Source organism: Aeromonas fluvialis (genome assembly GCF_000819885.1).
GTDB classification, from domain to species: domain Bacteria; phylum Pseudomonadota; class Gammaproteobacteria; order Enterobacterales; family Aeromonadaceae; genus Aeromonas; species Aeromonas fluvialis.
Map to the genome: position 1 here is coordinate 1 of NZ_CDBO01000068.1, position 57671 is coordinate 57671.

At 60.0% G+C, this 57671-nt stretch carries 46 protein-coding genes, 2 tRNA genes and 1 pseudogene; 25 read left to right on the forward strand and 24 right to left on the reverse strand.

Annotated elements, in window-relative coordinates; translation table 11 throughout:
• Positions 1–67: 67 nt before the first annotated feature.
• Positions 68–144, reverse strand: a tRNA-Met gene (locus BN1125_RS14370).
• A gap of 93 nt (positions 145–237) precedes the next feature.
• Positions 238–314: transfer RNA gene (locus BN1125_RS14375), tRNA-Met, on the reverse strand.
• 196 nt (positions 315–510) lie between these two features.
• Here BN1125_RS14375 and glgX point away from each other — a divergent pair.
• Positions 511–2574, forward strand: a complete 2064-nt coding sequence (gene glgX, locus BN1125_RS14380; protein ID WP_042013101.1) for a glycogen debranching protein GlgX — start codon at positions 511–513, stop codon at positions 2572–2574.
• Positions 2575–2682: 108 nt separating this feature from the next.
• Here glgX and BN1125_RS14385 read toward each other — a convergent pair whose 3' ends face one another.
• The 3 genes from BN1125_RS14385 to BN1125_RS18680 all read right to left on the reverse strand — a co-directional run bounded on the left by BN1125_RS14385 (position 2683) and on the right by BN1125_RS18680 (position 5692).
• Positions 2683–3402, reverse strand: coding sequence for a hypothetical protein (locus BN1125_RS14385; RefSeq protein ID WP_042013102.1), 720 nt, complete (start codon positions 3400–3402; stop codon positions 2683–2685).
• Positions 3403–3600: 198 nt separating this feature from the next.
• Positions 3601–5238 (reverse strand): ATP-dependent endonuclease, encoded by a 1638-nt coding sequence (locus BN1125_RS14390; protein WP_042013103.1) that lies wholly within the window; start codon positions 5236–5238, stop codon positions 3601–3603.
• Between the two features lie 262 nt (positions 5239–5500).
• Positions 5501–5692, reverse strand: coding sequence for a helix-turn-helix domain-containing protein (locus BN1125_RS18680; protein WP_280136084.1), 192 nt, complete (start codon positions 5690–5692; stop codon positions 5501–5503).
• Between BN1125_RS18680 and BN1125_RS19730 the strand changes: the two genes are divergently transcribed.
• Both BN1125_RS19730 and BN1125_RS14395 read left to right on the forward strand, forming a co-directional pair.
• Entirely contained in the window at positions 5645–5767 is a 123-nt protein-coding gene (locus BN1125_RS19730; protein ID WP_280136083.1) for a hypothetical protein, read from the forward strand. The two genes, BN1125_RS18680 and BN1125_RS19730, sit on opposite strands and share 48 nt — an antisense overlap.
• Positions 5768–5827: 60 nt before the next feature.
• Complete coding sequence (locus tag BN1125_RS14395) at positions 5828–6694, forward strand: LysR family transcriptional regulator (protein ID WP_042013104.1); 867 nt, start codon at positions 5828–5830, stop codon at positions 6692–6694.
• Between the two features lie 76 nt (positions 6695–6770).
• On the opposite strand, the gene BN1125_RS14400 is transcribed toward BN1125_RS14395, so the two are convergent.
• The 4 genes from BN1125_RS14400 to BN1125_RS14415 all read right to left on the reverse strand — a co-directional run bounded on the left by BN1125_RS14400 (position 6771) and on the right by BN1125_RS14415 (position 11663).
• On the reverse strand, positions 6771–7547 hold the full coding sequence (locus BN1125_RS14400) for a TSUP family transporter (RefSeq protein ID WP_042013106.1): 777 nt from the start codon (positions 7545–7547) through the stop codon (positions 6771–6773).
• Positions 7548–7739: 192 nt separating this feature from the next.
• The gene (locus BN1125_RS14405; RefSeq protein WP_042013107.1) at positions 7740–8495 is read right to left on the reverse strand and encodes a tRNA-uridine aminocarboxypropyltransferase; all 756 of its coding nucleotides are present in this window, start codon (positions 8493–8495) and stop codon (positions 7740–7742) included.
• 158 nt (positions 8496–8653) lie between these two features.
• The gene (locus BN1125_RS14410) at positions 8654–9865 is read right to left on the reverse strand and encodes an ROK family protein (protein WP_042013108.1); all 1212 of its coding nucleotides are present in this window, start codon (positions 9863–9865) and stop codon (positions 8654–8656) included.
• A 130-nt stretch (positions 9866–9995) separates the two neighbouring features.
• Entirely contained in the window at positions 9996–11663 is a 1668-nt protein-coding gene (locus BN1125_RS14415) for a methyl-accepting chemotaxis protein (RefSeq protein WP_042013110.1), read from the reverse strand.
• Positions 11664–11786: 123 nt separating this feature from the next.
• Between BN1125_RS14415 and BN1125_RS14420 the strand changes: the two genes are divergently transcribed.
• The 11 genes from BN1125_RS14420 (at position 11787) to nrfF (ending at position 24907) form a co-directional block, all read left to right on the forward strand.
• Positions 11787–12242, forward strand: a complete 456-nt coding sequence (locus tag BN1125_RS14420) for a YchJ family protein (protein ID WP_084202323.1) — start codon at positions 11787–11789, stop codon at positions 12240–12242.
• Positions 12243–12484: 242 nt separating this feature from the next.
• Positions 12485–14158 (forward strand): anaerobic glycerol-3-phosphate dehydrogenase subunit A, encoded by a 1674-nt coding sequence (gene glpA / locus BN1125_RS14425; protein ID WP_042013112.1) that lies wholly within the window; start codon positions 12485–12487, stop codon positions 14156–14158.
• The gene (gene glpB, locus BN1125_RS14430; RefSeq protein WP_042013113.1) at positions 14148–15413 is read left to right on the forward strand and encodes a glycerol-3-phosphate dehydrogenase subunit GlpB; all 1266 of its coding nucleotides are present in this window, start codon (positions 14148–14150) and stop codon (positions 15411–15413) included. Before glpA ends, glpB begins: the two co-directional genes overlap by 11 nt.
• Positions 15414–15464: 51 nt before the next feature.
• Positions 15465–16667, forward strand: a complete 1203-nt coding sequence (gene glpC, locus BN1125_RS14435) for an anaerobic glycerol-3-phosphate dehydrogenase subunit GlpC (RefSeq protein WP_042013115.1) — start codon at positions 15465–15467, stop codon at positions 16665–16667.
• A gap of 629 nt (positions 16668–17296) precedes the next feature.
• Positions 17297–18733 (forward strand): ammonia-forming nitrite reductase cytochrome c552 subunit, encoded by a 1437-nt coding sequence (gene nrfA, locus BN1125_RS14440; RefSeq protein WP_042013271.1) that lies wholly within the window; start codon positions 17297–17299, stop codon positions 18731–18733.
• A gap of 51 nt (positions 18734–18784) precedes the next feature.
• Positions 18785–19396 (forward strand): cytochrome c nitrite reductase pentaheme subunit, encoded by a 612-nt coding sequence (nrfB, locus tag BN1125_RS14445; RefSeq protein ID WP_042013116.1) that lies wholly within the window; start codon positions 18785–18787, stop codon positions 19394–19396.
• Positions 19393–20073: a 4Fe-4S dicluster domain-containing protein gene (locus BN1125_RS14450; protein WP_042013117.1), complete on the forward strand. Its 681-nt coding sequence runs from the start codon at positions 19393–19395 to the stop codon at positions 20071–20073. The genes nrfB and BN1125_RS14450 overlap by 4 nt, the downstream gene beginning before the upstream one ends.
• Complete coding sequence (gene nrfD / locus BN1125_RS14455) at positions 20070–21026, forward strand: cytochrome c nitrite reductase subunit NrfD (RefSeq protein ID WP_042013118.1); 957 nt, start codon at positions 20070–20072, stop codon at positions 21024–21026. Before BN1125_RS14450 ends, nrfD begins: the two co-directional genes overlap by 4 nt.
• 175 nt (positions 21027–21201) lie before the next feature.
• Positions 21202–23157 (forward strand): heme lyase NrfEFG subunit NrfE, encoded by a 1956-nt coding sequence (gene nrfE, locus BN1125_RS14460; protein ID WP_042013119.1) that lies wholly within the window; start codon positions 21202–21204, stop codon positions 23155–23157.
• Positions 23154–23732: a DsbE family thiol:disulfide interchange protein gene (locus BN1125_RS14465; RefSeq protein WP_042013120.1), complete on the forward strand. Its 579-nt coding sequence runs from the start codon at positions 23154–23156 to the stop codon at positions 23730–23732. Before nrfE ends, BN1125_RS14465 begins: the two co-directional genes overlap by 4 nt.
• Positions 23729–24907, forward strand: a complete 1179-nt coding sequence (nrfF, locus tag BN1125_RS14470; RefSeq protein WP_042013122.1) for a heme lyase NrfEFG subunit NrfF — start codon at positions 23729–23731, stop codon at positions 24905–24907. Before BN1125_RS14465 ends, nrfF begins: the two co-directional genes overlap by 4 nt.
• Positions 24908–25048: 141 nt before the next feature.
• Here the strand turns inward: nrfF and phnX are convergent.
• The 3 genes and pseudogenes from phnX to BN1125_RS14485 all read right to left on the reverse strand — a co-directional run.
• A pseudogene (gene phnX / locus BN1125_RS14475) lies at positions 25049–25654 on the reverse strand (phosphonoacetaldehyde hydrolase); the annotation flags it as partial.
• Between the two features lie 23 nt (positions 25655–25677).
• Entirely contained in the window at positions 25678–26463 is a 786-nt protein-coding gene (locus BN1125_RS14480; protein ID WP_042013273.1) for a M90 family metallopeptidase, read from the reverse strand.
• Between the two features lie 76 nt (positions 26464–26539).
• On the reverse strand, positions 26540–26977 hold the full coding sequence (locus tag BN1125_RS14485) for a GNAT family N-acetyltransferase (RefSeq protein ID WP_042013123.1): 438 nt from the start codon (positions 26975–26977) through the stop codon (positions 26540–26542).
• 348 nt (positions 26978–27325) lie between these two features.
• Between BN1125_RS14485 and BN1125_RS14490 the strand changes: the two genes are divergently transcribed.
• The gene (locus BN1125_RS14490; RefSeq protein WP_042013124.1) at positions 27326–28825 is read left to right on the forward strand and encodes an alanine/glycine:cation symporter family protein; all 1500 of its coding nucleotides are present in this window, start codon (positions 27326–27328) and stop codon (positions 28823–28825) included.
• Positions 28826–28895: 70 nt separating this feature from the next.
• On the opposite strand, the gene BN1125_RS14495 is transcribed toward BN1125_RS14490, so the two are convergent.
• Positions 28896–29702 (reverse strand): crotonase/enoyl-CoA hydratase family protein, encoded by an 807-nt coding sequence (locus BN1125_RS14495; RefSeq protein WP_042013125.1) that lies wholly within the window; start codon positions 29700–29702, stop codon positions 28896–28898.
• Between the two features lie 168 nt (positions 29703–29870).
• Between BN1125_RS14495 and BN1125_RS14500 the strand changes: the two genes are divergently transcribed.
• The 5 genes from BN1125_RS14500 to BN1125_RS14520 all read left to right on the forward strand — a co-directional run bounded on the left by BN1125_RS14500 (position 29871) and on the right by BN1125_RS14520 (position 36126).
• Positions 29871–31658 carry a putative nucleotidyltransferase substrate binding domain-containing protein gene (locus BN1125_RS14500; RefSeq protein WP_042013127.1) on the forward strand — a complete coding sequence of 596 codons (1788 nt, stop codon included), beginning with the start codon at positions 29871–29873 and terminating at the stop codon, positions 31656–31658.
• A gap of 2 nt (positions 31659–31660) precedes the next feature.
• A complete protein-coding gene (locus tag BN1125_RS14505) occupies positions 31661–32287 on the forward strand; it encodes a 3'-5' exonuclease (RefSeq protein ID WP_042013128.1) in 627 nt (208 codons plus the stop codon).
• Positions 32288–32392: 105 nt separating this feature from the next.
• Positions 32393–32704, forward strand: a complete 312-nt coding sequence (locus tag BN1125_RS14510; protein ID WP_005336970.1) for a DUF485 domain-containing protein — start codon at positions 32393–32395, stop codon at positions 32702–32704.
• A gap of 11 nt (positions 32705–32715) precedes the next feature.
• Positions 32716–34368, forward strand: coding sequence for a cation/acetate symporter ActP (locus BN1125_RS14515; protein ID WP_042013129.1), 1653 nt, complete (start codon positions 32716–32718; stop codon positions 34366–34368).
• A 165-nt stretch (positions 34369–34533) separates the two neighbouring features.
• Complete coding sequence (locus BN1125_RS14520; protein ID WP_042013130.1) at positions 34534–36126, forward strand: ABC-F family ATPase; 1593 nt, start codon at positions 34534–34536, stop codon at positions 36124–36126.
• Positions 36127–36191: 65 nt separating this feature from the next.
• Here BN1125_RS14520 and BN1125_RS19890 read toward each other — a convergent pair whose 3' ends face one another.
• The 7 genes from BN1125_RS19890 to tig all read right to left on the reverse strand — a co-directional run bounded on the left by BN1125_RS19890 (position 36192) and on the right by tig (position 45433).
• Entirely contained in the window at positions 36192–36485 is a 294-nt protein-coding gene (locus BN1125_RS19890; RefSeq protein ID WP_042013132.1) for a reverse transcriptase domain-containing protein, read from the reverse strand.
• 509 nt (positions 36486–36994) lie between these two features.
• A complete protein-coding gene (gene ppiD / locus BN1125_RS14530; protein ID WP_042013133.1) occupies positions 36995–38908 on the reverse strand; it encodes a peptidylprolyl isomerase in 1914 nt (637 codons plus the stop codon).
• 150 nt (positions 38909–39058) lie between these two features.
• Complete coding sequence (hupB, locus tag BN1125_RS14535; protein WP_005315375.1) at positions 39059–39331, reverse strand: nucleoid-associated protein HU-beta; 273 nt, start codon at positions 39329–39331, stop codon at positions 39059–39061.
• Between the two features lie 240 nt (positions 39332–39571).
• Entirely contained in the window at positions 39572–41926 is a 2355-nt protein-coding gene (lon, locus tag BN1125_RS14540) for an endopeptidase La (RefSeq protein ID WP_042013134.1), read from the reverse strand.
• A 141-nt stretch (positions 41927–42067) separates the two neighbouring features.
• On the reverse strand, positions 42068–43342 hold the full coding sequence (gene clpX, locus BN1125_RS14545; protein WP_042013136.1) for an ATP-dependent protease ATP-binding subunit ClpX: 1275 nt from the start codon (positions 43340–43342) through the stop codon (positions 42068–42070).
• A 70-nt stretch (positions 43343–43412) separates the two neighbouring features.
• On the reverse strand, positions 43413–44036 hold the full coding sequence (gene clpP / locus BN1125_RS14550; protein ID WP_042013137.1) for an ATP-dependent Clp endopeptidase proteolytic subunit ClpP: 624 nt from the start codon (positions 44034–44036) through the stop codon (positions 43413–43415).
• An 86-nt stretch (positions 44037–44122) separates the two neighbouring features.
• Positions 44123–45433: a trigger factor gene (gene tig, locus BN1125_RS14555; RefSeq protein ID WP_042013138.1), complete on the reverse strand. Its 1311-nt coding sequence runs from the start codon at positions 45431–45433 to the stop codon at positions 44123–44125.
• Positions 45434–45886: 453 nt separating this feature from the next.
• Between tig and BN1125_RS14560 the strand changes: the two genes are divergently transcribed.
• Positions 45887–46321 carry a YccF domain-containing protein gene (locus BN1125_RS14560; protein WP_042013139.1) on the forward strand — a complete coding sequence of 145 codons (435 nt, stop codon included), beginning with the start codon at positions 45887–45889 and terminating at the stop codon, positions 46319–46321.
• Positions 46322–46413: 92 nt separating this feature from the next.
• Positions 46414–47004 carry a 5'-deoxynucleotidase gene (yfbR, locus tag BN1125_RS14565; protein WP_042013140.1) on the forward strand — a complete coding sequence of 197 codons (591 nt, stop codon included), beginning with the start codon at positions 46414–46416 and terminating at the stop codon, positions 47002–47004.
• Between the two features lie 87 nt (positions 47005–47091).
• Here the strand turns inward: yfbR and lolE are convergent, their stop codons facing one another.
• From lolE to BN1125_RS14580, 3 genes are all read right to left on the reverse strand, one after another.
• The gene (lolE, locus tag BN1125_RS14570; protein ID WP_042013141.1) at positions 47092–48333 is read right to left on the reverse strand and encodes a lipoprotein-releasing ABC transporter permease subunit LolE; all 1242 of its coding nucleotides are present in this window, start codon (positions 48331–48333) and stop codon (positions 47092–47094) included.
• Positions 48333–49031, reverse strand: coding sequence for a lipoprotein-releasing ABC transporter ATP-binding protein LolD (gene lolD / locus BN1125_RS14575; RefSeq protein WP_005336988.1), 699 nt, complete (start codon positions 49029–49031; stop codon positions 48333–48335). The genes lolE and lolD overlap by 1 nt, the downstream gene beginning before the upstream one ends.
• 88 nt (positions 49032–49119) lie before the next feature.
• Entirely contained in the window at positions 49120–50355 is a 1236-nt protein-coding gene (locus tag BN1125_RS14580) for a lipoprotein-releasing ABC transporter permease subunit (RefSeq protein WP_042013143.1), read from the reverse strand.
• 76 nt (positions 50356–50431) lie between these two features.
• Here BN1125_RS14580 and BN1125_RS14585 point away from each other — a divergent pair, with 76 nt between their 5' ends.
• Complete coding sequence (locus BN1125_RS14585) at positions 50432–51007, forward strand: PilZ domain-containing protein (protein ID WP_042013145.1); 576 nt, start codon at positions 50432–50434, stop codon at positions 51005–51007.
• Between the two features lie 40 nt (positions 51008–51047).
• Positions 51048–54530, forward strand: a complete 3483-nt coding sequence (mfd, locus tag BN1125_RS14590) for a transcription-repair coupling factor (protein WP_042013146.1) — start codon at positions 51048–51050, stop codon at positions 54528–54530.
• 100 nt (positions 54531–54630) lie between these two features.
• Here the strand turns inward: mfd and fbp are convergent, their stop codons facing one another.
• Positions 54631–55665 carry a class 1 fructose-bisphosphatase gene (gene fbp, locus BN1125_RS14595; RefSeq protein WP_042013147.1) on the reverse strand — a complete coding sequence of 345 codons (1035 nt, stop codon included), beginning with the start codon at positions 55663–55665 and terminating at the stop codon, positions 54631–54633.
• A 382-nt stretch (positions 55666–56047) separates the two neighbouring features.
• Between fbp and BN1125_RS14600 the strand changes: the two genes are divergently transcribed.
• The gene (locus BN1125_RS14600; RefSeq protein ID WP_042013148.1) at positions 56048–57664 is read left to right on the forward strand and encodes a peptide ABC transporter substrate-binding protein; all 1617 of its coding nucleotides are present in this window, start codon (positions 56048–56050) and stop codon (positions 57662–57664) included.
• Positions 57665–57671 lie beyond the last annotated feature (7 nt).

Sequence of the window (57671 nt, forward strand, 5' to 3'; positions counted from 1 at the left end):
CGAGCAGTAGCTTGGTGGCGTTTGTCTGCTGTCGATTGTTTACACAATCGCAGGCTGACGAAAAAGTTGGTTGCGGGGGCCGGATTTGAACCGACGACCTTCGGGTTATGAGCCCGACGAGCTACCGAGCTGCTCCACCCCGCGTCCGAATTTTCTCGAAGTGGCCGAGCAGTAGCCAGTTCGATTATTCCTTTTCCACCAACCGGTTACACCGGTTTGACTGGTCAGGATCTCAGATGGTTGCGGGGGCCAGATTTGAACTGACGACCTTCGGGTTATGAGCCCGACGAGCTACCGGGCTGCTCCACCCCGCGTCTGAGGTCGCCAATAATAGGCGCCAGCGCACAGATTGCAAGTAAATATCTCAAAAAAAGTTTATTCGTAGATTAATCGGACAAATAGTGAGGTCATTAGCAGCATCATGCTGTTTTTTCAGGCAATCGAGTCCTTACCAAGCATCCGGCACTACACTCAACAAGCTGAACACTCCTCATTTTGGGTAGGTACAATATGCGCATCTCCGCCGGTCACTGCCGTCAGTTGGGGGCCACACCCGACAGTAACGGCGTCAACTTCGCGATCTGGGCTCGTCTGGCCAGCCGGGTCGAACTGCTGCTCTTCGCAAGCGCGGAAGATGCGACCCCCGAGGTGATCCCGCTCTCCCCGCGCCTCAACCGCACCGCCTATTACTGGCATATCCATGTGGAGGGGATCTCGGTCGGGCAGCGTTACGCCTATCGCATTCAAGGCCCGTGGCGCCCATATGGCGGCACCCGCTTCGATGCCGAGAAGGTGTTGCTCGACCCTTACGGCCGCAGCATCGAGCTTGGCGCTAATTACGATCGATGGGCGGCGGCCCGTCCGGGCAGCAATCTGGCTTGCTGCGCCAAGAACAAGGTGGTCGATACTCGCCACTACGACTGGGAAGGAGACAAACTGCCCGCACACTCCCTCTCCCGCTCGGTGATCTACGAGCTGCATCTGGGGGGCTTTACCAAGTCCCCGAGCTCCGGGGTCGATCCGGCGCTGCGTGGCACCTATCTCGGGCTGATTGAGAAGATCCCCTATCTGCAATGTCTCGGCGTCACCGCCGTCGAGCTGTTGCCGGTGTTCCAGTTCGATCCCCAGGATGCGCCAAAGGGACTCTCCAACTACTGGGGATACAGCCCCATGTCTTTTTTCGCCCCCCACGCCCAGTACGCCTGCGGCGATGATCCGCTGACCGAATTTCGCGACATGGTCAAGGCGTTGCACAAGGCCAATATCGAGGTGATCCTGGACGTGGTTTACAACCACACTGCCGAGGGGGGCGATGATGGCCCCACCTTCTCGTTTCGCGGCATCGACAACGAGGCCTACTACATCCTCGACAACAACCAGAAGGACACCAACTATTCGGGCTGCGGCAACACCTTCAACGGCGCCCATCCGGTGGTGCTGCGGATGATCATGGACAGCCTCCACTTCTGGCGTCAGGAGATGCACGTCGATGGCTTTCGGTTTGATCTGGCCGCCATTCTGTCGCGGGACGAATCGGGTCAGCCGCAGGCCAATGCACCTACTTTACGCACCATAGATACCGACCCCAACATCGCCGACATCAAGCTGATTGCCGAAGCCTGGGATGCGGGGGGCCTCTATCAGGTGGGGTCACTGGCCGGCGCCCGCTGGCGTGAGTGGAACGGGCAGTTCCGGGATGATGTGCGCCGCTTCCTGCGCGGGGATGACAACAGCGTCACCGCTTTTGTCGAGCGACTCTGCGGCAGCCCCGACATCTACCACTATCACCACGCCGATCCCGAGAAGAGCATCAACTTCGTCACCTGCCACGACGGTTTTACCCTGTGGGACTGGGCCAGTTACAACAGCAAGCACAACGAGGCCAACGGGGAGGAGAACCGTGACGGCTGCGATCACAACTTCAGCTGGAACCACGGCCACGAAGGGGTAACGGAAGATCCCCAGATCAACGCTCTGCGGATGCGCCAGGCCAAAAACATGATGGTAGCGACCCTGCTCTCGGTGGGATCCCCCATGCTGCTGATGGGGGATGAGCTGCTGCGCACCCAGCGGGGCAACAACAACGGTTACTGTCAGGACAACGCCACCTGCTGGATGGATTGGCAGCCTACTCCCCGCAGCCAGGAGATGTTCCGCTTTATGAAGGAGCTGATCCAGTATCGCAAACACCTGTTCCAGCGCCCGGAAAAGGAGAGCATGCCGCTGTCGCTCACCGAGATCCTGCGCCACAGTGAGATCTGCTGGCACGGCGTCAATGCCATGCAGCCCGACTTCACTCCCCACTCCCATGCCATCGCCATGTCAGCGCTATCGAGCGAAACCAAGCTGGCACTCTATGTGCTGTTCAACGCCTACTGGGAGCCCCTCACCTTCAACCTGCCGAGCCCGCCCAAGGGGGTCGGCGGCTACTGGCGGCGGATCCTCGATACCGCCCTCCCATCGCCGCAGGATATCTGCACCTTCGGCATGCCACTGGAGGGATTGACCCGGGAGTATCTCGCCCAGCCGCGCAGTAGTTGCCTGTTTATCTGCGGGGCCGACGACTTCTATTGATCGATAACTGCTGATTGATAGCAGTGAATTGATAGATGCGATACCTGCAAGCCAGATATGCAAAAGCCCCGAGTGTTGGCTCGGGGCTTGCTCTTTTCAGCAAGAGGCTCAGACCAGCTGATAGAGCGCGCTGGTCGCTGCGATCTGGGCGATCAGCAGGCCACACAGAGAAGTGGAAACCACCACTGGCGCGGTATCACGCTGCAGATAGAGCGGGCTGAACCAGAGCAGCAGAGAGGCCACCAGCAGCGCTGCCTGGGTCACCACCGCCGGGATCAGGGCATCGAGATTGGCCTCACCCCCTTGCCAGCCCACCAGCACTGCCAACCAGACAAGGCTGGCCATCGCCCCCACCAGACCGGCCAGCGGCAACAGGGTGTTGAATGCCTTGAGACGATGACGGGCCCGCAGCAGCATCAGGTGGGCAAAGGCCGCCCCCAACATCGCCATCTGCAGCAAACCGCTCACCCAGCCCTGCAGTTGCAGCAGCCCGAAGCCATAAACAGCGAGTGGCAACGCCGGTAGCCAGAGCAGTGTCGAGGGGACTGAACGCTTGCCCTCCAGCCGTGACTGGGCCAGCGACAAGCCGACCCCGAGCAGCAGGGCGGCACCACCACTCCAGATGAGCCAGCTGGCCGCCTTGGCCTCGACCGCCAGCATCAGAGAGAGGGCGGTAATGACCCAGATGGAAAAGAGCTGCTGAGTGATGCGCGAGCGCTGGCCGGGGCAGATATCACCGCGCCACAGCACGATACCGAGGGCAATGAGGGCGCCAAGCGCCATCAAGCCGGTAAGGGGAAAGAGCCAAAAAGGGAGTTGGACGAACACGACGCCTCCAGCAGTAAAGATTCGAGGTGCGCCACCGAGGCGCCAGAGAGGGGCGAGTATACCCAAACCGAGGGCTATCCCCAATCGCGACAAACAATCGTGGGCAAACAATCCGGGGCAATTTGTCGCCAGCAGGGCCCACCTTGAAGAGCGCCCTGCTGGCAGCCATGCCCATAGTGACGGGATGCGGCGCTGGCTTTAGCCCTGACCACGGGCCAGCGCCACCACCCGGGCAAACATCTGGCGGATCACCGGCGGAATATGCTCGGCGCCGAGCCGCTCCGCCTCTTCCACCACCGCCAGCGCCATTCCCGGCTTGCTGCGGTGATGAATCGCCTTGTTGATGATGTGACTGGCACTCCACATGGTGCGCCCACCCACCCCGGCCTCGCGGCGAAACACGGCTTCAAAACCGTTGTGATAGAGGTAGTGCTCGATGTCGGCGGCCGGGAGCTGGGTCAATCGGTCCCGCTCCCGCTCTCCCTTGAGCTGGCCCCGGGCCGAGGTGGCATACTTGAGCCCCGCCTCGTCGCCATCAGTCAGCAGGTGCCATTCGATACCAAAATCACGTGCCACCTTGATCAGCGGCGACTGGCCACACTGGGCAAACTCGATGATCCGCACCCCTTCGGCCCGTAAACTGTAACCGCAGATCTGCGCCAGCTCGGAGAGCAGCCAGATCTCGGTCTCCCCCTCCACCAGCAGCCAGCAACGGGCAAACAGCGACATGGGGCGGTTGATCCGCACATGGAAGGCGATCTTGCGCAGATCGTCGCTACTGTAGCGCTCGCCGCCCAGCTGGTGACAGAGGATATCCTGCTGACGGCGCACCAGCCGCCGCACCTGATTGAGCGGCAGGGAAGAGAGCAGATCCCCCGAGTTGGTGGTGAGCAGCTTCTGGCCCGGCAGTTGTTCCAGCAGCCCCCACGCCAGCGCCAGCATGGTCGGGTGCAGTCGGCTCTCCGGGTCCTCCAGGATCATGATGGGGCGGGCCCCCTCCTCCAGCTCGCGGTTGCCCCGCGCCTGCAGCAGGGTAGCCGCCATCCCCGCCATCGCCAGTTGCAGCGCACGATTATCGGCGCGGCGCAGCAGGGTATGCAGGTTGCCAGGATTGCGCAATGTCATGGGGCGATTGATGATGTCGCGCTGACTGCGCGGTTTGTTCTTGATGGGGGCCAGGGCGTTGAAATAGTGATCCATCAGCTGGCGCACCGCCTGCAACGCCTCCTTGAGCTCCGGCTCGCCGATGCGCTGGGGTTCATCGATCAACTTGTTGGCCAGCTCGCTAAGGCGGTGTTCGGAGAGATCTCCCCACTGCAGGGTCTCCACCCCGTTGCGGGCACTGCGGGCATCCCGCAGCCGGAACACCGGGTTCATGGTGATAAGCAAGCAGACCAGCTCGTGGGCATTGGCGATGGGCAGGCTCTTGCCTACCCCGTCGAGAAAGTCGTGAATGGTCAGCACAGAGCCATCCGCCTGCAGCTCGGCGCTCGCGCGATAGTGAATGCGGTGGAATTTGTCTTTGTGCAGCACCCAGGAGGGGCAAAGACGGGCCAGCCGACGGGAGTGCTGACACATCTGGGGTCTGTGCTCACTGAAGGTGAGCACCAGTTGCAAGTGGCGCGCCGGGGCCAATTCGGGATCTTCCGGTTGGTGAAAATCCTCGGCGGTGAACTGATAGGGCTCGGCATCCTGCCCCAGCAGACACCAGAGGGCGCGCAGCAGGCTCGATTTACCCCAGGTGTTCTCGCCGATCAGCACCGTGGTCTGATCCAGCCCGAGCGACAGGCGATTTATACCGCGAAAACCTTTGACTTCAATACGTTCCAGAAACATCCTGCCATGTCCACATCATTGTGATGGGGCAATAGTGGCAAAGTTACCGGAAAAATCCTATCGCAGGCGGGGCTTTTTCAACGTGAACTGTGAGGCACTGCAGGTTCGGGAGGGGTAACGACAGCGGTGCGATCTTGCGGGGCATTCCAGTGGCTGAACCAGAGGTGACGGGTACGAATTTGACGTTTGCGATAATTCAATGGGCATTCCTTTCAATGGATAAGTGGTAGAGGATACTCCTCTTTTGCCCAAAGTCTCAGGGCTATCTGTTACGGGAAGATGACAATTGCGCCCGCCATTGCCCCGGCGTCAAACCAAACGCTTCGCAAAAACGATTGCCGAAATGGGCCTGGGAAGAGAAGCCACACTGACTGGCGATGCTGGCTACCCGATAACGGTCTTGGTCGTGAGGCCGGGACGTGAACGTGAGCGGGTGATCAGCCTGATCGGTAATCTGGTGATCTTCGCACCGCCCTTAAGCGAGTGGCGCATTCGCCCGACCAAGGCAGCAAACGACCCTTGCTCCTGAGCCAGTCAGCCCCTAAGGTAGCGCCATTCGATAGGCATGATGGCGACACGAGAGGGCGAGATGTTACTGGAAGGGCTGGAGACGCTGAGCCTGCTGGCGAGCGAAGGGACCATGGCCAAAGTGGCCAGTCGCCTCTATATCAGCCAGTCGGCGGTGAGCAAGCGGATTGCCCAGCTGGAGCAGCGCCTCGGCAAGAAGCTGATCGAGCCGGATGGGCGCCAGATCCGCCTCACCCCGCAGGCAAAGGAGCTGCTTGAGCGAGTGGCCCCGAGTCTGGCCGAGATGAAGGGGGTGCTGGCCGATAGCCAGGATCTGGCGGATCAGAGTCCCCTCCCCATCGCCTGCTCCGAAACCCTGCTGGCGGGCTACCTCGCCCACTTTATGCGCGGCTATCTGGAGCGCGATCCCCACCTTGCCCTCTCTACCCACCACACCCCGGTCATTCTGGCGCGGGTGCGCAGCGGTGATGCCCTGCTCGGCATCTGCGCCGGTCGGCTCCCACCCGGCCATGGCCTCGGCGCCGATCTGCTGCTTGAGGAGCCCTTTTATCTGGTGGGCGAAACGCAGCAGAGCCTGCCACCAGCCAGCGCAGAAAGCAGGCGCAAGATCCTCACCATGGATCTGGAGAACCCCTCCAACCGCTACCTACGCGAACCGCTGGCAGATATGGGATTGGAGCCCACCATGGAGCTCGACTCCTATCTGGCGCTCATCGAGCTGGCCAAGGCAGGCATTGGCCCGGTGCTGCTCCCCGCTGGCCTGTTGGGGCAGGTGGGAGAACAGGGGAAGATGGCCCGCCCACTGCCCGGACTGGGCCGCCCCCTGCATCTGGTCTATCGGCCAAACAGCCTAAAGCGCGAGCGCATTGCCCGGCTGGTCAGCGCCCTGCACCAACACTTTCGCCACTGCAGCGACACGCCGAGCTAACTGCTCAACCCAGTAGATGTGACAACGGGGCCCGAGGGCCCCGTTAACAATTGCGATGCGGCAAGCAAGGCGCACATCAGATCCAGGCAAACAGCTCCGGATACTGGCTCCACACCAGCTTGGCAGACATCAGCAAGGAGACGGTCACCAGCAGCGGCTTGATCAGCTTCACCCCTTTTTTCAGCACCATTTTGGAGCCAAAACGAGCGCCGATAAACTGCCCCAACGCCATGCAAAAACCGACGCTCCACACCACCTTGCCACCGAGCGCAAAGAACAGCAGGGAGGCGATATTCGAGGTGAAGTTGAGCAGCTTGGTGTGAGCGGTAGCACGCGCCATACCAAAGCCCGCCAGCGCCACGAAACCGATGGCGAAAAACGAACCTGTGCCCGGCCCGAAGAAGCCATCATAGAAGCCGACACCGCCCCCCACCAGCAACGCAAACAGCATGGGGGTCAGGCGGCGGGAGCTCTCGGCATCGCTCACCCGCGGCGAGAAGTAGAAGTAACAGGCAAACGCCATTAGCAGAAAGGGAAGCAGACGCGCGAGAATGGCGGCGTCTATGGTCTGCACCGCCAGCGTGCCGATGGCAGCACCGATAAAGGTGCAGATGACCGCAGGCCAGATCATGGCCCACTCCAGCAGCCCCTTGCGGGCATAGAACCAGGTGGCGGAGAAGGAGCCAAAACTGCTCTGCAGCTTGTTGGTACCGAGTACCAGCGCGGGCGGCATGCCGGTGGCAAGCAGGGCGGGCACCGTCAGCAGGCCACCACCGCCAGCGATGGCATCGATAAAGCCGGCGACAAGCGCCACACCGAACAGGGCAAACAGGGTAACCAGTTCCAATTCCATCCATAGACCTCACGAGAGTGGGTTGCCCGGAGGGGCCGGGCAACCGGAGATAATACAAGGGGGGTTGTGCAAGGGCTGCACAGGCTGTCCGCTATCCTAGCGGGCCACTGTCGATGAATCTAACGAAACACTGGCAGTCAATTAATTCCTGATTTTCATTAATTTGAGCTGCCGCGCCCCTCAGAGGGCCCGTTAGCAAGCCGGTGAAGCGACGTTCGCTTCCTTGATGGCCGCCAGCACCTCACAGAGATGATCCTCGTCGGCTCCGGGGAAACGGCTGACCCGACCGGCCATGTAGCGGCTGCTGAACAGATTGAACCAGTGCTGCAGTGCCTGCCCCGCCTTGAGCTCCCCCGCCACTTCCAGCACACAGGCCGCCACCTCCGCGGTGCAGAGGTGCTCATCGCAGTTGGCGACCCGCATGCCGTAGGTGGAGAGCGCATCGGGTTTGATGGCGAGCACCGGAAAGCCGTCCAGATAGGGGCTCTTGTTGAACATCTTGCGCGCCTCCGGCCAGGTGCCGTCGAGCAAGATAAAGAGCGGCTTTTTGCCGGGTGCCAGCGTCACCTCGCCGGTCAGGCGGGCAGGCTCCTTCTCGCAGGCGGGAAATACCACATAGGGCTGCCAGGCAGGATCGGCCAGCAGGGCCAGCAACTCGGGATGGGGCTCGGTGCGCGACCAGAGAAATGCCCAGGTGGTGTCCGGCAGCACGTCGGCGATGAGGCGGCCGGTGTTGGAGGGTTTCATCGGCTCGCTGTCGTACATCAGCAGGCAGAAACCGGCCTCTGCTTTGAGCTCGGGGCGCCACTCGCAGGCACACCAATCCTCGCGCAGCTGACAGGCCGGACAACGGGCCAGGGTGCCGCCACGGGCAAGAAACGGTCGGGTAGAGATACTCTTGCGCCAGGCCCGCAGGCGGTTGACGGCGTGATCAGGAACAGGCTTCATCTAGGTTCACTACTGGAGTCAAAACAGCAAGGGCACAAACATGTCAGGGCACCCAAAGGAGCCTGCTAACAAGGGTAGCGCCAGAAAAGGGCAGGATTGTAACCAGTTACGGGCAGGTGGAACAGCAATCTGTGCCCTGTCACCCCGAACAACCGACCTTATGACTCCTGACAGCTGCGCAGCAGCGCCAGCAACAGGCTGCCATCACGCAGCGCCTTGTGCACCTGCACCGAGGTGGGCTTGGTGGGATCTTCGTAGAAGTGGGTGGATTCAATCTGCAGCCGCACCAGATAGTCGGCGGGCAACTGGCTGGCCAGCGACTGGTGCAGCATGGGGAACAGCAGCCGATCGGCGCGGGTGATCTCGCCCCCCAGCAGCAACTTGCCCGGATTGAGCAGGCAGATGAGGTTGGAGAGCACCTTGGAGAGGCGGCCCGCCGCCTGATGGAGAATATCCTGACAGAGGCTGTTACCCGCCAGCGCCAACTCGCACAGCTCGCGGATAGTGACGCTCTCGGGCAAGTCGTGCTCCTGCATCCGCTCGCGCAGATCCCGGTATTGCGCCTCCAGCGCCTGATTGGTCACCAGGGTGCAGGCACAGCCAAAACCGCCGCAGTAACAGCGCTGGCCATAGGGTTCGAGTTGCAGGTGGCTGAGATCCCCGAGCAGCGCATTCTCGCTCTCGATAAGCTGGCCATTGACCACCATGCCGACCCCAATGTCGTTGTGGACAAACACCAGCACCGCATCGGCGCAATTCTTGGCGGCCCCCCACTCCCGCTCGGCCTGGATCCAGGTACGCACATCACCGCTCACCAGCACCGGCACCTCGAATGCCTGTTGTAGAGTGGGGCCAAGCGGCCAGTTGCGCAGATCGTAGAAGGGGAAGTGCTTGACCATACCGGAGTGGCGCTCAACTTGCCCGGGCAAGCAAAGCGCAATACAGGCCAGACTGAGGGACTTTCTCGGCAAAAACACCTTGATGGCGTGAACCAGACTGCCCAGCAGATCGGCGCGTTCCTCCTTGGTGAAGAGGTGGCGCTGGCGGGCCAGCGAGCGACCGGAGAAATCAAACAGCGCCATATCCACATAACCACGGCCAAGACGCATGGAGAGAAACTGGAAGCGGCGCTCGTTGATACGCAGCAGGGTCTGGCGACGACCCCGCCCCACCGAACTCTCGCCACAGGTGACCACCAGCCCGCTATCGAGCAACTCGCGGGTGATCTTGGTGATGCTAGCGGGAGAGAGGCCGGTCAGACGAGAGAGATCGGTGCGCGACAGCTCCTTGTGCTCCTCCAGGCTGGCATAGACCAAGCCATAGTTGAGCTGGCGGATCAAGTCGATACTGCCTTTCACGATCTCATTCATAGGGTATGGATTAAGGGCTGAAACTGGGGGCTCCGATTTTCACACATTATTGCTCAATCCCCAAATAAAGCGCGGTCTGAACCGGAGTTCAGACCGCATCTTTGGGTGCATATCGCCAAGATGATCGGGGTCAATAACGGAACTGGGAGACCAGTTTGCGCAGTTTATCGCCAGTGTTGGCCAAATCGCGGGTAGTGCTGTTGGACTCCATGGCGGCATCGGTCAGCTCGCTGACAATCTGCTGGATCGCCACCAGATTTTTGTTGATCTCCTCCGAGACCGCATGCTGCTCCTCCGCCGCGGTGGCAATCTGTATATTCATGTCGTTGATGGTACTGACCGCCATTACCATGCTGTCTAGGGAGGTGGCGATGTGGCTTGCCTCCTGCACCGTCTCCTGGCTGCGATCCTCGCTCGCCTGCATCACATCCACCGCCTGCTTTACCCCCCCTTGCAAGCGCTGGAGCATCTCGTTGATCTCCTTGGTGCTCTGCTGGGTACGACCGGCCAGCGAACGCACTTCGTCCGCCACCACCGCAAAGCCGCGTCCCTGTTCACCGGCACGGGCCGCCTCGATGGCGGCGTTCAGCGCCAGCAGGTTGGTCTGCTCGGCAATGCCGCGAATGACCTCCACCACGGAGCCAATCTTGGCGGTCTCTTGCGCCAGCTGCTCGATAACCCCAGAGGCGGTATGCACCTCGCCCACCAAGCGGTTAATGCTGTTGATGGCACCACTCACCACGCCACGGGCAGCATCCGATTCCCGGGCGGCATCGCTGGTTGCCATCGCAGCATTGGAGGCACTGGCCGCCACCTCCTGTGCGGTGGAGTTCATCTCGGTCACCGCGGTGACCACCTGATCGGTCTCGCGACTGTGACCATGCATCTGCTTGTCATAGTGCTCGCTCAGGTGATGGAGCTTCTCCACCGCACTGAAGAGGTGATTGCTGGTCTCCCCAACCTGACTCACCACCGACTGGATCCGCTCGACAAAACGGTTGAAGGCGCTGGCCAGCTGGCCAATCTCATCCTGGCTTTGCACCTTGAGCCGCTGGGTCAGATCCCCGTCGCCATTGGCGATATCGTTCAATGCCAGCACCGCATCCGCCAGTGGCTTGGTGACCCGGTTGCCCACAATGACAGTTGCCGCAAGGGTGATACCAAGGATAAGCAGGATCACCAGCACACTGCTACGCAGCGAGTCATACATGCTGCGTTCTCTCTCCTCACGCAGGACCGCCAATTCATTGTCGATATCATCGATATAAAAACCGGTACCAATGGCCCACTGGTATTTGTCCAGCACCAGAGTAAAGGCCAGTTTGGGGGCATCGCGCCCGATGGAGGGCTTGGCCGTCCAGTATTCGGTAAAACCATCCCCCTGACGGGCCGACTTGAGGACCTCCTGGATCAGCAACTTGCCCTTGGCATCCTTGTCGTTCCAGCGATTTTTCCCCTCCAGCTCGGTACGCACCGGCAGCAGTATGGTATTGCCCTCGAAGTCATAGACAAAGAAGTAGCCATCACTGCTGTAACGCAGCGGCCTGAGCAGCTCTTTGACCTTTTGACGATTTTCCGGCGAATCCGGCAGGGAATACACGGCATCGACGGCGGTTTTGGCCATCATGATGTAACTGCTCAGCAGCGCTTTACGCTCCTTGATGGCATTTTCCCTCGCCACCACCAGATCAGACTCCAGATCGCTCTTGGAGACCATATAGTTACTGAGATTGACCACCAAGGCCATCAACAGTACGGGGACTGCACCCAGTAACAGGATTTTCTGCTTTAGCGTCATCTTTCACATCCTTGCAGTTGTTTTTATAGGAATTCCTAGCTTACTCATCAGTATAGGTGCTGGCAGTACGAGCCCAGCTTTCGTTACAATTCCCTTAAACAAATCGGCCAGAACGTGAAAATCATGAATCTTTGTCCTTGCGGCTCACCCCTTTCTCTCGAATTGTGCTGTGGCTCACTTCACAGTGGCGCGGTGGCTGACACCCCGGAGCAGCTGATGCGCTCGCGCTATAGCGCCTTTGTACTGGGCTTGGGGGAGTATCTGGTCCATAGCTGGCATCCGGCTCATCTTGGCGGCCTGACTGTTGCTGAGCTCTCCCACACTGATACCCGGTGGGATGGACTCGAGATCATCACCAGCCAGGGCGGCCCGGAAGATGAGACCGGGATGGTGGAGTTCAAAGCCTGGTTTCTGGAGGGGAATGATCACCACTGCCTTCATGAACGATCCCGCTTCGTGCGTTATCAAGGGCGCTGGGTCTACACCGAGGGAGAGCAGGATCCGACTCCACTCAAGACGGGGCGCAACGATCCCTGCCCCTGTGGCAGCGGCAAAAAGCACAAGAAGTGCTGCGGCTGACCCATCACACCCCCACCAGACTCGTCAAACAGTGACAAGGGGCATCCGATGCCCCTTTTTTGTGTCTGCCATTCGCCACCAGCCCATTAACCGCTGCGATAACAAGCGTGACAAATGTCACATAATGCTCATTAACGCGCGAGCAAATGAGCGTTTGCGAGCGCAAATTTGGCCCATATCAAACATTTCCACTCAGAAGTAGGCCACACTGGCCTCATCTGGAAGAGATGAGACGGGCAACAATGAAAAGAATAACTACACAAGTCGTCATCATAGGCGGCGGTGCCACAGGGGCCGGCATCATGCGCGATTGCGCACTGCGCGGCATCGACTGCATCCTGCTCGAGCGCGATGATATCGCCGCTGGCACCACCGGCCGCAACCACGGTCTGCTCCACTCTGGTGCCCGCTACGCGGTGACGGATCAGGAGTCCGCCCGCGAATGCATCCAGGAAAACCACATCCTCAAGCGGATCGCCAGCCACTGTGTCGAAGACACGGGCGGCCTCTTCCTCACCCTGCCGGAAGATGACATCAATTTCCAAACCACCTTTATGGATGCCTGCGCCCTGGCCGGTATCGAAACCCACCAGCTCGATCCCGGTGAAGCCCTGCGCATGGAGCCCAACGCCAACCCGGCGATGATCGGCGCCATCCATGTACCGGACGGTACGGTCGACCCGTTCCGCCTCGCCGCCGCCAACGTGCTGGACGCCAAAGAGCACGGCGCGCGCATCTTTACCCACTGCAAGGTGCTGGGGCTGCTGCGCACGCAAGATCGGGTACACGGGGTCAAGGCGATCAATACCCGCACCGGCGAAGCGTTCGAGGTGGAGTGTCAGGAGGTGATCAACGCCGCCGGCATCTGGGGCCAGCAAATTTGCGAATACGCCGATCTCGGCATCCGCATGTTCCCGGCCAAGGGCTCCCTGCTCATCATGGATTACCGGATCAACCAGCTGGTGCTCAACCGCGCCCGCAAACCGGCGGATGCGGACATTCTGGTGCCGGGCGATACCATCTCCCTCATCGGCACCACCTCCAGTCGCATCGATTACAACAAGATTGACCAGCTCACCGTCGAACCCGAAGAGGTCGAAGTGTTGCTGCGCGAGGGTATCAAGCTCGCTCCCATCATGGCGCGCACCCGCCTGCTGCGCGCCTACGCCGGGGTGCGCCCGCTGGTAGCGGTGGACGGTGACGACACCGGCCGCAACATCAGTCGCGGCATCGTGCTGCTGGATCACGCCGAGCGTGACGGCCTCAAGGGTTTCAACACCATCACCGGCGGCAAGCTGATGACCTACCGCCTGATGGCGGAGTGGGCCACCGATCTGCTGGCCAAGAAACTCGGCAACAGCAAACCCTGCCAGACCGCCGAACTGAGCCTGCCCGGCTCACGGGATCCGGAAAAGGTCTCCGCTCCCGGTCTCTCGGTGCCGGTCGAAGGATCTGCCCAATACCGCCACGGCGAACGGGTCATCGCCTTCTTCCGTGACAATCCCAAAGCCAACGCCCTTATCTGCGAGTGCGAAATGGTCACCGCGGGTGAAATCGAATACGCCCTGCGCGAGCTGGATGTGGACAACCTCATCGATCTGCGCCGCCGCACTCGTCTTGGCATGGGCCCCTGTCAGGGCGAGCTCTGTGCCTATCGCGCCGCCGGTCTGATGCAGGAGTATGGCAAGGCTGACGGCCGTCAGGCCTGCGTCATGTTGCGCCAGTTCCTCGAGGAGCGTTACAAGGGGACCCGCCCCGTCCTGTGGGGTGATGCCCTGCGCGAGGCCGAGTTCACCTACTGGATCTACGAAGGGCTGTTTGGCCTGGGGGAATGGACGGCGCCACAGCTGGTTGCCGATACCCCACGCGGCTCAACCAGCGAGACCACTCACAAGGAGAGCCGTCATGAAGTTTGACAATATCGTTATCGGCGGTGGCATGGCGGGACTCTCGGCTGCCCTGCGGCTGGTGGAGGCAGGCCAGAAGACCCTGCTGATGGCATCCGGCCAGAGTGCCCTGCACTTCTCCTCCGGCTCGGTCGATCTGCTCGAAAGCGAGGGAGATCCCCGCACTGCCCTGCCCGCCTTTATGGCATCCCATCCGGATCACCCCTACAGCAAGGTGGGGATGCAAAATATCGAAGCGAGCCTGGCCGATCTGCAGCGCCACTGCGCCGAGCAGGGATTGCCGCTGGTTCGCCACGAGACCAATCACCAGCGCCTGACCCCCATCGGCACCCTAAAACGTACCTGGCTATCCCCCGATACCTGTGCCTGCGTCACCGATGCGCCGATCCCGGACGTGCTGCTGCTGGCCACCCTCGAAGGCTTTCGCGACTTTCATCCGGCACTGGCGGCGGCCAATCTGGCGACTCATCCGCGCTTTGCCCACTGCCGCATTCTGACCGGCGAAATCCGCCTGCCCCAGCTGGCGGAATTCAGCAGCAATCCCCACGAGTTTCGCTCCGCCGACATCGCGCGCCTCTGTGACAAGCATCATCTGGTGGCCGATCTGGCCCGCGAGATCAGCCGCATGGTGCAGGAGAGCGGTGTACCCGGCTGCCGCCATATCGTGCTGCCCGCCTGCCTTTCGCTGGGGCTGGTAGGCCCGCGTCTGGCGGAGCTGGAGCAACGTACCGGCTGCACCATCAAGGAGGTGGCCACCATGCCGCCATCACTGATCGGGATGCGGATGCAGGAGGCGCTCAAGCGCCGCTTTATGGCCCTTGGTGGCACCTTCCTCACCAGCGAGCGGGTGCTGGGCGCCCGTTATGAAGGTGACCGGGTGGTCGGCGTACATACCCAGAATGGCGATGATCAACTGTTCGAGGCGGACAACTTCGTGCTTGCTTCCGGCAGCTTCTTCAGCCGCGGGCTGGAATCCCGTCTGCGCGGCATTCGCGAGCCCATCTTCGATGCCGATGTGCTGAGTCTGGAGGAGCGTGATGCCTGGGCCGGTCGCCGCCTGTTCGATCACCACCCTTTCATGGGCTTCGGGGTCAAGACCGACGACAAGCTCAGAGTGCTGCGTGGCGGCAAGCCGCTCACCAACCTATATGGCGCGGGCAGTGTCTTGGCCCATTACGACCCAATTCGTGAAGGTTCCGGCTCCGGTGTTGCCGTTGCCACCGGCTGGCAGGCTGCCGGCCATATTCTGGGCGCGGCCCAATGATTACTACGTCCCATATCCCGTGTCTTCATCATCGCCGGGAGGAGAACTGACATGTTACTGGATCACGCCAACCAAACTTTCGATCAGTGCATCAAATGCACCGTCTGTACCGCCTACTGCCCGGTGGCCAAGGCCAACCCCGCCTACCCCGGCCCGAAACAGGCGGGCCCGGATGGCGAGCGGCTGCGGATCAAGAGCCCCGAGCTGTTCGATAGCGCCCTCAAGCACTGCACCAACTGCAAGCGTTGCGAAGTAGCCTGCCCGAGCGGAGTGCGCATCGGCGACATCATCGCCAAGGCCAAGCACCAGTACAGCGGTTTCAAACCGGGGATCCGCGAGTTCGTGCTCTCCCACACCGATCTGATGGGCAGCATGTCTACCCTGATGGCCCCAGTGGTCAACTTCACCACCGGCCTCAAGCCGATGAAACTGGTGCTGGACAAGGCGCTGGGGGTCTCATCCCACCGCGACCTGCCCAAATACTCCCAGGGCACCTTCCGCGGCTGGTACAAGAAGCAAAAAGAAGCGCAGGCCCGTTATGAGCGCCAAATCGCCTATTTCCACGGCTGCTATGTCAACTACAACCATCCTCAGCTTGGCAAGGAGCTGGTGCAGGTGCTCAACGCCATGAACATCGGCGTGCAGTTGCTGGAGCGGGAGAAGTGCTGTGGCGTGCCGCTGCTTGCCAACGGCTTCATGGACAAGGCCAAGCAGCAGGCGGCCTTCAATATCAAGCAGATGGAGAACTCCCTGCTGGGCAACGAGATGCCGCTGCTGGCCACCTCCTCCACCTGCGGCTTTACCCTGCGCGATGAATACCCCCACCTGCTGGAGCAGGACAACCACAAGGTACGGGATCGCATCTCGCTGGTGACCCGCTTCCTGTGGAACGAGTTCTACAAGGGCAACAAACCGGCGATGAAGCCGCTCAATCTGCACATCGCCTACCACACCCCCTGCCACATGGAGAAGATGGGGGGCGTCATCTATACCCTCGAATTGCTGCGCGCCATCCCCGGGGTCAAGGTGACGGTGCTGGAGTCCCAATGCTGCGGCATCGCGGGCACCTACGGCTTCAAGTCGGAGAACTACGAAACCAGTCAGGCCATTGGCGAAGGGTTGTTCGATCAGATCAACCAGCTCAAGCCCGATCTGGTGATCACCGATTGCGAAACCTGCAAATGGCAGATCGAGATGAGCACGGCGTTTCGTTGCGAACACCCCATCCATCTGTTGGCACAGGCACTTGCCTGAATCCCTCGGCCCTTGCGGTCGCATAAAAACAATCCACGCAGAGATAAACAAAGAGCCGGCAATTGCCGGCTCTTTGTTTGGTGCTCTCCCTCAGATTCAGGGGCTGTCTCTTGATCAGATCTTGATCCCCGAAGCCATCATCTCTTTGGCGGCAATAAAGCCGTCCAGTTTACTTTGCAGTAATCCCTCATGACCGACTCGGGTCTCATCTACCTAAAAATGAATAAATAAGCCACAGATGGAGATTGGCAATCCAACCAGGCAAGCGTGTTAAAGGCACATTGAGTGCTTGTGACTCAGAAGATGAGTGTCCCTGTTCGGCCCTTGGCCCCTCACCACCAGAGCGGGTAACCCCCTGACAAGCCATGGTGTTTCCAGCAAAAATGTAATCGAGATCTCATTTCGACCAATTGCCTCCCGCGGCGATTGATCTAGCGCAAACCCACCCCCGATAAATCATCATTGCCTATACCTATTTGGTAATGTATTCGGTGAGCAGTCGCATAAAAAATCGGTTTATTCACCGTCAACAAGAGACTGGTCTGCCCACTCCCGCGCCCTGCGGGCGTTGATGTCCACGCAACAAGATGGAACGGGTCAGGCCGCATCAAGACATTTATCTGGGAGTGATGATCGTGGGTTCACATAACAAACAAACCCGGCTGGGGCTCGCCGCCCTGCTACTGACCGGCCTGCTAGGCAGCAGTTGGGCTCAGGCCGAAGAGAGCACCAAGGGCAAGATCGAGGCACGCAACGAACTGTTCGCCAAGGATCACGCCGATCAGTTCAGCAGCTGGAAAGCTACCAGCGATAGCAAGGAGCGCAGCGATGCTCTGGCTGAGGATCCCAACATGGTGGTGCTCTGGGCCGGCTACGCCTTTGCCAAGGATTACAACAAGCCCCGTGGTCACTTCTATGCCCTGACCGACGTGCGCGAGACCCTGCGCACCGGCGCTCCGAAAACCGCCGAAGATGGCCCCCTGCCCATGGCTTGCTGGAGCTGCAAGAGCCCGGACGTGGCCCGGGTGATCGACGAGCAAGGCGAGGATGGTTACTTCAAGGGGATGTGGGCCAAGGGCGGCCCGGAGATCGTCAACACCATCGGCTGCGCCGACTGCCATGATACCGCCTCGAAAGAGTTCAAGGAGGGCAAGCCTGCCCTGCACCTCTCCCGCCCCTATGCTGATCGGGCCATGACCGCCATCGGCAAGCCGTTCAAGGAGCAGGGCCGCTTCGATCAGCAGTCCCAGGTGTGCGGTCAGTGCCACGTGGAGTACTACTTCACCGGCCCCACCAAGGCGGTGAAATTCCCCTGGGATGATGGCACCTCGGTCGAGCAGATGGAGGCCTACTACGACGAGCTGGGCTTCGCCGACTGGACCCACGCCGTCTCCAAGACCCCCATGCTCAAGGCCCAGCACCCGGAATTCGAAACCTGGCGCGCTGGTATTCACGGCCAGAACAATGTGGCCTGCGTCGATTGCCACATGCCTAAGGTTCAGAACGAGCAGGGCAAGGTCTACACGGATCACAAGATTGGCAACCCGTTTGATCGCTTCGAGCAGACTTGCCGCAACTGCCATACCCAGAGCAAGGAGATGCTGCAAGGCATCGTCAAGCAGCGCAAAGACGCCGTTATCGAGACCAAACTCAAGGTCGAGAAGCAGTTGGTGCGCGCCCACTTTGAAGCCAAGGCTGCCTGGGATGCCGGTGCGACCGAGGCCGATATGAAAGATATCCTGCAAGACATCCGTCACGCCCAGTGGCGCTGGGACTATGCCATCGCCTCCCACGGGGTGCAGATGCATGCGCCGGAAGTAGCCCTCAAGGCTCTGGGCAGTGCCCTCGACAAGGCCGCCGACGCCCGCACCAAGCTGGCGCGCCTCTTAGCCACCAAGGGTATCAGCCAGGAGATCGCCATGCCTGACATCTCCACCAAGGAGAAGGCCCAGGCCGCCCTTGGCATGGACATGAAGCAGATGAACAGCGACAAGGCCCAGTTCCTCAAGACCACTGTTCCCGCCTGGGATGCCGAGGCCAAAGCGGCCGGTCGGCTGGCACAGTAACCGATAGCAGCGGGCCCGCCGGTCGGGCCCGCTGCAGGATGGAGGCTTCATATGGGTGATTTGACGATGAATTTCTTACGACCGATGCTGATGGCGGCCATGCTGCTAACCAGCGTTCAGGGCCAGGCCGCCGAGCAGACAGCCGCTCCCGCTGCCGTGCCCCCCACCCACGAGGTGGAATTCTTGCGCAGCGCCGACAAGGCCTGTACTGACTGTCACAAGGATCAGGAAGACGTCATGCACGGCAAGCATGGCAAGGCGACCAATCCCAACAACCTCAAACCGGTGACCTGCACCAACTGTCACGGCCAGCCCTCGCCCAAACACCGGGAAGGGGTCAAGGATGTGATGCGCTTTAGCAACAGCTTTAGCGACAATAAGAGCACAGAGGCGTACCCCATCGTGGAGCAGAACAGCGTCTGCATGAGCTGCCACGAACCCAAGCCCCTGCGCGAGGCGCTCTGGGCCCACGACGTGCACGCCACCAAGCTCACCTGCACCAGCTGCCACGCTCTGCACCCTGCCAAGGAGCCCATGGTGGAGATCCCGGAAACAACCCGCATCAAGCTCTGCGTCGACTGCCACAGCAAACAGCATGAAGCGGCCAAGGCCAAGGTCGAGGCAAACCAGACCAAGGTGACCCCGGGCAAGGAGGCATCATGAGCTGCTCTCGCCGTCAATTCATGGCGGGGATGAGCGCCGGGGCCCTCATCATGATGACGGGGCCGACCCGCTCGCTCGCCAGCTCTCTCGCCCACACCCAGACCATCGACGGGGTGCGCTACGGCATGCTGCATGACGAGCAGGCCTGCATCGGCTGCACCGCCTGCATGGACGCCTGCCGGGAAGTGAACCAGGTGCCGGAGGGGGTCTCGCGCCTCGAGATCATCCGCTCCGGCCCCGTTGGAGAGTATCCTGACGCCGAGTACCACTTCTTTCGCAAGTCCTGCCAACACTGCGAGAACGCCCCCTGCGTCCACGTCTGCCCCACCGGCGCCTCCCATATCCGTATGGAGGATGGCATCGTCGATGTGGACGCGGATCTCTGCGTCGGTTGCATGTATTGCCTGGCCGCCTGCCCCTATCAGGTGCGCTTCATCAACCCGGTCACCCGGGTCGCCGACAAGTGCGACTTTTGCCGCAAAACCAACCTGGCGGCGGGCAAGGAGCCGGCCTGCGTGGAATCCTGCCCCACCAAGGCGCTGGTGTTTGGCAACCTGGATGATCCCGATAACCCGCTCTCCCAACGGCTGGTGAAGGAGACCACCTATCGCTACAAGCAGGCGCTCGGCACCTCGCCCAAGATGTACCGCGTGCCCAAAGGGGAGATAAAGTCATGACCATGCAAGAGGCATTTCACTTCCCCTCTCTCGTTTGGAACTGGCCGATCGCCATTTACCTGTTCCTGCTCGGCATCTCCGCCGGGGCCGCCACCCTGGCTGTGCTGCTGCGCCGCAAGGGGGCTGGCAGCGAGAGCGGTATCATCAAGGCGACTGCCATCCTGGCACCCGCGAGCGTGATCCTGGGCTTGTTGATCCTCATCTTCCACCTGGCCCGTCCCTGGACCTTCTGGAAGCTGATGTTCCACTACCAGTTCGACTCCGTGATGTCGATGGGTGTCATGCTGTTCCAGCTCTATATGGCGGTGTTGTTCGCCTGGCTGACGGTGGTGTTCAGAAGCGAGATCGAGGGGCTGCGCGTCCGGTGGTTTCAGGATAAGTTCGCCTTTGTGGATGGCCTGATCGCCCTGTTGGCTCGCGTCGAGCGGCTGCTGGCCCCCGTCCTGCTGCTGCTGGCGGTGCTGCTCGGGGCCTATACAGGCTTCCTGCTCTCGGCGCTCAAGACCTACCCGCTGCTGAACAACCCGGTATTGCCGGTGCTGTTTCTGGTCTCGGGCATCAGCTCGGGCATCGCCTCTACCATTTTGCTGGCGGTGACTCTGTTCAAGGAGAACCACCACAGCCAGGGGGTCAGTTTCGTGCACCGCTTCGAGCGTCCCATGCTGGCGGTAGAGATCCTGCTGCTGGTCTGCTTCTTTACCGGCCTCTACTTCGGTGGCGGCCAGAAAGAGGTGGCCATGTGGGCCGCCATCGGCAGCGGTTTCTGGGCCCAGGTGTTCTGGGTGGGAGTAGTGGGTATTGGCATGGTGTTGCCCCAACTGATCGCCTTCCTGACCCCGGCCCCCCTGCGGGAGAAGAGCGGCCATCTGGTGCTGGTATGCAGCCTGACCCTGGTGGGGATCCTGCTGTTGCGCTACTTCGTGCTCTACGCCGGTCAGATGACAGTGGTATAAAGGGATGTATCACAAGCGCCAGCCGCCCATGGCGGCTGGCGCTTGTTTGTTGTTAACCTAATGAATTTCTGGTCATGCCACACCCGCGGCCAACCGAGTTACTCCACCAAACGGGAGACAAGGCGGCGTGTGTGCCATGACATGAATAACATCGAAGAGTGAACCTGGAGGTTGTGTGCTGGCAGAGTTCGGCTATCTCTCACTGTTGCTGGCAACCCTGCTCTCCCTGATGCAGGGGTTACTGCCCTGGCTCGGCCTGCGGCTCGCCTCCCCCCCCTTGCTCGGCTGTGCCAGACCATTGGCACTGTTCAATGCGGCCCTGCTTGGCGCTTCTCTGGTACTGCTCGGGATCTGCTTTGCCCAGAATGACTTCACCCTGACCTATGTGGCCCAGCACGCCAACAGCGCCCTGCCCCTGGGCTACAAGATAGCGGCGGTGTGGGGCGGCCACGAGGGCTCCATGCTCTTCTTCGTCTTCGCGCTGGCCCTGTGGGGGGCGCTGGTGGCGCTGTGCGCCAGGCGGGTCGACCCGCTGATCCTGGTGCGGGTGCTGGCCATCCTGGGACTGATGGTGGGAGGCTTTGCCCTCTACACCCTGGTCTTCTCCAGCCCCTTCGATCGAATTTTCCCGGGGCCGCAGGAGGGGCGCGACCTCAACCCCATGCTGCAGGATATCGGCCTGATCCTGCACCCGCCCCTGCTCTATCTGGGTTACGTCGGGTTTGCGGTCAACTTCGCATTTGCCATGGCGGCACTGCACTCGGGCCGGCTCGATGGCGCCGTGGCCCACTGGAGCCGCCCTTGGGCGCTCGGCTCCTGGGTGTTTCTCACCGCCGGCATCGTGCTCGGCTCCTGGTGGGCCTACTGTGAGCTTGGTTGGGGCGGCTGGTGGTTCTGGGATCCGGTGGAAAACGCCTCCCTGCTGCCCTGGCTGCTGGGCACTGCCCTGCTCCATGCGCTTGTAGTCTGCGAGAAGCGCGGCGCCTACGGTCACGCCATGCTGCTGCTCTCCATTTTCACCTTCTCCCTGAGTCTGCTCGGCACCTTTGTGGTGCGCTCCGGCGTGCTCACCTCGGTGCACGCCTTTGCGGTGGATCCGGATCGCGGCCTCACCCTGTTGCTGCTGCTCGGCCTGCTGCTCACCACAGCATTGACCCTGTTTGCCCTGCGGGCCGATACCCGCGCCCCCTACGCCCGCTTCGGCTTACTGTCCAAGGAGGGGCTGCTCGGCGCCGCCATCCTGCTGCTCTGCGTGGCCTGTGCCAGCGTGCTGCTCGGCACCTTCTACCCCATGGTGTTCAAGTCCCTCCATCTGGGCTCCCTCTCGGTGGGCGCTCCCTACTTCAACACCATCTTCGTGCCGCTGGCCCTGCTGCTGATGGCCTTGATGACCCTGCTGCCGCGCCTGCGCTGGCAGGGGCTGAGTATTGACACCCGCCTTACCCGCTGGCTGCCGCCGCTCTTTGGCCTGCTGGGCGGGGGACTCTTGACCCTCGCCTATCGGGAGTTTGGCCCCTTGAGCTGGATGGGACTGGTCGCCAACGTGCTGAGCCTCTGGCTGGTGGCCAGCCTGCTGATGCACTTCTCGTTCAGGCAGGTGAATGGGCGGGCAAGCCGGCTGGGTAGCCTGCTCGCCCATCTCGGGGTGGCGGTGTGCGCCCTCGGCATCACTCAGGTGAGCCACTACAGCCAGGAGGTTGGTACCGTGCTCGAGGCGGGCAAACCCTACCAGCTCGGTGCCTATGAGTTTCGCTATGAGGGGAGCGAGGCGCTGATCGGCCCCAACTACACCGCCGAGCGCATCACCCTGAGCGTGCACAAGGGGGGTAAGGAGGTGGCCCGCCTGATGCCGGAGCGGCGCCACTACAGCGTGCGCACCATGAACATGAACGAGCCGGGCATCGCGTGGGGGCTGTTTGGCGATCTCTACGTGGTGCTTGGCGAGAAGATGGGTCCGAACGCCTACGCCATGCGCCTGCACTACAAGCCGCTGGTGCGCTGGATCTGGCTGGGGGGCATACTGATGATGGCGGGTGGGGCCCTGCGCCTGCTTGCCCGCCGTCCTTTGCTGGCCTCCCACCCGGCGGCAGCCACCTCGCCTCGCCCTTGCCTCGAACAGGAGTCCCTATGAGATCCCGCCTGCGCCTCTTTCTGCCCCTGCTCCTGACCCTGGGCCTCGGCGCCCTGCTCCTGCTCGGTCTTGGCAACAACCCCTACAGCCAGGATGAGGCTACCCTGAGCCGCACCCTGCCGGCCTGGCAGAGTGAGAACTTGCTGGGAGGGGCGGCCATTGACACCGCCAGCCTGAAAGGGGAGCCATTTGTGCTCAATGTCTGGGCCAGCTGGTGCCCCAACTGCCGTGCCGAGCACTCGTTGCTGGGCGAGCTGGCAAGCACAGTGCCACTCTACGGCCTCAACTATCGGGACAAGGGGGATGCAGCCCGCGCCTGGCTGGTGGAGGCGGGCAACCCCTATCGCGCCGTGCTGGCCGACCCGGACGGCAAGCTTGCCCTGGAGCTCGGCGTCTATGGCACGCCGGAGACCTATCTGTTCGACGCCGACGGCACCCTGCTCACCCGCCACACGGGTCTGCTCACCCAGGAGATCTGGCAGCGCCTGTTTGTGCCCCTGCTCGGCAAGTCGCGCGCCGACGCACAAACAAAATCCGCCGGGTCTGCCCCATCGACTCGGGAGACACAGTCATGACGTGCCGTCCTCTTGCCACGGCCCTGCTGATCCTCGGCCTGTGCCTGAGTGCAAGTTCGTTTGCCAGCGGGGTCGATACCTATGAGTTTCACCACCCCGAGCGGCAGACCCGCGCCCAGGATCTCGCCCGCGCCCTGCGCTGCCCCCAGTGCCAGAACCAGAACCTGGTGGAGTCCAACTCCCCCATCGCGCGGGATCTGCGCCTCGAGGTCTACCGCTGGGTGGACGAGGGGCAGAGCGATGAAGAGGTGATCGCCCGCATGACCCGTCGCTTTGGCGACTTCGTGCGCTACGATCCCCCCTTCAAGGCCAGCACGGCGCTGCTGTGGGGCGGCCCAGCCCTGCTGCTGGGGCTTGCGCTGCTGACGTTCGGCCGCCGCCTGAGGAACAAGGGGACTCAAGCGATCGCCATTGATGGCGACACAGGCCGCGCCGGTGTCGATCATCGCAGTGCGCTGAACCGCCGGATCATGGCCGAGCAGCAAGCCGGGCTCTCCCCCGACCTTCCCCTCTATCGGGAGCTGATCGCCGCCAATCTGGCCAATGCCACCCCGGTCCCCGAGCAGGCACTCAGGGCCCGGCTGGCCCTGGCCCCCAAAGCCCACCATGCCCGCTACATCTGGCTGCTGGGCGCTCTGCTGCTGGCAGGGCTCTCAAGCTTTTACGCCAGTACAGGCCGCTATCAGGCGTGGCAAGCGCATCAGTCGCACCCCGACCCCCTGGCGGGCCTGAGCCCTCGGGATCTGCAAGACAAGGAGCTGGGGGCCCTGCATCAGACGCTGCAGAGTAACCCAGCGGATCTCGACAGCTGGGCGGCGCTGGGCCAGCTCTATCTCTATCGGGATGAATACGACAATGCCTGGCTTGCCTACCAGCGTTTGGCGCTGCTCGAAGGGGGGGCCAGCGCCGCCACCCTGGCCGCCCAGGCCACGGTGCGCTACTACCAGGCGGGCCAGCAGCTCACGCCCGAGGCCCGGCGCCTGCTCGATGCCGCGCTCGAGCTCGACAAGGGGGAAGTGAGTGCCCTGATGCTGCTCGCCTCCGATCACTTCCTGCACGCCCGCTACAGTCAGGCCATTGCGCTGTGGCAGCAACTGCTCGATGGCGAGCGCCCTCGCATCAACCGGGCTGCGCTGATTGAGGCAATTCAGACCGCGCGGATGATGGGAGGCTAGCCCGGCAGATCCGTTGCTTCTTGTCAGGTCGTTAGCGCCTTCTTCCTGCCAAGCTCTGCGTAATGCCAATCAATGCAAACACCCCCATGTAGGGGGTGTTTTGTTATTCGCTCACCTTGGCAGGTTTATCTCGACACCCGCTTAAGGTCTCTCGCCAGCGGCCAGACGACGGTTGATATCGGCGATAACCGGGGCGATATCGGCAAGGGTATCAATCACATAGTGTGCCCCCGCCGCCCGCAGTTTGGCCTCAGCCGGTGCGCGCCGGGCGGCGATTTCGGCTTCGCTCATGGCGGCGAACTCCTCCCAAGTGGCGCCAAACTCGTTGCCGGAGACCGACAGGCCCACCGTCCACATGCCGGCATTCAGCCCTTCGCTGATACCCGGCACGGCGTCATCCACCTTGATGCAGCGATGCACCGCGCTCACTCCCAGCTCAATCACGTTGGCCAGCGCCATCCAGGGACCGGGGCGACCACCAGCCTTGAGATCATCTGTGGCGACCCAGTGATCCGGGCGATAGCCGTGATCGGCCGCAGCTGGCACCAGCGCCTCCATCACCGGACGGGGGTAACCGGAGCAGGAGCCAATGCGCAGCCCCTGACCCCGCAGAGCGTCCAGCACCGGCAGCACACCGGGGATGGGGGCGGCAAAGCGGGTCACGGCGGCAATCTGTAGCGGCATAAAGGTGTGATAGAGGTGATCCACCTCGGCGTGGCTCATGGGGTGGCCGAAGCGAGCCTGCCAGTCGGAGGGAGTCCCCTTTCGCATTAAGATGGGTTATCTGGATTGATGGCGCGGGATCCCGTAACGCCCGCCCCCGCCAGCAAACGGGTGGCCGGAAAACGCAGGGCGGGATCCTGACTGAAAAACTGGCACAGTTGCCGGTATACCGCGGGATAGACCTGCTGCAGCCGCAGCGGATCGGTAAAGAAACACTCGCAGCTGACGGCGAAAAACTCCGCGGGATGTTCGGCCGCATAGGGATCGATAGCGGTCACTTCGTCCCGGTCGAGCTGCTGGCAGATCGCATCGAAGGCTGTCTGAAAGGCCTGTTGCCAGAGTTGGCTGCTCATCTGCCCCGGCAACGGCGGCGCACCGTCCGCCTCACCGCCCAGCATATCGAGCTTGTGGGCCAGCTCGTGGATCACCAGATTAAAGCCGTCCCAGTCGCCATCTTGCTGCAACTCGCTCCAGGCCAGCACCAGCGGCCCTTGCGGCCAGGATTCGCCAGCGTTCTCCTCTTCAAACTCGCTCACCAGCCCGAACTCATCCTGTACCTCCTGGCGCCGGGTTACGGGTTCGGGAATGATGATGATTTCGTGAAACCCGCGATACCAGTCAAGGCCGAGGTGCATAATAGGCAACGCCGCCTGCAGCGCCAGCACCGCCTGTTGACGGCGGCTGAGATCTACCCCGATCAGGGTCAGGGTCTTGCGTTTGAGCAGCTGTTGCCCCAACCCGATAAGCGTCGTCTGCTCGGTGTCGCTGAGCCCTTGCAAGATGGGCACCGCCGCCAGCGCCTGACGCCACAGCGCCAGCTCATCCTCACTCATGGACGTTTGCGGACGACCACCCAGCCATTTGAACCATCCCAGCACGCCTACTCCTTCTTTTGATGCAAACAACAGGTCACAGCAGTTTGACGAACCGTTTCGGCCGCTCCTGATAATCCTGCGCCAGATAGAAACGGTGCGCTGCCTCGCGCTTGAGACTGCTGGATAGCTCCAGCTGGGCGCAACCTGCGGCCCACGCCATCTCTTCGGCTCCCTTGAGCAGGGCTGCGCCCACTCCCGCCCCTCTTGCCCCTTCATCGACAACCAGTGCCGAGATCAGGCCCCAAGCTGGTGCAACATGCAGCGGATCCAGCTTGTGCCACACCAGCACGCCGACCACTTTATCGGCCAGGGAGGCGAGCAGCACAACGCTCGCGGGATCCGGCGCCAACAGGCGCGCCGTCACGTCACCGCCCTCGGCAGGATACCCCAATTGGCTGAACAGGTGGGCGATGGCGCTCCCGTCGTCGGCCTCAGGGGGACGGATCGTCAACGTCTCAGGGTCATTTTTCATTGTTGGCCTCATGTTTGCTTTCCATTGTGTTACGCCCGTCACATTGTCCGGCGCAGATCAACAAGGAGGATCTCATCTTTACTCATAGAAAACGCTGCCTGCCATTATCCCCCCACCCTTGTCAATTCACAAATTTGCAACAATGCAACATTTTTCGCTGGGAAGCACCGATACAACTCGATATGTTACAAGCCATGCATGGCGCGTGTTTGCGCTCTGCTTAACCCCTCAACCTTGCGCTCATTTGTTAACTGGATTGTTAACAAACAGGGCCGAAAACAGTGACAGAGAGCGAGGCCAAGATCTCGCCAAGACAGCGCCACAAACACAACAAAGGAGTTGTTGTACATGAATGAAATCGTCAATGCCATCAATGGTGTAATCTGGAGCCCTGCGCTCATTTACCTGTGTCTGGGGGTCGGTCTTTACTTCTCCCTGCGCACCCGTTTTTTGCAACTGCGTCATATCAAAGAGATGGTGCGCCTGATGTTTGATGGCAAGAGCACCGATGCCGGTGTCTCCTCCTTCCAGGCACTGGCCATGACGCTGGCAGGTCGCGTAGGTACCGGTAATATCGCGGGTGTGGCAACTGCCATCACCTTCGGTGGTCCGGGCGCCCTGTTCTGGATGTGGATGGTTGCCTTCCTCGGCGCCAGCTCTGCTTTCGTGGAGTCCACCCTGGGTCAGGTTTACAAAGAGAAGATCAACGGTGAATACCGCGGCGGCCCGGCCTTCTACATCGAGAAAGGGCTTGGCATGAAGTGGTACGCCTGGACCTTCGCCATCGCGACCGTCTTCGCCTGCGGCGTGCTGCTGCCGGGCGTGCAGGCCAACTCCATCGGCTCCAGCCTGCAGACCGCCTTTAATATCGATCCGAACGTCACCGCCGCCGGTCTGGCGCTGCTGCTCGGCTTTATTATCTTCGGCGGCGTCAAGCGTATCGCCAGCTTCGCCAGTACCGTGGTGCCCTTTATGGCGCTGGGCTACATCATCGTGGCTTGCGTCATCATCGCCCTCAATATCGGCCAGCTGCCGAGCGTGATCCTGCTGATCTGGAAGAGCGCCTTCGGTCTGGATGCCGGTTTCGGTGCCATTCTGGGTCTAGCCATCATGTGGGGGGTAAAACGCGGGGTCTACTCCAACGAAGCCGGTCAGGGTACCGGGCCGCACGCCTCCTCTGCGGCGGCAGTGAGTCACCCGGCCAAGCAGGGTTTGGTTCAGGCGTTCTCCGTCTATATCGACACCCTGTTCGTCTGCTCCGCCACCGGCTTTATGCTGCTGATCACCGGCCTCTATAACGTACAAGGGCCGGACGGCGCCGCCATCTACACGGGTATTGCCGGTATCGCAGCAGGCCCGGGCTATGTGCAGACCGCCATGGAGAGCATGATGCCGGGCTTTGGCAGCATTTTCGTGGCTATCGCGCTGTTCTTCTTCGCGTTCACCACCATCGTTGCCTACTACTACATCGCCGAAACCAACATCGCCTACATCAACCGCAAGATTAATCGCCCCTGGCTCACCTTCTTGCTGAAGATTGCGCTGATGGCTGCCACTGTCTACGGCACCGTCAAGACGGCGGATCTGGCGTGGGGTATGGGGGATATCGGGGTCGGCCTGATGGCATGGCTCAACATCATCGCCATCCTGCTGCTGCAAAAAACCGCCTTCACCTGTCTGAAGGATTATGAAGCGCAGCAGGCACAAGGTATTGACCCCGTATTCCACCCGGAGAAGCTCGGCATCAAGAACGCCGATTACTGGGTGGGCAAGCGCTCCGAAGAGAACCTGGAACTGGAGAAATCTGGCCATCAGTTCGAGCCGGATCAGGATCGCAAGAACTCCTGAACCAGAACGACATAAGACATCAATAAAAATGGCAGCCTAGGCTGCCATTTCTTTTTCCTGTCACCTCATCTCAGAGCGGATTGCGGCGCGGCCCGAATGGCAGCCGCCAGCGAAACAGGCTGTTGAAGGTGGCTCGCCACTGGTTGGGCCGCCCCAGGATCTGTTTTTGCAACCGGGTCTCCTCTTTGAGCATGGCTTCATCGCTGCGGGCCCAGGCCTGGCTGTAGAGCTGCTTGATCCCCGCCAGCGCATCGGGCGACTTGGTGATGAGGGTGCGGGCAAACTCCCGCGCCTCCACCAGCGGATCGGCGCAAACCCGGCTCACCATCCCGAGAGATTTGGCCTCGATGGCATCCAGCTCGCGCCCGCTCATGGCCAGCTCCATGGCGGTATCCACTCCCATCAGGTTGCGCAGGGTGACGCTGCCACTCATGTCGGGAATGATGCCCCACTTGATCTCCATCACCGAGAAGCGGCAATCGGGGGTGCTGAAACGAAAATCGGCGCCAAGGGCGATCTGCAAGCCACCGCCAAAACAGACCCCCTGGGTCACCGCAATCACCGGCACCGGCAGCTGGTGCCAGCCGTAGGCGACCCGCTGGGCCAGATTGGTCGCCTCATCCGCCTCGCGCTTGAGGATCTCGAGGGCCGCCACCGGCTGCCTGAGCATGGATTTCACATCCAGCCCGGCACAAAACGCCCGTCCCTCACCGTGCAGGATCACCGCCCGCAACCCCTTGTGCCGGGCGAGCTGCGTCAGCGTCTCGTCGATGGCGCTGAACATGGCGCGGTCCAGCGCATTAAGTTTGTCCCCCCGTGTCAGCATCACCTCGGCAATCCCGTCGTGGATCTCGCACTTGATCCTTGGTTTTTCCATCGCCCTTGTCCTCTCCTTGATCCCTGAAACTGACTCACTGGTCATACCACCACGTTATCAGAGTGTGAACAGGCGGTACAGCTGAGACTAAAGTCGGCTGGTCGCCTCCCCCTCCCTTTGTCACACTGGGAGCTGCATGAGTGCCGCAAGCCAGCAGAGGACACTGTCATGTCAACCCTGTTCAATTTTGCCAGACCACCGTTCGACCGACTGGGCGAGGAGGCGCGCGAGCGACTCTCACGCCACCTTTCGCTCTGCTATTTTCGGGCCGGGGATCTGCTGCTCAAAGAGGGGGACGAGCCACCCGGCCTCTATCTCATCATCAAGGGAGCCGTGGAAGAGTCGGCCCCTCACCACCAGTTTGGTGATTACGGGGTCGATGATCTGTTCGATGTGCGCGCACAGTTTGACGGCCGCTGCCGCCACCGCTTCACCGCGCTGGAAGATAGCCTCTGCCAGCTCATTCCTCGCCACACCTTTCTGGCGCTCTGTGAGCAGGATCCGCAGTTTGCCAGCTACTTCACCGCCAATCTGGCCGAGCGCCAGCTCCAGCAGGAGCAACGCGAACAACTGGGTCAGAAGAATCTGGCGGAATTTATCCTGACCCGCATCGAACCCGGCCACCTGCAAACACCGCTTATCGTCGACAGCAAGCTGTCACTGCTCGCAGCGACCGAAGCCATGGTGAGCAAGGGAACCGATTGCCTGCTCTACCCGGCCCACGACGGCTCTCTCACGCTGGCAACCCGCAAGACCCTGCTCCACGCCCTGACCCTCAAGGGATTGCCACTGACAGCCCCCCTCTCGGTGCTGACCCCTACACCGCTGATTGGTCTGCCGCTGGAGAGCTATCTGTTTGATGCCCTGCTGCTGATGACCCGTCATCGCATCAAGCGACTGGTGGTGTGGCGCGGCAACGAGGTGGCGGGCATCTTGCAACTGACCCAGGTGCTGGGGCTCTTCTCGACCCACTCCCACGTGTTGACCCTGCGCATCGCCCGCGCCGACAGCCTGCCGGCACTGGAGGCGGTGGCCCGCGAGCAGCAGCAATTGACCCGCTCGCTGTTTGCTCAGGGGATCCACACCGCCTTTTTGATGAAGCTGATCGCCACCATCAACGAACAGTTGATCGCCAAAGCCTTTGCGCTGGTGATCCCCCCCGAGGTGCAGGATAACGTCTGCCTGTTGATGCTGGGCTCGGAGGGGCGTGGCGAGCAGATCCTCAAAACCGATCAGGACAACGCCCTGATCCTGTCGGAGGGGCTGGCCTGGCCCACCCAAGAGGCCGATCTGGCGGCCTTCAGCACCCTGTTGGAGCAACTCGGCTACCCGCTGTGCCCCGGGCAGGTGATGGTGAACAATCCGGCCTGGGTAAAAACAGGCAGCGAGTGGCAAAGCGCCATTGCCAGCGCCTGCACCACGGCAAAAGAGGATGAGCTGCTCTGGCTCGCCACCCTGGCCGATGCTCACCCCATCGCGGGGGATCGCCAACTGCATCTGCCGGTTGCCAGAGCGCTGCGCGAGCAGTTGGCGGACAGACGGGATCTGCTGGCGGAGATGGTGCGACCGGCAGTGGCCTTTCATGCCCCCCTCACCCTGTTTGGCCGGCTGGAACAGCCACCGGAAGGGCTGGATCTGAAGCGGGGCGGCCTGTTCCCGCTGGTGCATGGTATCCGCATGTTGGCCCTTGAGGCAGGCATTCTGGAGACTTCAACCCTGGGGCGTATCGACGCACTGGTGGCCGCCGATCGGCTCAGTGCCGACTATGGCAGCAATCTGGCAGAGGCGTTCCGGCTCTTTATCCGGCTGAGGCTGCGCAGCCAGCTCAAGGGGGGCAATAGTCGGGTGCAGACAAGCGAGCTCAGCCACAGCGAGCGGGATCTGTTGCGTCAGGCGCTGCATCAGGTGAAGAAGTTCCAGCAGTGGCTCACCTTGCACTTTCGTCTGAGACAATAGCCATGTTGAGCCGCGTTCGACGCTACTGGTATGGCCGTGCGTTCCGAACGGGCGAGTTCGCGCCACTCTTTGCCACCCCACCGAAAGATGAACGGATCGCCCTCGATTTCGAGACCACCAGTCTCGATCCCGAGCAGGCCGAGATCGTCTCCATTGGGGCGGTGCGCATTCAGGGTAACCGGCTGCTGACCGGCGAGGCCCTAGCCATCAAGGTGCAGCCACCGGCCAGCCTGACCGGACAATCTGTGGTGATCCACGGCCTGCGCCATCACGATCTGCAACAGGGAATGACGCTAGAAGCCGCGCTGCGCCTGCTGCTCGACTTTATCGGCCCCCGTGAACTGGTGGGCTATCACATCGCCTATGACCTGCGTATTCTCAATCTCGCCTGCCAGAAATTGTGGGGATTGACCCTGCCCCAGCGAGGGGTCGAGGTGAGCCAGCTCTATCACGACCAGCTCTATCGCCGCTATCCCGATGCAGCCATCGACCTGCATTTGAGTGCCATATGCAACCACCTGCAACTGCCCGCCCTGCCCGTCCACGATGCCCTCGCCGATGCCACCACGGCGGCGCTCATCTATCTGCGCCTCACCTGCGGCTCGCCACTGGCTTATCCCAAAGTCTAATTGCCCGCCAATAACATTTAATTCACATTTTAGTTACATGGGCAGGTCCCCTGCTCGTCGGGGTTACCCCATCCACCGCTGACACTTATGTCATGGAGAACTGCAATGGAACAGCAAAGCTATCTGAGGATCCAGCAAGATCCCAACTTCCAGGAGCTGGTCGCCAAGCGCCAGCGTTTTGCCTGGGCCCTCTCGGCTCTGATGCTGGGACTCTACCTGGCGTTTATTCTGCTCATCGCCTTTGCCCCCGGTTGGCTCGGCACCCCGCTCAGCGACAGCACCACCGTCACCCGTGGCATTCCGGTCGGGGTGGGACTGATCCTCTCCTCCTTCGTGTTGACCGGCATCTATGTGTTTCGTGCCAACGGCGAGTTTGACGAGCTGAATCAGAAGATCCTCAAGGGAGTGCAGTCATGAGAGCAAAAAGCATGAAAGGCAAGTGGCTGCTGTTTGCATCACTGGCCTCATCCCCCCTGCTGGCGGCGGATGCGCTCACTGGTGATGTGCAACGACAACCCCTGAATATCTCGGCCATCGTGATGTTTGTCATCTTCGTGGCCGCTACCCTGTGTATCACCTACTGGGCCTCCAAGCGCAACCGCTCGGCTTCCGACTACTATGCGGCCGGTGGCCGTATCACCGGCTTCCAGAACGGTCTGGCCATCGCCGGTGACTATATGTCCGCCGCCTCCTTCCTCGGGATCTCCGCGCTGGTCTACACCTCCGGTTACGATGGCCTGATTTACTCCATCGGTTTTCTGGTGGGCTGGCCCATCATTCTGTTCCTGATCGCCGAGCGACTGCGCAACCTCGGCAAATACACCTTCGCCGATGTCGCCTCCTACCGTCTCAAGCAGACTGAAGTGCGCACCCTCTCCGCCTGTGGTTCGCTGGTGGTTGTCGCTCTCTACCTGATCGCCCAGATGGTCGGTGCCGGCAAACTGATCGAGCTGCTGTTTGGTCTGCAATATCACGTTGCCGTGGTGCTGGTCGGTATCCTGATGGTGCTCTACGTGCTGTTTGGCGGCATGCTGGCCACCACCTGGGTGCAGATCATCAAGGCAGTGATGCTGCTCTCCGGTGCCAGCTTCATGGCCATCATGGTAATGAAATCGGTCAACTTCGATATCGGTGCCCTGTTTAGCGAAGCGGTCAAGGTGCACGAGAAAGGGATCGCCATCATGAGCCCGGGTGGCTTGGTAGCTGACCCCATCTCCGCCATCTCGCTCGGTCTGGCATTGATGTTCGGCACCGCCGGCCTGCCCCATATCCTGATGCGTTTCTTCACCGTGAGCGATGCCAAAGAGGCGCGCAAGTCCGTGTTCTACGCTACCGGCTTTATCGGCTACTTCTACATCCTGACCTTTATCATCGGCTTTGGCGCCATCCTGCTGGTCAGCACCAATCCGGCCTTCAAGGATACCACCGGCGCCTTGCTGGGCGGTACCAACATGGCCGCGGTGCATCTGGCCGATGCGGTGGGTGGCAGCCTGTTCCTCGGCTTCATCTCTGCGGTCGCCTTTGCCACCATACTGGCGGTGGTCGCCGGTCTGACCCTGGCAGGTGCCTCTGCGGTCTCCCATGACCTCTACGCCAGCGTGCTGAAGAACGGAAAAGCCAACGAAACGGACGAGCTGCGCATCTCCAAGATGACCACCCTGGTTCTGGGTGTAGTTGCCATCGGTCTGGGGATCCTGTTCGAGAAGCAGAATATCGCCTTCATGGTGGGTCTGGCCTTCTCCATCGCCGCCAGTTGCAACTTCCCGGTGCTGTTCCTCTCCATGTTTTGGTCCCGTCTGACCACCCGTGGCGCCGTCTACGGTGGCTGGTTGGGACTGGTGAGCGCCGTGACCCTGATGATCCTGGGCCCGACCGTGTGGGTGAAAGTGCTGGGCCATGCCCAGGCTATCTTCCCCTACGAGTACCCTGCCCTCTTCTCCATGGGGCTGGCCTTCGTCGGGATCTGGTTCTTCTCCATCACTGACAGCTCGCAAAACGCAGCTGACGAGCATGCCAAGTTCCTGCCGCAGTTCGTTCGCTCGCAAACCGGGCTGGGTGCTTCTGGCGCCACCTCCCACTGATATCGGGATGACACAAACATGCCGGCTTCGCGCCGGCTTTTTTATGGTCACTCCCTGCGCAGCAAAGTGCACAACAGACCGCTCTGGATCACACTTCTTGCTAAAACATTTGGGGGATCTGTGCCATAATGCGCGCCATTTGACAGACCAACCGGGACACTCACTTTGTTAAGCAGCAATAACATCACCATGCAATTCGGCGCCAAGCCGCTGTTTGAGAACATCAACGTCAAGTTTGGCGGCGGCAACCGCTATGGCCTTATTGGCGCCAACGGCTGTGGCAAGTCCACCTTTATGAAGATCCTCGGCGGCGATCTGGAGCCCAGCGGCGGTAATGTGAGCCTGGACGTCAATGAGCGCATCGGTAAGCTGCGCCAGGATCAATTCGCCTACGAAGATACCCGGGTCCTGGACGTGGTGATGATGGGCCACACCGAGCTGTGGGCCGCCATCGCCGAGCGCGATGCCATCTACGCCAACCTGGAAGCGACCGATGACGACTACATGAAGGCCGCCGAGCTGGAAGGGCTGGTCGCCGAATATGACGGCTACACCGCCGAAGCCCGTGCCGGTCAATTGCTGCTGGGCGCCGGTATCCCCATCGAACAGCACAATGGCCCCATGAGCGAAGTGGCGCCGGGCTGGAAACTGCGGGTGCTGCTGGCACAGGCGCTGTTCTCCAACCCTGACATCCTGCTGCTTGACGAACCAACCAACAACCTGGATATCAATACCATTCGCTGGCTGGAGCAGGTGCTCAACGATCGTGAAAGCACCATGATCATCATCTCTCACGACCGCCACTTCCTGAACTCCGTCTGTACCCATATGGCGGATCTGGATTACGGCGAGCTGCGCGTCTACCCGGGCAACTACGACGATTACATGCTGGCTGCGACCCAGGCGCGCGAGCGTCTGCTGGCCGACAACGCCAAGAAGAAGGCCCAGATCGCCGATCTGCAATCCTTCGTCTCCCGTTTCAGTGCCAACGCCTCCAAGTCCAGCCAGGCGACATCCCGCCTCAAGCAGATCGACAAGATCAAGATTGAGGAAGTGAAGGTCTCCAGCCGTCAGAACCCCTTCATCCGCTTCGAGCAGGAGAAGAAGCTCTACCGCAACATCCTGGAAATCGAAGGTGTATCCAAAGGTTATGGCGAAGCGCCCCTGTTTAAGGGCCTCAACATGATGCTGGAAGTGGGCGAGAAGGTCGCCATTCTGGGTACCAACGGTATCGGTAAATCGACCCTTATCAAGACGCTCGTTGGCGATTTGACACCGGACACCGGCACTATCAAGTGGTCCGAGAACGCCCAGATCGGTTATTACGCCCAGGATCATGCCGAAGACTTCGACACCGATCTCAATGTGTTCGACTGGATGGCCCAGTGGAAACAGGAGAACGAAGACGAGCAGGCGGTACGCTCTATCCTCGGTCGCCTGCTCTTCTCCCAGGATGACATCAAGAAGCCGGTCAAGGTGCTCTCCGGTGGTGAACAGGGTCGTATGCTGTTCGGCAAGCTGATGATGCAGCGCCCCAACATCCTGATCATGGATGAGCCGACCAACCACCTGGACATGGAATCTATCGAATCCTTGAACCTGGCCCTCGAGATGTATAAGGGTACCCTGATCTTCGTCTCCCACGACCGCGAATTCGTCTCCTCTCTGGCGACCCGCATCCTCGAGCTGAGCGAAGATGGTATCCGCGACTTCGGCGGCACCTACGAGGATTACCTGCGTACTCTGGGCGTGGTGTAACGTCACCCTGCTCTTACCCGCAATGATCAACCGGCACTTGGTGCCGGTTTTTTTATATTCCCTGTTTATGTTGCCCATGGTAGTGGGGCGCAAGCACAAAGCCACTTCGTAGTCTTGTGCTCCGTCACGCTATAGCCCAGGGACTTCCGCTCCCATGGCCTCGCCACCGCGATCTTCTGCACATTCACCTGTAGCTTCAGCTTCCTCTCCAAGAACTCGCTGATCTCCTTCAGTAGATGCTCTCCCGCTTTGCGGCTGTGGCCTACATATAAGTTGCAGTCGTCTGCGTAGCGGCAGACGTGGTGCCCACGTCTTTCCTGCTCCGCCCTTGACGAGTTCTGCTCGTCTCCTGCGTTCATGGTCACGGTGGCCTGGGCTTTTGTGCGTCATTAATCAACATCGAGTATTCATTGTCCTAATCACGGTTAATCATGTTCGGTCCTTCGTGCTGGCGGTTGCCCATCACTACTACGGCTTCGGCTGACTTCTGCATACCCATCCCGACACCTCCCGATGTCAGTAGCACCATGGCAGGTGTGTGCAGACCTCCCGAGGTAATTCGCGCGACCTTCCTGCTTATGCCTGTCGGCTTTACGTCGTAACGTTCCGTGCAAGTATTGGGCGTTGACGATACTGGCCGCCTTGCCCCGTTACGCCGCCTCAGCCGCTTGCTGTTCGTCAGGCCAGCATTTTGCCTTCGGCTTCCTTCAGATGTCACCTCGCGGTGAACACCTTTGCCGGGTGTGTAGAGGACTTACACCTCCAAGTCATCCTGTCACCACCACAGTGACCGGATAGCGCCATGCTCGGCGTACCAGATAAAAAAACGGCTCCATTAAGGAGCCGTTTCATGAGGTAGCCCTGAGGATTACTCGACAGTCGCTTCCACGCTGGTGAAGTACTCGATCTTGGCTGATTTGCGCAGCTCGTCGATCAGTGACTTGTAATCCACCTGCGCCTTGCCCTGACCCAGCTGACCTTGCAGCATGGCGGCCATCCCAGATGCTGCCGCCGGGACATTCACCTTGTCCAGCGCAACCACCACACGGTCACCGTTGGCCTCGGCAACCAGCGCCACGCTCGGCTTGCCGTCGATCGGATGGGGCAGCGTAAACGCCTGGGCAATCAGATTCTGATCAAGCTGACGATCGAAGCGGGCCACCCCTTTGTGGGTCTCCACTTTCAGACTGAGCGCAGTCAGATCGTCATTGATGCTCTCACCGACTTTCAGCTTGTCCAGCAGGCCCTGAGCCTTGCCACGGGCCACTTCGCTAGCCTTGTCATGCTTGATGGCGGCAATCACCTGCTCTTTCACCTCGGCCAGCGGCTTGACCGCTTTGGGCTTGTGACCAGTGATGTGCAGTACCAGCGCCTTGCCATCGGAGAGCTCAATCACGTCGGAGTTGGTGTTGTCATCACGCAACTGCTCGGAGAACGCCACGGAGAGCACCTTGGGATCGTTCAGCGAAGCCGGGGCAGTCGCCTGGGTGAAGTAATCACTAGACTCAACCTTCATTCCCATGGCCTCGGCGGTCATGTCCAGCGAATCCGGGTTTTCGAAGCTGTTGTCAGCCATCTTCTGCTGCTCGGCGAAGAATTTCTCCTTGGCCTTGTCAGCTTGCAGACGAGTGATGGTCTCTTCCTTCACATCGGCAAACGGTTTGGTCTGGGCAGCTTCAACGCCGAGCAGCTTGATGATGTGGAAACCGAACGGGCTCTTCACCACGCCGGAAAGATCCCCCGCCTTGGCCAGGGCAAAGGCGGCTTTCTCGAAGGCCGGATCCATCACCCCTTTCTCGAACCAGTCCAGCTCGCCGCCTTTTTTGGCAGAGAAGGTATCGGAAGAGTCAGCTTTGGCCAGTGCTGCGAAATCTTCACCCGCCTTGGCCTTGGCCAGCACGGTTTCTGCTTGCTGCTCAGCCGCTTTCTCGTCCTTGCCAAACGGGATCAGGATATGCGCTACTTGACGACGCTCGGCACGCTGGAACAGATCCTGGTGCTGATCATAGTAATCCTGGGCATCCTGCTCGGTGACCTTGATATCCTTGGCGAGGTTGGCGGCGTCCAGCAGCAAATAGTCGACCTTGACCTGCTCGTCGTTCATGAAACGGGCGCCATTGGTCTTGTAATACTGCTCCAGCTCGTTGTCGGAGACCTGAACATCGGCCATGTAGTTGGCGGCAGCCAGACGCACCAGACGCAGATCGCGCGTCTGGTTATAAAGCTTGTCGAGCTGCTCCGCTTCCCCCTTGAGGGAGAATTCGGTGCCCAGCAGCGCCCCCATCAGCTGTTGACGCACCATGTCCTGACGCAGAGAGTCACGGAACATCTCCGGCGTCATACCGGCACGACGGATCAACTGCAGATAGCGGTCATTGTTGAACTTGCCGTTTTCAGCAAACTCCGGCATAGCCACGATGGCTTGCTTGATCTGTTCGTCGCTGATGCGCAGACCCAGTTCACGGGCCTTGCTGTCCAGCAGGGCCTGATCGATCAGCCGATCCAGCACGCCGCGGCGGAACTGTTTCATGTAATCGGGGTTCGTGGCCAGCTGGCTAAAGGCCTCTCCCATCTGGGATTCCATGCGGGCGCGCTCGTTACGGTAGGCATTTTCCAGTGCCGCAGCACTGATCTCGGTGCCATTGACGGCGGCGGGGGCGGTACGGGCCGGGCCGTTCAGGTAACTACCTACACCAGCCAAGGCAAAGGAGAGGATGATCAGGCCCAAGATAACCTTGGCTACCTTGCCCTGCGCCCCTTCGCGTAGTTTATCCAACATCATGTTTGTACTTATGCTCCCGAACTCGATGGGCGTAAACAATAAAAAGGCGCACCGATTGCGATGCGCCTTGGTCAATCAGTATGAGAGAAGACTCTCTAACTTGTCTGGTCTGCGACCAAGGACGGTAGCCGACGTATATCAGCGTCCAGATTAGTTAACAGCGTCTTTCAGGGCCTTGCCGGCTTTGAAGGCAGGAACTTTACCAGCAGCGATTTCGATGGTCGCGCCTGTTTGCGGGTTACGGCCAGAACGGGCAGCGCGTTCGCGCACAGCGAAGGTACCGAAACCAACCAGAGCAACCTGGTCACCCTCTTTCAGTGCTTCACCAACAGCATCAATGAAAGCATCCAGCGCACGGCCAGCAGCGGCTTTGGAGATATCAGCACCGTCTGCAATCTTGTCAATCAGTTGAGATTTATTCACTCTTATATTCCCCTTTTATCGAACATCGCTGCGGCGCCGATTTCCCTGGCCACAACAAGTGGAGGTTTTATAGCAAGCCTCCTGATCAGTTGCAAGTGACAATCTGGCGCAAACCCGCGCCACACAACGCATTGCGACTCATCACGAGTACCCGATCGGTGGTCAAGGCTACTTCCGTTATCAGACGCATGCAAGCCTTAACCACCCACCGAATGCGCCAAATTTGCGGCGCATCAACATTTACACAGCAGAAACCCGTTCAAACCCCTGCGGATTCTCCTGCAACGCCAGTTCCAGCACCTCGTCAATCCAGCGAACCGGATAAATTTCAAGGTCTTGTTTGACGTTGGCCGGGATCTCCTCGAGGTCACGCTCGTTCTCTTTCGGAATAAGCACTCGCTTGATGCCGCCACGATGCGCTGCCAGCAACTTCTCCTTGAGACCACCGATGGGCAGCACTTCGCCGCGCAGGGTGATCTCTCCTGTCATCGCCACATCAGCACGAACCGGATTACCGGTCAAGCTGGAGACCAGGGCGGTACACATGGCGATACCGGCGCTCGGACCATCTTTCGGGGTTGCCCCTTCCGGCACGTGCACATGGATATCGCGCTTCTCATAGAAGTCCGCATTAATGCGCAGCTTCTCGGCACGGGTCCGCACCACCGTCATGGCAGCCTGGATGGACTCCTGCATCACTTCACCGAGAGAGCCGGTATAAGTGAGCTTGCCCTTACCCGGCATGTTGGTGGTTTCGATGGTGAGCAGATCGCCCCCCACTTCGGTCCACGCCAGACCACACACCTGGCCAATCTGGTTCTGATCGGTCGCCTTACCGTAGTCAAAGCGCTGAACCCCGAGGAACTCCTTGAGGTTCTCCTGGTTGACCAGAACATGCTTGATGCTCTTGTCCAGTAGGATGCGTTTGACCGCCTTGCGACAGATCTTGGAGATTTCGCGCTCCAGGCTGCGTACCCCCGCCTCGCGGGTGTAGTAACGGATCACACCGATCAAAGCGGAATCCTCGATGGTGATCTCGGACTCTTTCAAGCCGTTACGCTGGATCTGCTTGGCAACCAGATGCTGCTTGGCAATGTTGAGCTTCTCATCTTCCGTGTAACCGGAGAGACGGATCACTTCCATCCGGTCCAGTAAGGGGCCCGGTATGTTCATGGAGTTGGAGGTGGCCACGAACATCACGTCCGACAGGTCATAGTCCACTTCCAGGTAGTGATCGTTGAAGCTGTTGTTCTGCTCCGGATCCAGCACTTCCAGCAGCGCAGAGGCGGGATCACCGCGCATGTCCGAGCTCATCTTGTCGATCTCGTCGAGCAGGAACAGCGGATTCTTCACGCCGACTTTCGCCATCTTCTGGATGAGCTTGCCCGGCATGGAACCTATGTAGGTGCGGCGATGACCGCGGATCTCCGCCTCGTCACGCACGCCCCCTAAGGCCATACGCACGTATTTGCGACCGGTCGCCTTGGCAATGGATTGGCCCAGCGAGGTCTTGCCCACACCGGGAGGTCCAACCAAACAGAGGATGGGGCCCTTGAGCTTGTTCACCCGCGCCTGTACCGCCAGATATTCGAGGATGCGATCCTTGACCTTTTCAAGGCCATAGTGATCGGCATCCAGCACCTCTTGCGCCTTGCCCAAGTCTTTCTTGACCTTGGAGCGCACCTTCCACGGCACCTGTACCATCCAGTCCACATAGCTGCGAACCACGGTAGCCTCGGCGGACATGGGAGACATCATCTTCAGCTTGGCAAGCTCGGCCAGGGCCTTTTCACGAGCGTCTTCCGGCATGCCCGCCTCTTCAATCTTGCGATTGAGGGCTTCAAACTCGTCCGGACTATCTTCCAGCTCACCCAGCTCTTTCTGGATGGCCTTCATCTGCTCGTTGAGGTAATACTCGCGCTGGCTCTTCTCCATCTGCTTCTTGACGCGCGTGCGGATGCGTTTCTCGACCTGCAACAGGTCAATCTCCGACTCCATCATCGCCATCAGGAATTCGATGCGCTCGGAGACGGAGACAATTTCCAGCACCTTCTGCTTGTCTTCCAGCTTGAGCGGCATGTGGGCGGCCATGGTATCGGCCAGACGCGCCGCATCATCGATCGCCGAAATCGAGGTGAGTACCTCCGGCGGGATCTTCTTGTTAAGCTTGATATAGCCTTCAAACTGACCGATGGCGGAACGAACCAGGACTTCCTGATCCTTGTCGTCAATAGCCTTGGAAGGGATGTACTGGGCCTCGCAGACAAAGAAATCCTTGTCGTCGATCATCCGCTCCAGGCGGGCACGCTGTCCCCCCTCTACCAGCACCTTGACGGTGCCATCCGGTAGCTTGAGCATCTGCAGAATATTGGCCACTGTCCCGACGGTGAAGATCTCCTCCACGGTCGGCTCATCGGTTGATGCATCCTTCTGGGCCACCAGCAGAACTTTCTTGTCCTGCTCCATGGCCGCTTCCAGACAGCGAATGGATTTTTCCCGCCCCACAAAGAGTGGAATGACCATATGGGGGTAAACCACCACGTCACGAAGAGGCAGGACGGGAATCTCGATGCGTTCTGAACGCTCTAGGTTCATATATGTCCTCTCGGCTTGTTATACCGTTGGCAAAGCGCTTGGCTGAGTATATGGGGGCGCTGAGATGAGATTCAATCGCCGAAACCGCAAAAAGCATGAAAGGGGCAAAAAGCCCCTTTCATTTGATTAAAAATCAGACATTTACTCTGATGCGGCCGCCTGGGTCTCGGCATTTTCATAGATCATCAGGGGGGCAGAGTCCCCTTTGATCACGGTCTCGTCGATCACCACCTTGCTAACCCCCTCCAGAGAAGGTAGGTCATACATGGTATCGAGCAGCACGGCTTCCACGATGGAACGCAGGCCGCGGGCGCCGGTTTTGCGCTCCATCGCCTTGCGGGCAATGGCGTGCAATGCATCTTCACGGAACTCGAGTTCAACCCCTTCCAGATCGAACAATGCAGCATACTGCTTGGTCAGCGCATTTTTCGGCTCTTGCAGGATCTGGATGAGGGCAGCCTCGTCCAGCTCGGTCAGGGTTGCGACCACCGGCAGACGACCGATGAACTCGGGGATCAGACCGTACTTGATCAGATCTTCCGGCTCCACCTTGGCGAAGGTCTCGCTCAGGGTCGCCTTGGCATCCTTGGATTTCACCTCGGCACTAAAACCGATACCGGTTCCTTTCACGGAACGCTGCTCGATCACCTTGTCCAGACCGGCAAAGGCACCGCCACAGATGAAGAGGATCTTGGAGGTATCTACCTGCAAGAACTCTTGCTGCGGATGCTTGCGACCACCTTGCGGCGGCACGGAAGCAATGGTCCCTTCGATCAGCTTGAGCAGTGCCTGCTGTACCCCTTCCCCGGAGACATCGCGGGTGATGGAGGGGTTGTCCGACTTGCGGGAGATCTTGTCGATCTCGTCGATGTAGACGATGCCACGCTGGGCCTTCTCTACGTCGTAGTCGCACTTTTGCAGCAGCTTCTGGATGATGTTCTCTACATCCTCGCCCACATAACCGGCTTCGGTCAGGGTGGTCGCATCGGCCATGGTGAACGGCACATCCAGCAGACGAGCCAGAGTCTCGGCCAGCAGGGTTTTGCCACTACCGGTCGGGCCAATCAGCAGAATGTTGGATTTTCCGAGCTCCACACCACTGTTTTCGCCGCTATTACGCAGACGCTTGTAGTGGTTGTAGACGGCAACGGCCAACACCTTCTTGGCATACTCCTGCCCGATCACATAGTCATCGAGATGAGCGCGGATCTGATGGGGGGTCGGCAGCTCGTTACCATCTCGCTTGGGGGAGATCTCACGGATCTCTTCGCGGATGATGTCGTTGCACAGCTCGACACACTCATCGCATATGTAGACGGAAGGGCCAGCGATCAGCTTGCGCACTTCATGCTGGCTTTTGCCGCAAAAAGAGCAGTAGAGCAGCTTGTCACCCTCACCCTTGCGTTTCTCTGTCATTCAGCAACCTCGTTTTATCAATAGAGGATGGATCGGCCTGTTGAGTTTACAACAGACCGGGACACCCTGCTCAGCTACGCTGGCTCAGAACACCGTCTACCAGACCATAGGCCACGGCCTGCTCGGCGGACATGAAGTTGTCGCGATCGGTATCACGCTCAATGGTAGCAATCTCCTGACCGGTGTGGAACGCCAAACGATCGTTCAAGGTATTCTTGATCTTCAGGATCTCCTGGGCATGGATCTGAATATCAGATGCCTGACCCTGGAAGCCGCCCAGCGGCTGGTGGATCATCACCCGGGCACTCGGCAGACAGAAACGCTTGCCCTTGGCACCCGCAGCCAGCAGGAAGGCCCCCATGGAGCAGGCCTGACCCATACAGATGGTGCTGACATCCGGCTTGATGAACTGCATGGTGTCATAAATTGACATACCGGCAGTCACCGAACCACCCGGTGAGTTGATGTAGATATAGATGTCCTTGTCCGGGTTCTCGGACTCAAGGAACAGCAACTGAGCCACCACCAGATTGGCCATCTGATCTTCGACCTGACCGGTCAGGAAGATCACCCGCTCTTTCAGCAGACGGGAATAGATGTCGTAGGAACGCTCCCCCTTTGCGGTCTGCTCTACCACCATAGGGATGAGTGCATTGCGCGGGGATTCCGTTACATCATTATAGTTTTTATACATAAGGCATTGTCCCTAAAATAAAATGGCCCGAGTGGAGATCACACGAGCCATTATACTTAACAGTCTTGACCTTAAGTCAAATGTTCTTAGGCAGCGGTGCCAGACTTGTTGATCACGTCGTCAAAGGCAACTTCTTTTTCGGTCACTTGCGCTTTGGAGAGGATCAGGTCGATGGCTTGATCTTCAACTGCCAGGTTACGAACGCCATTCAGCATCTGTTCGTTCTTCTGGTAGTACTCGATCACTTCCTTCGGATCTTCGTAGGCAGTCGCCATGGACTCGATGATGCTGGTCACCCGTGCATCGTCAGCCTTGATCTCGTTGGTGCGGATCACGTCGCCCAGCAGCAGGCCTACGCGTACACGACGCTCGGCTTGAGCCTGGAACAGTTCAGCCGGCAGCTCAGGTGCGTTGCCGCCCTGGAAACCACCGAAGCGCTGCAGAGCCTGCTGACGCAGGGTGTCGATCTCTTGAGCAACAGCAGCCTTCGGCAGGTCGATCAGGTTGGCTTCAACCAGACCGTTCAGAACCTGCTCTTTCACACTGTTTTTCAGGGCTTGAGCCAGTTCGCGCTCCATGTTCTTGCGCACTTCGGCTTTCAGCTCTTCAACAGAACCGCTCTCGATGCCGAAACGCTTGACGAACTCTTCGGTCAGCTCAGGCAGGATCTGCTCTTCAACCTTGATCAGCTTGGAAGCGAACTTGGCTTCTTTGCCTTTCAGGTTTTCAGCATGGTAGTCAGCCGGGAAGGTCACTTCGATGGTGAACTCGTCGCCCGCTTTCTTGCCCAGGATGGCGTCTTCGAAGCCCGGGATCATGCGGCCAGCGCCCAGTACCAGGTTGAAGCCTTCGGCTTTGCCGCCGTCGAACTCTTCACCGTCAATGGAACCGACGAAGTCCAGAGTAACACGCATCTCATTGGCAGCGGCGGCGTCGACGTCAGCCCAGGTAGCGTGCTGCTTGCGCAGGGTGTCGATCATGTTGGCCAGATCTTCATCCTTGACAGATGCAACCGGCTTCTCGACCTTGATTGTATCGAGACCAGCAACTTCGAACTCCGGGTACACTTCGAACGTGGCAGTGAATTCGAAATCCTGACCTTCCTGGATCTCTTTCGGATCCATGGTCGGGGCACCGGCCGGGCTCAGTTTGTTCTCGATGATGGCCTTGATGAAGTTGCTCTGCATCATTTCATCAGCAACACGGGCGTGAGCCATGGCGCCGAACATCTTCTTGATGATGGCAACCGGAGCCTTGCCAGGACGGAAACCGTCGATACGACGGGTTTTGGCCAGGCCATTCAATTCTTTACGCACAGCGGCGTCTACGGTAGCGGCCGGTACAGTGATGGTAAGACGGCGTTCCAGACCCTGGGTTGTCTCTACAGAAACTTGCATTCTTCTACCTCGTTCAACTCAGCACTGGGTGCTGACCCTTTATTGCCCCTGGGCAAAGCCCGGAGTCTTCCTGTTTATAAAGACAACGATATGTCTTTGTGATGAGAAAATATGACGCGGCATTATAGCGGCGCACTTTGGTCGAGTCGAGCCACACATCCCCCACATTGAGCGGCGTGCAAGCACAATTCATGCAAAACTCCCCTTTATATGGGGAGAGAGGGCCCAGACTTCAACCATCACCTGTCGATTATTTTACGCTGGTTGACCTTTTTTCTGCATAAATCCGGTTGTTCTCTCATATTGAATGCCAAAATGCGGGGAAATTGACCTGTCATCCCCGGCAACGACTCGATTTATTCCGCCAAATGGCGATTGGGCCAATCAACCGTTGCGTCCCTCCCCCTCCCTCGTTATGGTGGCAACCAAAATGATGTATCTGGAGTCACTCACATGGCCTTTTTCCGCTTCTTGTTCAATCTGCTCTGGTTTGTACTGGGAGGTATCTTTATGGGCCTGGCCTGGTGGCTGGCCGGTCTTATCTGCTTTATCTCGCTCATCGGCATCCCTTGGGGACGTGCCTGCTTCGTGATCGGCACCTTTACCTTCTTCCCGTTTGGCAAGCAGGCGGTCAATCGCAAGACCATGACCGGCCAGTGCGATATCGGTACCGGCACCCTGGGGCTGATTGGCAACATCCTCTGGTTCGTGTTGATCGGTATCTGGCTAGCCATCGGCCACATCGCCTCCGCACTGGCCTGCTTTGTCACCATCATCGGTATCCCGTTCGGTATCCAGCACCTCAAGCTGGCACTCATCAGTTTGGCTCCCATCGGCCAGATGATAGTGACCAACCAAGAGGCGGAAACGGGCCGCTATATCCGCTAACTGCGGGAAATGCGCGGGCAGACGCTGCCCTGCCACGAAAAAAAGGGCAGACTGGGGTCTGCCCTTTTTTATTCTCTTTTGTTGAGGCCATCATGTTACCCAGCCACTTTTTCGCCAATCTCGCCCGCATGAAACTCATCTACCGCTGGCCCCTGATGCGCAACATCCAGCCGGAAAACATCGCCGAGCACAGCCTGCAGGTGGCCATGGTGGCCCATGCCCTCGGCATCATCAAAAACCGGCTGTTTGGTGGCAGCGTGAATGCCGACCGCGCCGCCGTGATGGCGCTCTACCACGACAGCAGCGAGGTGTTGACCGGCGATCTGCCCACCCCGGTCAAATACTTCAATCCCGAAATCGCCCGTGAGTACAAAAAGATAGAGCTGGCCGCCGAGCAGCGTCTGCTTGGCATGCTGCCGCAGGAACTGGTGGAGGATTTTCGCCCGCTGCTCGATTCGGCAGCCCAGGATGGCGAGCTGGCCAGGCTGGTCAAGGATGCCGACACCCTCTGCGCCTATACCAAGTGCCTCGAAGAGATTAACGCGGGCAACCGGGAGTTTGAACCGGCTCGCAAACGACTCGAAGCCATGCTGACAGCCCGGATGAGCGATGAGATGCGCTACTTTATCGATGTCTTTGTACCAAGCTTTTCGCTGCCGCTCGATGAACTGAACGCACACTAAGCAAGGTCACTCGACCTGAAAACCGAAGGGCCCGCCGGTTTGCACCGGCGGGCCCTTTGTTATTTTCAACCATTCAGATGCGACGCATCAGTGACCCAGCTCGCGGGACGGCACCAGACCGCTCGCCCGCCAGGCGGGATAGAGGGTCGCCACCAGACTCATCAGGATGGCGGCGCCTGTCACGATGAGCAGATCCTCCATATGCAACTCGGTCGGCAAGAAGTCGATGAAGTAGATATCCGGATTGAGGAAGCGGTGGCCAATGAGCTTTTCGACAACGCTCAGGATCTGGGTCAGCTTGCTGGAGAGCAGGCCACCCAGCAGAGCCCCAAGCAGCGCACCGGCCACCCCGTTGACCATCCCCTGAATGACGAAGGTGAGCCGGATCTGGCCGGGGCTCGCCCCCATGGTTTTGAGGATGGCAATTTCGCTGCGCTTCTCGTTCACCGCCATCACCAGGGTGGAGACGATGTTGAAACAGGCGACGGCCACCACCATCAGCATCACCACATACATGACGGTACGCACCATCTGGATGTCCTGATAGAGGTAACCCTGGCTGTTCATCCAGCTGCGGATATAGACGTGATGGGGGAACTGCTGCGCGGCGGCCACCGTGATGGATTGCGCCTTGAGCACATCGCTCACCCGCAGGCTGAACCCCTCCACATCGCTGCCCATACCGGTGATCGCTTGCGCATCAGCCAGATGCATAAAGCCGAGCAGACCGTCGAGCTGACCGCCGATCTCCAGCAGCCCCACCACGGTCAGGGCTTCGCGGCGGGGATTCTTGATCCCGGCCTGATCGCCCCCTTGCGGCAGCAGCAGGGCGACCGAATCCCCCACCTTGACTCCCAGCTTGTCGGCGATGGTCTTGCCCAAGATCACGCCACGTTCACCCGGTTGCAGTTCACGCAGGCCGCGATCCGTCATGTATTTGCCCGCATCCGACAAGTTGGCTTCCAGATCTGGCAGCACGGCGCGCAGCTGCACCCCTTTGAGGGCGGAGCCGTGCTCCAGCAGGCCATTGAGGCGAATGACCGGCGCTGCGGCCTCGACACCCGGCTGGGCCAGCAGGTAGTCGCGCAGACGGGGCCAATCCGGCAATGGCCGCTCGACGGCGTCCAGCTCCCCTTGCGGCACGACCGAGAGCACCCGATCTTTGAGCTCCCGCTCGAAACCGTTCATGGCGGAGAGGCCCAGGATCAGCGCCATCACCCCGAGGGCGATACCGATCAGGGAAGAAGCAGAGATAAAGGCGATAAAACCGTTGCGACGGCGGGAGCGGCTGTAACGCAGGCCCAGAAAGAGGGGCAGCGGTTTGAACATCAGGCAACCTCCGCCATCACGCCGCTCACCAGGGTCACCCGGCGATGAAGCTTGGCCGCCAGACTCAAGTCATGGGTCACCACCACAAACGCAGTGCCCAGCTCACGGTTCAGCTCACACAGCAGTTCGTAAACCGCGGTGGCACTGGCGTGATCCAGATTGCCGGTGGGCTCATCCGCCAGCACCAAGCTCGGTTCGTTGACCAGCGCCCGGGCGATCGCCACCCGCTGCCGCTCGCCACCGGAGAGCTCGGAGGGACGGTGATTCAAGCGATGGGAGAGCCCCACCCGACCCAACATCTTGGTCGCCTTTTCGGTGGCAACCGCCACCGACTCACCGGCGATCAGCAGCGGCATGGCCGCATTTTCCAGCGCACTGAACTCGGAGAGCAGGTGGTGGAACTGGTAGACAAAGCCCAGCTCGCGGTTGCGAAAACGAGCCTGGGTGCGGCTGTCCCAATGGTGGATATCCTCCCCCTTGAACAGCACGGCGCCACTGGAGGGGTTGTCGAGGGCCCCCATCAGATGCAGCAGAGTGGTCTTGCCGGAGCCCGAACTCCCCACCACCGCCAGCATTTCGCCGGGCGCGACGCACAGATCGATTCCCTTGAGCACCTGAGTCTCCAGCTCCCCCTCTTTATAGACATGATTGAGCGCCTGGCAGCGCAGCAGAGGTTCACGGGATACGGCTTCATTCATAACAGGGGCTCCACTTGCCTCGGTAACAACGCTGGCACCCGCAACAACGGGGGCACCAGTCACAACAGAAGATGCATTATTCACGGCATTATTCATAACGCAGCGCCTCGGCCGGTTTCACCCGCGCGGCGCGGGCCGCCGGATAGAGGGTGGCACTGAAGCTCAGCAGCACGGCGCCCAGCAAAATGGTGATGACCTGAGCTGGCTCAACGATGACCGGCAGACCACTGCCGCCCGCCGCCATATAAAGGTTGAGCCCGACCGCATTAAGCAGAGGGTTGAGACCCAGGCTGAGCGCAAGGCCCGCCAGCCCGCCACACAGGGCGCCAATCACCCCGCTGGAGGCGCCAAGCACCATGAAGATTTTGACGATCCCCGATTCACTCATGCCCATGGTGCGCAGGATGGCCACTTCGCCCTCCTTGTCCGTCACCACCATCACCAGCGCAGAAAGGATGTTGAAGGTTGCGACGGCGATGATCAGCACCAGCATCAGCCCCATCATCCGTTTTTCCATGGCGACCGCCTGGAACAGCTCGCCCCGCTCGCGGCGCCAATCCTGCCATAGCAACCCGTCCGGCAACGGCGTCTTGATCACCTCATCGGCCGCAAAGGGATCATCGAGCCAGAGGCGAATGCCACCGACGGTGTCTGTCGGCAGGCGCAGCAGCCGCTGGGCATCCCCCAGCGCGATCAGCGCAATCTGGTTATCCACATCCGCGCCGACCCCGAAGATGCCGGAGACGGTAAAGAGGCGCTGGGCCGGTACTCGGCCAAACGGGGTGAAGCGGGTCCCTTCGGTCAGGATCAGACGAACCTGATCGCCGATGGAGACATTGAGGCGGCGTGCCACCCCCTGCCCCAGCACGATGCGGTAGTGACCCGCCTGCAGGGTATCGAGGCGTCCCCCCAGCATCTGGGAGTGCAGGATGTCATCCTTGGGCCATTGCGCAGGGTCGATCCCCTGCACGCTCACCCCGGTCAGTTGGCCGGGGCTTTGCAGCATCCCTTCGCTATCGAGCATGGGGGCCGTGGCAACCACATGGGGTAGTTTGGCCAGATCCGGCAACCCTTGCGGGTCTGCATCGATGCGGCCAGCCTGATTGGTCACCACCACATGGGGGATCACCCCGAGGATGCGCCCCTTGAGCTGCCCTTCGAAACCGTTCATCACCGAAATGACCACCATCAGGGCGGCAACCCCGATGGCGATACCAAAGGTAGAAAACAGGGAGATAAATGAGACGAAGCGATTGCTGCGCTTCGAGCCTGCATAACGCAGGCCGATGGCCAGCGAAAGGGGCTGAAAAAGTCCGATCTTCAAGGATATGTACGTTGCCAACAAAATAAGATACCGGATAATAAAGGGAAACAGTCCATGACAACAAGGGATAGCCTCCATGCAGGAACAGTTCTTCAGCGTCACTCATGCCACGCCGGTCAATGTGATCCCCATGCCGGCCGACTTCCATCTTCCCTCGCTGGCGGAGCTGGACGCTGAGTTGCCGGAGCCCTTTCGGATCTCGTCCTCCATCACATCCATCGATCTGGTCACCACCCGCCTGCTGCGTAACCATCACGAGTCGATGCACGACCTGATAGAGATCGTCAATCAGCAGTCGCGCAAGATCGACATGATCATGGGTTATGTGCTCTCCCTGCAGGATCATCCCGAGCAACGCTTCCACACCTTGCGCTTCAGCGCAGGCCAGCTCACCTACCTGCACCCCCATCAGGGTCATGGAGAGGCGCCCCACCAGAACCAGATAGTGCGCCTCAAGATCTTCCTGCGGGAAGAGGCGACCGCCATCTACTGCTATGGCCAGGTCAAGCAGGTCGAGCCCGGTGAGCATGGTGCCCATGTGGTGCTCGACTATGCACGGATCCGCGAAGATGACCGTGAACTGCTGGTCCGCGCCAGCCTCCACGTGCAATCCAAACAACTCAAGCTGCGTGCCCAAGAGCGTCAGCGTTAATCACGGCCAACGCCAACGTTAAAAGAATCGAACCATGCCAATGACACTCCCCGCCTTGCCCGCCAAAGCGGGCCAAAAGATCACACTCGGCCAGCTGGTCGGCAGCAGCCTCTCGCTGATTGCAGCCCGTCTCACCAGCGAAGCCAAGGGCCCGGTACTGCTTATCACCGCCGATACCCCGAGCGCCCTGCGCCTGGAGCAGGAGCTGCACTATTTGCTGGCAAACAAGCGGCTGGCAGACAAGCAGCTGGCCGATCAACCCGCGCCCGTATTGCTGTTCCCCGATTGGGAAACCCTGCCCTACGACACCTTCTCCCCTCATCAGGACATCATCTCCCAGCGACTCGAGACCCTCTACAAGCTGCCGCAGATGAACAAGGGGGTGCTGATCGTCCCCATCTCCACCCTGATGTTGCGCTGCGCCCCCCGGGTCTATCTCGACAAATACAGCCTGATGGTAAAGGCCGGTCAGCGCCTCAATCTGCAACAACTTAGAGGGCGCTTGGCGGAAGCGGGTTACGTGGCGGTGGATCAGGTGCTGGAACATGGCGAATTTGCCGCCCGCGGCTCCCTGCTCGATCTCTTCCCCATGGGCAGCAACAGCCCCTATCGCATCGACTTCTTCGATGACGAGGTGGACTCCATCCGCCCGTTCGATCCCGAAACCCAGCGCTCCAGCGAACCGGTCAAGACGGTCAGCCTGCTGCCCGCCCGGGAATACCCTACCGACGAGGCGGCCATCGAGCTGTTTCGCGGTCAGTTCCGCGAGCAGTTCGAGCTGTCGCGGGCCGAGGGTTCCGTCTATCAGGAGGTGAGCAAGGGGCGCTGGCCCGCCGGCATCGAGTATTATCTGCCACTCTTCTTCAACCAGACCGCCAGCCTGTTTGACTACCTGCCGGAAGAGACCCTGCTGCTCACCGTGGGGGATATCTACCCCGCCGCCCAGCGTTTCTGGAACGACATCGGCCAACGCTATGAAGACAGGCGTTGGGACAACACTCGCCCCCTGCTACCCCCGGCCCAGCTCTACCTGCCGGTGGAGCAGCTCTTTGCCTCTCTCGGCCAATATGGCGCGGTGCGGCTGCAAGAGGCCGCTACCGCAGGTGATGCCGGTCAGCACGATCTGCCCATCTCCGCGCTGCCCGACCTGCAACTCGATCACAGCAAGGAGCAACCCCTGCTGGCGCTCAACCAGTTCCTGCAAGGTTTTGCCGGGCGCACCCTGTTTGCAGTGGAATCCGAAGGGCGACGGGAGGTGCTCGGCGATCTGCTGGCGCGCATCTCGCTGCAACCCAAGGAGTTCCCCTCTCTCGACGCCTTTATGGCGAGCCAGGATCGCCACGGCCTGCTGGTTGCGCCGCTTGAGCGTGGCTTCCTGTGGCAGGAGGCAGGTCAGGATCCACTGGCCCTGATCACCGAGACCGAACTGCTGGGCGGCAAGGTGCGCAGCAAGCGGGCGCGGGAGAAGAGCAAAAACTTAAGCTCCGATGCGGTGATCAGAAACCTGGGCGAGCTGACTCAGGGCCAGCCGGTGGTGCATCTGGATCACGGGGTCGGCCGCTATCTGGGGCTCGAAACCATCGACGCCGGTGGTCTGCCCACCGAGTTTTTGACTCTCGAATATGCCGGCGGTGACAAGCTGTTCGTGCCGGTCACGAGTTTGCACCTTATCAGCCGTTATACCGGATCGGATAACCCGCCCAGCCACAAGCTCGGCGGCGAAGCCTGGGTCAAGGCGCGGCGCAAGGCAGCCGAGAAGGTGCGCGACGTGGCAGCAGAACTGCTGGATGTCTACGCTCATCGCGCCGCCCGCGCCGGTTTTGCCTTCAAGCATGACAAAGAGGCCTATCGCCAGTTTGCCGCCAGCTTCCCGTTCGAGGAGACCGACGATCAGCTCAACGCCATCAATGCGGTGCTGGGAGACATGTGTCAGGCCAAGAGCATGGATCGACTGGTGTGCGGCGACGTGGGTTTCGGCAAGACCGAAGTCGCGATGCGGGCGGCATTTGTGGCCGTGCACGGCGGCAAGCAGGTTGCCGTGCTGGTGCCCACCACCCTGCTGGCGCAACAGCACTACGACAACTTCCGCGACCGCTTCGCCAACTGGCCGGTGCGGGTCGAGGTGCTGAGCCGCTTCCGCTCCGCCAAGGAGCAGACCGCTGTGATGAAAGAGCTGGCAGAAGGCAAGGTGGACATCATCATCGGCACCCACAAACTGCTCGGCGCCGAACTCACCTTCAAGGATCTGGGACTGTTGGTGGTCGACGAGGAGCACAGATTCGGGGTGCGCCAGAAGGAGAAAATCAAGGCGCTGCGGGCCGACGTGGACATCCTCACCCTCACCGCCACCCCTATTCCGCGCACCCTCAACATGGCGATGGCCGGCATGCGGGATCTCTCCATCATCGCCACCCCGCCCGCCAAGCGACTCGCCATCAAGACCTTTGTCCGCCAGCACGAACCGGCTGTGGTGCGCGAGGCGGTGCTGCGGGAACTCAAACGCGGCGGACAGGTCTATTACCTGCACAACGACGTGGAGAGCATCGAGAAGTGCGCCGCCGATCTGGCGGAGCTGGTGCCGGAGGCGCGCATCGGCATCGCCCACGGCCAGATGCGCGAGCGCGACCTTGAGCGGATCATGTCCGACTTCTACCATCAGCGCTTCAACCTGCTGGTCTGCACCACCATCATCGAGACCGGCATCGACGTGCCGAGCGCCAACACCATCATCATGGATCGGGCGGATCACTTAGGATTGGCCCAGTTGCACCAACTGCGGGGCCGGGTTGGCCGCTCCCACCATCAGGCCTATGCCTACCTGCTCACCCCCCATCCCAAGCTGATGACCAAGGATGCGGCCAAGCGGCTGGAGGCGATCGCTTCGCTCGAAGATCTCGGCGCCGGGTTTGCGCTGGCGACCCACGATCTGGAGATCCGTGGTGCGGGCGAACTGCTCGGCGACGATCAGAGCGGCCAGATTGAATCGGTCGGCTTCACCCTCTACATGGAGATGCTGGAGCAGGCGGTCGAGGCGCTGAAAAATGGCAAGGAGCCGTCGCTGGAGCAGCTGATGAGCCAGCACACCGAGGTGGAACTGCGCCTGCCTGCACTGTTGCCGGATGATTATATTCCGGACGTCAACATGCGCCTCTCCATGTACAAGCGGATTGCCAGTGCGGCGGACGAGCAGGAGCTGCGAGAGCTGAAAGTGGAGCTGATCGACCGCTTTGGCCTCTTGCCGGAGGCGACCAAAACCCTGCTGGAGCTGGCCGCCTTCCGCCAGCGTGCCACTGCCCTTGGCATTCGCCGCGTGGAGATGAGCGAGCGCGGCGGCTATCTGGACTTCACCCAGGAGACCAAGGTCAATCCGGCCTATCTGGTCAAGCTGCTCTCCAGCCAGCCAAGGGTCTACAAGATGGACGGGCCGACCCGGCTGCGTTTCCAGGTGCCGACCCAGGATCGCGCCATGCGCCTGAAACTGGTCGATGGTTTGCTGGCAGATCTGGCCAACAACAGCCTGTGAGTCTATGCAACGCTGGCGGCAAGCCAGACAGATAACACCAACTAAAACGGGAGCCAAATCGGCTCCCGTTTTTTATTTGCTATCTGTCAGCTGCGTACTATCAGCCCTGGTTGGCCGGATCCTCGTGGGCGGAGAATTCACGCATAAAGGCCTCGGCACGCTCCACCATCTTGGTCGAGCCCACGAAGTAAGGGGTACGCTGGTGCAGCGCGGTGGGCTGGATATCCATGATCCGGCCAAAGCCGTCGGAGGCCTTGCCACCGGCCTGCTCCACCAAAAATGCCATCGGGTTGCACTCATAGAGCAGGCGCAGTTTGCCGTTCGGCGAGTTGGTGCCGGACGGATAGATGTAGATGCCGCCCTTGAGCAGGTTGCGATGGAAATCGGAGACCAGAGAGCCGATATAGCGGGAGGTGTAGGGCCTGCGAGTCGCCTCGTCGCGCTCCTGACAATATTTGAGGTACTTCTTCACCCCGTCCGGGAACTTGATGTAGTTGCCCTCGTTGATGGAGTAGATCTTGCCCTCTTCCGGAATACGGATGTTCTCGTGGGAGAGGCAGAAGCAGCCGATAGAGGGATCGTAGGTAAAGCCGTTGACGCCAAAACCGGTGGTGTAGACCAGCATGGTAGAGGAGCCGTAGACCACATAACCGGCGGCAACCTGACGGTTGCCCGGTTGCAGAAAGTCCTCCAGCGTCACCGGCGAACCCTGCGGGCTCAAACGACGGTAGATGGAGAAGATGGTCCCGACCGAGACGTTGACGTCGATATTGGAGGAGCCGTCGAGCGGGTCGATCAGCACCACGTACTTGGAATTCTTGGAGAGCGGCGAGTCAAAGGCCACGAAGTCCTCTTCCTCTTCCGAAGCCATACCGCACACCTCGCCGCGCGCCTCCAGCGCCGCCTTGAAGCGTTCGTTGGCGTAGACATCCAGCTTCTGCTGCACCTCCCCCTGTACGTTTTCAGCGCCCATGGAGCCGATGATGTCCGCCAGCCCCGCCTTGTTGATCTCCCGGTTCACCACCTTGGCAGCAAGACGGATCGAGCTGAGTAACGAGGTCAGCTCGCCGGTCGCGGTAGGATAATCCGCCTGCTTTTTGACGATGAACTCACCCATGGTGATCATATTTCGCATTTTTGTTCCTTTAGATCGCATTCGTTGACCCTGAAAACGTTTGCAGGCGTCAGCAAAAAAAATGCCGATCACCGGCGGCCTTGATTTGTAACCTAATGTAACATCTGTTTTTTGTTTTTGCAGCGAATTAAGCGGCCTATTAAATAGGCTATTTCGCCTCGCGTTATGGTAAAAGGCGCTTTTCATTCGGTTTCAATCGATAACTTCCGGCCTCTTAATTCGTGGCAATAACCTGCGGCAAGCCATGAGCTGACTGGCCTTGGGCCATTAAAAATGGAGTCTGATGGGACTGCTGCTCCCTCAGCCATTGCCTCTTGAGATCCAATCGCCAATCCAGCACACTGATTTCGCTTTGGAAGCAAATAAAACTCAAGGATTATCAATGAACAAGACTCTCATTGCCGGCATGGTAGCCGGACTGTTTGCCCTTCCCGCCTGGGCTGCCCAGGTGCCTGCCGGTACCAAGCTGCTGCCGGATGCCCAACAAATCTACGTGACCAATATCGGCACCGAACCCACCACCATCGACCCCCAGCTGGTAGAAGAGACCGCCGGTAGTGCCATCGTCAACGATCTGTTTGAAGGGCTCTATGAGCTGGATAGTACCGGCAAGATCAAGCCAGCAGGCGCCGTCAGCTACGACGTCGACAAAACCGGTACCGTCTACACCTTCAAACTGAGGCCCGAGGCCAAGTGGTCCAACGGTGAACCAGTCACTGCCGCCGATTATGTCTACGGCTGGCAACGGGCGGCCGATCCCAAGACTGCCTCCAACTACGCCTGGTTTATCGAGCTGACCGGAGTAGTCAATGCAAGCGAGGTGACCCAGGGCAAGAAGAGCCCGTCAGAGCTCGGGATCAAGGCGCTCGATGACCACACCCTGCAGGTCACCCTGAAAAATCCGGTTCCCTTCTTCCTGAAGACGCTGGCCCACTACACCACGTTCCCGGCCCCCAAGGCCACCATCGAAAAATTCGGCAAGGATTGGGTCAAACCGGGCAATATCGTCTCCAACGGTGCCTTTGTACTCAAGGAGTGGACCCCCAACGAGCGGCTGAGTGCCGAGCGCAATACCCACTACTGGAACAACCAGCACACCGTCCTGAACAAGGTGATCTATCTGGAGATCGTCTCTGAAACCGCCGCCTACAACCGCTATCGCACCGGTGAACTGCACTACACCACTTATCCGCTGGAGCAGTACAAGCAGCTCAAGAGCAAGAGCCCGGAAGAACTGGTCAGCGTCCCCACGCTGGCCAGCTATTACTATGTCTTCAATACCCAGCGCAAACCGTTCGATGACCCGAAAGTACGCAAGGCGCTCTCGCTGGCCATCGACCGGGAGACCATCACCGACAAGATCCTGGGACAGGGACAAATTGCCGCATATAGCTTCACGCCCCCCATTGTGGACGGTTTTGAATTGAAAAAACCGGCCAGCCAGCTGCAGAGCAAAGAGGCGCGGATCAAGCAGGCCAAAGCCCTGCTGGCCGAAGCGGGTTATGGCCCGGACAAGCCACTCACAGTGGACATTCTCTACAACACCAACGAGAGCCACAAAAAGATCGCGCTGGCCGTCTCCTCCATGTGGAAACACACCCTGGGGGTCACTGCCACCCTCAACAACATGGAGTGGAAGACCATGGTATCGGCACTGAACGAGGGGGATTTCGGAGTGAGCCGCTATGGCTGGAACGGGGATTATAACGATGCCTCCACCTTCCTCGACATCATGACCTCCAGCAGCAGTGCCAACAGCGGCAAGTGGTTCAACAAGGAGTACGACGCCCTGCTGGCCAAGGCCCACGACTCGCTGGATCCCGCTGAACGCAATGCCCTGTATCAACAGGCAGAGGCACTCATTGATGCGGATGCCCCCATCGCCCCCATCTATTTCTCGGTCAAATCCAGGTTGCTCAAGCCTTTCGTGAAAGGCTACCCCCACCTTAACCCGCAGGATGTGGTCTACAGCAAGGAGCTCTATCTGGTTGCCCAGTAACAGGCCC

Bases quoted from the DNA above. Each gene is read 5' to 3' on its own strand.
- yfbR (WP_042013140.1), top strand. From the start codon at position 46,414: ATGTTACCCAGCCACTTTTTCGCCAATCTCGCCCGCATGAAACTCATC.
- BN1125_RS14420 (WP_084202323.1), top strand. From the start codon at position 11,787: ATGAATCTTTGTCCTTGCGGCTCACCCCTTTCTCTCGAATTGTGCTGT.
- glpB (WP_042013113.1), top strand. From the start codon at position 14,148: ATGAAGTTTGACAATATCGTTATCGGCGGTGGCATGGCGGGACTCTCG.
- tig (WP_042013138.1), bottom strand. From the start codon at position 45,433: ATGCAAGTTTCTGTAGAGACAACCCAGGGTCTGGAACGCCGTCTTACC.
- BN1125_RS14585 (WP_042013145.1), top strand. From the start codon at position 50,432: ATGCAGGAACAGTTCTTCAGCGTCACTCATGCCACGCCGGTCAATGTG.
- glpC (WP_042013115.1), top strand. From the start codon at position 15,465: ATGTTACTGGATCACGCCAACCAAACTTTCGATCAGTGCATCAAATGC.
- BN1125_RS14600 (WP_042013148.1), top strand. From the start codon at position 56,048: ATGAACAAGACTCTCATTGCCGGCATGGTAGCCGGACTGTTTGCCCTT.
- fbp (WP_042013147.1), bottom strand. From the start codon at position 55,665: ATGCGAAATATGATCACCATGGGTGAGTTCATCGTCAAAAAGCAGGCG.
- nrfB (WP_042013116.1), top strand. From the start codon at position 18,785: ATGGGTGATTTGACGATGAATTTCTTACGACCGATGCTGATGGCGGCC.
- BN1125_RS14395 (WP_042013104.1), top strand. From the start codon at position 5,828: ATGTTACTGGAAGGGCTGGAGACGCTGAGCCTGCTGGCGAGCGAAGGG.
- lolD (WP_005336988.1), bottom strand. From the start codon at position 49,031: ATGAATGAAGCCGTATCCCGTGAACCTCTGCTGCGCTGCCAGGCGCTC.
- mfd (WP_042013146.1), top strand. From the start codon at position 51,048: ATGACACTCCCCGCCTTGCCCGCCAAAGCGGGCCAAAAGATCACACTC.
- BN1125_RS14480 (WP_042013273.1), bottom strand. From the start codon at position 26,463: ATGAGTGAGGATGAGCTGGCGCTGTGGCGTCAGGCGCTGGCGGCGGTG.
- BN1125_RS14505 (WP_042013128.1), top strand. From the start codon at position 31,661: ATGTTGAGCCGCGTTCGACGCTACTGGTATGGCCGTGCGTTCCGAACG.
- BN1125_RS14495 (WP_042013125.1), bottom strand. From the start codon at position 29,702: ATGGAAAAACCAAGGATCAAGTGCGAGATCCACGACGGGATTGCCGAG.
- BN1125_RS14415 (WP_042013110.1), bottom strand. From the start codon at position 11,663: ATGACGCTAAAGCAGAAAATCCTGTTACTGGGTGCAGTCCCCGTACTG.
- BN1125_RS14465 (WP_042013120.1), top strand. From the start codon at position 23,154: ATGAGATCCCGCCTGCGCCTCTTTCTGCCCCTGCTCCTGACCCTGGGC.
- BN1125_RS14485 (WP_042013123.1), bottom strand. From the start codon at position 26,977: ATGAAAAATGACCCTGAGACGTTGACGATCCGTCCCCCTGAGGCCGAC.
- BN1125_RS14390 (WP_042013103.1), bottom strand. From the start codon at position 5,238: ATGTTTCTGGAACGTATTGAAGTCAAAGGTTTTCGCGGTATAAATCGC.
- BN1125_RS14515 (WP_042013129.1), top strand. From the start codon at position 32,716: ATGAAAGGCAAGTGGCTGCTGTTTGCATCACTGGCCTCATCCCCCCTG.
- ppiD (WP_042013133.1), bottom strand. From the start codon at position 38,908: ATGATGTTGGATAAACTACGCGAAGGGGCGCAGGGCAAGGTAGCCAAG.
- BN1125_RS14400 (WP_042013106.1), bottom strand. From the start codon at position 7,547: ATGGAATTGGAACTGGTTACCCTGTTTGCCCTGTTCGGTGTGGCGCTT.
- lolE (WP_042013141.1), bottom strand. From the start codon at position 48,333: ATGTTCAAACCGCTGCCCCTCTTTCTGGGCCTGCGTTACAGCCGCTCC.
- BN1125_RS14510 (WP_005336970.1), top strand. From the start codon at position 32,393: ATGGAACAGCAAAGCTATCTGAGGATCCAGCAAGATCCCAACTTCCAG.
- nrfF (WP_042013122.1), top strand. From the start codon at position 23,729: ATGACGTGCCGTCCTCTTGCCACGGCCCTGCTGATCCTCGGCCTGTGC.
- nrfA (WP_042013271.1), top strand. From the start codon at position 17,297: ATGATCGTGGGTTCACATAACAAACAAACCCGGCTGGGGCTCGCCGCC.
- glpA (WP_042013112.1), top strand. From the start codon at position 12,485: ATGAAAAGAATAACTACACAAGTCGTCATCATAGGCGGCGGTGCCACA.
- glgX (WP_042013101.1), top strand. From the start codon at position 511: ATGCGCATCTCCGCCGGTCACTGCCGTCAGTTGGGGGCCACACCCGAC.
- BN1125_RS14410 (WP_042013108.1), bottom strand. From the start codon at position 9,865: ATGAATGAGATCGTGAAAGGCAGTATCGACTTGATCCGCCAGCTCAAC.
- clpP (WP_042013137.1), bottom strand. From the start codon at position 44,036: ATGTATAAAAACTATAATGATGTAACGGAATCCCCGCGCAATGCACTC.
- BN1125_RS14500 (WP_042013127.1), top strand. From the start codon at position 29,871: ATGTCAACCCTGTTCAATTTTGCCAGACCACCGTTCGACCGACTGGGC.
- BN1125_RS14405 (WP_042013107.1), bottom strand. From the start codon at position 8,495: ATGAAGCCTGTTCCTGATCACGCCGTCAACCGCCTGCGGGCCTGGCGC.
- BN1125_RS14450 (WP_042013117.1), top strand. From the start codon at position 19,393: ATGAGCTGCTCTCGCCGTCAATTCATGGCGGGGATGAGCGCCGGGGCC.
- BN1125_RS14490 (WP_042013124.1), top strand. From the start codon at position 27,326: ATGAATGAAATCGTCAATGCCATCAATGGTGTAATCTGGAGCCCTGCG.
- clpX (WP_042013136.1), bottom strand. From the start codon at position 43,342: ATGACAGAGAAACGCAAGGGTGAGGGTGACAAGCTGCTCTACTGCTCT.
- nrfD (WP_042013118.1), top strand. From the start codon at position 20,070: ATGACCATGCAAGAGGCATTTCACTTCCCCTCTCTCGTTTGGAACTGG.
- lon (WP_042013134.1), bottom strand. From the start codon at position 41,926: ATGAACCTAGAGCGTTCAGAACGCATCGAGATTCCCGTCCTGCCTCTT.
- BN1125_RS14560 (WP_042013139.1), top strand. From the start codon at position 45,887: ATGGCCTTTTTCCGCTTCTTGTTCAATCTGCTCTGGTTTGTACTGGGA.
- BN1125_RS19890 (WP_042013132.1), bottom strand. From the start codon at position 36,485: ATGAACGCAGGAGACGAGCAGAACTCGTCAAGGGCGGAGCAGGAAAGA.